The sequence below is a fragment of the Acinetobacter sp. ANC_7513 genome (genome assembly GCF_056779915.1).
In genome coordinates this window covers 1-57,671 of the sequence record NZ_JBWYIW010000008.1, presented here as the reverse complement: position 1 = coordinate 57,671, position 57,671 = coordinate 1, and the positions used below count along the sequence as shown (strand labels likewise).

Annotated in this window: 51 protein-coding genes and 1 pseudogene (1 of these 52 running past the window's edge); 13 read left to right on the top strand and 39 right to left on the bottom strand. The window is 39.9% G+C overall.

All coding sequences use genetic code 11. The features are described from left to right. The 7 genes and pseudogenes from AC1M9B_RS09795 to apbC all read right to left on the bottom strand — a co-directional run. A protein-coding gene (locus tag AC1M9B_RS09795) for a DUF6160 family protein (RefSeq protein WP_481609000.1) crosses the window boundary here: on the bottom strand, positions 1 to 1,131 show its 5' end (the start). 1,338 nt of this gene lie to the left of the window's left edge; the window shows 1,131 of its 2,469 coding nt (coding positions 1-1,131); it begins with the start codon at positions 1,129 to 1,131; the stop codon falls past the left edge of the window. Between the two features lie 25 nt (positions 1,132 to 1,156). After that, entirely contained in the window at positions 1,157 to 1,846 is a 690-nt protein-coding gene (locus AC1M9B_RS09790; protein WP_481608999.1) for a hypothetical protein, read from the bottom strand. A gap of 106 nt (positions 1,847 to 1,952) precedes the next feature. Further along, positions 1,953 to 3,362, bottom strand: a pseudogene (locus AC1M9B_RS09785) (hypothetical protein); the annotation flags it as partial. Between the two features lie 218 nt (positions 3,363 to 3,580). After that, positions 3,581 to 4,150 (bottom strand): dCTP deaminase, encoded by a 570-nt coding sequence (dcd, locus tag AC1M9B_RS09780; protein ID WP_004694514.1) that lies wholly within the window; start codon positions 4,148 to 4,150, stop codon positions 3,581 to 3,583. Positions 4,151 to 4,264: 114 nt separating this feature from the next. Further along, positions 4,265 to 4,858, bottom strand: coding sequence for a LysE family translocator (locus tag AC1M9B_RS09775; protein ID WP_180028060.1), 594 nt, complete (start codon positions 4,856 to 4,858; stop codon positions 4,265 to 4,267). 272 nt (positions 4,859 to 5,130) lie between these two features. Beyond that, positions 5,131 to 5,286, bottom strand: coding sequence for a hypothetical protein (locus AC1M9B_RS09770; protein ID WP_155756999.1), 156 nt, complete (start codon positions 5,284 to 5,286; stop codon positions 5,131 to 5,133). A gap of 143 nt (positions 5,287 to 5,429) precedes the next feature. Continuing rightward, complete coding sequence (gene apbC / locus AC1M9B_RS09765) at positions 5,430 to 6,713, bottom strand: iron-sulfur cluster carrier protein ApbC (RefSeq protein WP_481587283.1); 1,284 nt, start codon at positions 6,711 to 6,713, stop codon at positions 5,430 to 5,432. A gap of 387 nt (positions 6,714 to 7,100) precedes the next feature. Here apbC and AC1M9B_RS09760 point away from each other — a divergent pair, with 387 nt between their 5' ends. After that, on the top strand, positions 7,101 to 7,370 hold the full coding sequence (locus AC1M9B_RS09760; protein ID WP_051586621.1) for a hypothetical protein: 270 nt from the start codon (positions 7,101 to 7,103) through the stop codon (positions 7,368 to 7,370). 40 nt (positions 7,371 to 7,410) lie between these two features. Here AC1M9B_RS09760 and AC1M9B_RS09755 read toward each other — a convergent pair whose 3' ends face one another. Together AC1M9B_RS09755 and AC1M9B_RS09750 are read right to left on the bottom strand one after the other, a co-directional pair. Next, on the bottom strand, positions 7,411 to 7,761 hold the full coding sequence (locus AC1M9B_RS09755) for a hypothetical protein (RefSeq protein WP_035269559.1): 351 nt from the start codon (positions 7,759 to 7,761) through the stop codon (positions 7,411 to 7,413). 148 nt (positions 7,762 to 7,909) lie between these two features. Beyond that, complete coding sequence (locus AC1M9B_RS09750) at positions 7,910 to 8,707, bottom strand: hypothetical protein (RefSeq protein WP_035269566.1); 798 nt, start codon at positions 8,705 to 8,707, stop codon at positions 7,910 to 7,912. 184 nt (positions 8,708 to 8,891) lie between these two features. On the opposite strand from AC1M9B_RS09750, the gene metG reads away from it, so the two are divergent. Further along, positions 8,892 to 10,949, top strand: coding sequence for a methionine--tRNA ligase (gene metG, locus AC1M9B_RS09745; RefSeq protein ID WP_035269568.1), 2,058 nt, complete (start codon positions 8,892 to 8,894; stop codon positions 10,947 to 10,949). Positions 10,950 to 11,232: 283 nt separating this feature from the next. Next, positions 11,233 to 11,907, top strand: coding sequence for a hypothetical protein (locus AC1M9B_RS09740; protein WP_481608998.1), 675 nt, complete (start codon positions 11,233 to 11,235; stop codon positions 11,905 to 11,907). Between the two features lie 77 nt (positions 11,908 to 11,984). Here the strand turns inward: AC1M9B_RS09740 and AC1M9B_RS09735 are convergent, their stop codons facing one another. Continuing rightward, complete coding sequence (locus AC1M9B_RS09735) at positions 11,985 to 12,134, bottom strand: hypothetical protein (protein WP_306669586.1); 150 nt, start codon at positions 12,132 to 12,134, stop codon at positions 11,985 to 11,987. A 171-nt stretch (positions 12,135 to 12,305) separates the two neighbouring features. Between AC1M9B_RS09735 and AC1M9B_RS09730 the strand changes: the two genes are divergently transcribed. Together AC1M9B_RS09730 and AC1M9B_RS09725 are read left to right on the top strand one after the other, a co-directional pair. Further along, a complete protein-coding gene (locus AC1M9B_RS09730; RefSeq protein WP_481608997.1) occupies positions 12,306 to 13,277 on the top strand; it encodes an MBL fold metallo-hydrolase in 972 nt (323 codons plus the stop codon). A gap of 75 nt (positions 13,278 to 13,352) precedes the next feature. Continuing rightward, positions 13,353 to 13,709: a hypothetical protein gene (locus tag AC1M9B_RS09725; protein ID WP_035267298.1), complete on the top strand. Its 357-nt coding sequence runs from the start codon at positions 13,353 to 13,355 to the stop codon at positions 13,707 to 13,709. A 61-nt stretch (positions 13,710 to 13,770) separates the two neighbouring features. Here the strand turns inward: AC1M9B_RS09725 and AC1M9B_RS09720 are convergent, their stop codons facing one another. From AC1M9B_RS09720 to AC1M9B_RS09710, 3 genes are all read right to left on the bottom strand, one after another. Beyond that, the gene (locus tag AC1M9B_RS09720; RefSeq protein ID WP_481608996.1) at positions 13,771 to 14,889 is read right to left on the bottom strand and encodes a DUF6670 family protein; all 1,119 of its coding nucleotides are present in this window, start codon (positions 14,887 to 14,889) and stop codon (positions 13,771 to 13,773) included. Between the two features lie 133 nt (positions 14,890 to 15,022). After that, the gene (locus AC1M9B_RS09715) at positions 15,023 to 15,646 is read right to left on the bottom strand and encodes a LysE family translocator (RefSeq protein ID WP_035267296.1); all 624 of its coding nucleotides are present in this window, start codon (positions 15,644 to 15,646) and stop codon (positions 15,023 to 15,025) included. A gap of 187 nt (positions 15,647 to 15,833) precedes the next feature. Then, positions 15,834 to 16,028, bottom strand: coding sequence for an NF038215 family lipoprotein (locus AC1M9B_RS09710; protein WP_035267295.1), 195 nt, complete (start codon positions 16,026 to 16,028; stop codon positions 15,834 to 15,836). A 144-nt stretch (positions 16,029 to 16,172) separates the two neighbouring features. Between AC1M9B_RS09710 and AC1M9B_RS09705 the strand changes: the two genes are divergently transcribed. Both AC1M9B_RS09705 and AC1M9B_RS09700 read left to right on the top strand, forming a co-directional pair. Beyond that, positions 16,173 to 17,033, top strand: a complete 861-nt coding sequence (locus AC1M9B_RS09705) for a 1-aminocyclopropane-1-carboxylate deaminase/D-cysteine desulfhydrase (protein WP_481608995.1) — start codon at positions 16,173 to 16,175, stop codon at positions 17,031 to 17,033. 102 nt (positions 17,034 to 17,135) lie between these two features. Then, positions 17,136 to 18,335 (top strand): BaiN/RdsA family NAD(P)/FAD-dependent oxidoreductase, encoded by a 1,200-nt coding sequence (locus AC1M9B_RS09700; RefSeq protein WP_481608994.1) that lies wholly within the window; start codon positions 17,136 to 17,138, stop codon positions 18,333 to 18,335. 120 nt (positions 18,336 to 18,455) lie between these two features. Here AC1M9B_RS09700 and AC1M9B_RS09695 read toward each other — a convergent pair whose 3' ends face one another. The 3 genes from AC1M9B_RS09695 to AC1M9B_RS09685 all read right to left on the bottom strand — a co-directional run bounded on the left by AC1M9B_RS09695 (position 18,456) and on the right by AC1M9B_RS09685 (position 20,864). Next, the gene (locus tag AC1M9B_RS09695; RefSeq protein ID WP_092766956.1) at positions 18,456 to 18,665 is read right to left on the bottom strand and encodes a hypothetical protein; all 210 of its coding nucleotides are present in this window, start codon (positions 18,663 to 18,665) and stop codon (positions 18,456 to 18,458) included. A 66-nt stretch (positions 18,666 to 18,731) separates the two neighbouring features. Continuing rightward, positions 18,732 to 20,411: a mechanosensitive ion channel gene (locus AC1M9B_RS09690; RefSeq protein WP_481608993.1), complete on the bottom strand. Its 1,680-nt coding sequence runs from the start codon at positions 20,409 to 20,411 to the stop codon at positions 18,732 to 18,734. Between the two features lie 201 nt (positions 20,412 to 20,612). After that, a complete protein-coding gene (locus AC1M9B_RS09685) occupies positions 20,613 to 20,864 on the bottom strand; it encodes a hypothetical protein (RefSeq protein WP_481596341.1) in 252 nt (83 codons plus the stop codon). A gap of 158 nt (positions 20,865 to 21,022) precedes the next feature. On the opposite strand from AC1M9B_RS09685, the gene AC1M9B_RS09680 reads away from it, so the two are divergent. Further along, positions 21,023 to 21,445, top strand: a complete 423-nt coding sequence (locus tag AC1M9B_RS09680) for a hypothetical protein (RefSeq protein ID WP_481591597.1) — start codon at positions 21,023 to 21,025, stop codon at positions 21,443 to 21,445. 100 nt (positions 21,446 to 21,545) lie between these two features. On the opposite strand, the gene AC1M9B_RS09675 is transcribed toward AC1M9B_RS09680, so the two are convergent. Next, positions 21,546 to 22,307, bottom strand: coding sequence for a ferredoxin--NADP reductase (locus AC1M9B_RS09675; protein WP_481596342.1), 762 nt, complete (start codon positions 22,305 to 22,307; stop codon positions 21,546 to 21,548). Between the two features lie 84 nt (positions 22,308 to 22,391). Here AC1M9B_RS09675 and gigC point away from each other — a divergent pair, with 84 nt between their 5' ends. Continuing rightward, positions 22,392 to 23,270, top strand: a complete 879-nt coding sequence (gene gigC, locus AC1M9B_RS09670) for a LysR family transcriptional regulator GigC (protein WP_180028048.1) — start codon at positions 22,392 to 22,394, stop codon at positions 23,268 to 23,270. Between the two features lie 28 nt (positions 23,271 to 23,298). Here gigC and AC1M9B_RS09665 read toward each other — a convergent pair whose 3' ends face one another. From AC1M9B_RS09665 to ndhC, 15 genes are all read right to left on the bottom strand, one after another. Next, entirely contained in the window at positions 23,299 to 24,288 is a 990-nt protein-coding gene (locus AC1M9B_RS09665; protein WP_481591595.1) for a hypothetical protein, read from the bottom strand. Positions 24,289 to 24,405: 117 nt separating this feature from the next. Continuing rightward, positions 24,406 to 25,041 (bottom strand): uracil phosphoribosyltransferase, encoded by a 636-nt coding sequence (gene upp / locus AC1M9B_RS09660; RefSeq protein WP_035267277.1) that lies wholly within the window; start codon positions 25,039 to 25,041, stop codon positions 24,406 to 24,408. 132 nt (positions 25,042 to 25,173) lie between these two features. After that, positions 25,174 to 26,730: an NADH-quinone oxidoreductase subunit NuoN gene (gene nuoN / locus AC1M9B_RS09655; RefSeq protein WP_481589068.1), complete on the bottom strand. Its 1,557-nt coding sequence runs from the start codon at positions 26,728 to 26,730 to the stop codon at positions 25,174 to 25,176. 3 nt (positions 26,731 to 26,733) lie between these two features. After that, a complete protein-coding gene (nuoM, locus tag AC1M9B_RS09650) occupies positions 26,734 to 28,353 on the bottom strand; it encodes an NADH-quinone oxidoreductase subunit M (RefSeq protein WP_092766950.1) in 1,620 nt (539 codons plus the stop codon). Position 28,354: 1 nt separating this feature from the next. Then, entirely contained in the window at positions 28,355 to 30,250 is a 1,896-nt protein-coding gene (gene nuoL, locus AC1M9B_RS09645; protein WP_092766949.1) for an NADH-quinone oxidoreductase subunit L, read from the bottom strand. Next, positions 30,247 to 30,555: an NADH-quinone oxidoreductase subunit NuoK gene (gene nuoK / locus AC1M9B_RS09640; protein WP_004695395.1), complete on the bottom strand. Its 309-nt coding sequence runs from the start codon at positions 30,553 to 30,555 to the stop codon at positions 30,247 to 30,249. The genes nuoL and nuoK overlap by 4 nt, the downstream gene beginning before the upstream one ends. Continuing rightward, entirely contained in the window at positions 30,555 to 31,073 is a 519-nt protein-coding gene (gene nuoJ / locus AC1M9B_RS09635; RefSeq protein ID WP_481609039.1) for an NADH-quinone oxidoreductase subunit J, read from the bottom strand. The genes nuoK and nuoJ overlap by 1 nt, the downstream gene beginning before the upstream one ends. Then, entirely contained in the window at positions 31,073 to 31,615 is a 543-nt protein-coding gene (gene nuoI / locus AC1M9B_RS09630; protein WP_035267267.1) for an NADH-quinone oxidoreductase subunit NuoI, read from the bottom strand. The genes nuoJ and nuoI overlap by 1 nt, the downstream gene beginning before the upstream one ends. An 18-nt stretch (positions 31,616 to 31,633) precedes the next feature. After that, a complete protein-coding gene (nuoH, locus tag AC1M9B_RS09625; RefSeq protein WP_035267266.1) occupies positions 31,634 to 32,644 on the bottom strand; it encodes an NADH-quinone oxidoreductase subunit NuoH in 1,011 nt (336 codons plus the stop codon). Between the two features lie 3 nt (positions 32,645 to 32,647). Further along, positions 32,648 to 35,326 carry an NADH-quinone oxidoreductase subunit NuoG gene (gene nuoG / locus AC1M9B_RS09620; RefSeq protein ID WP_035267264.1) on the bottom strand — a complete coding sequence of 893 codons (2,679 nt, stop codon included), beginning with the start codon at positions 35,324 to 35,326 and terminating at the stop codon, positions 32,648 to 32,650. Between the two features lie 11 nt (positions 35,327 to 35,337). Continuing rightward, a complete protein-coding gene (gene nuoF / locus AC1M9B_RS09615) occupies positions 35,338 to 36,669 on the bottom strand; it encodes an NADH-quinone oxidoreductase subunit NuoF (RefSeq protein WP_035267262.1) in 1,332 nt (443 codons plus the stop codon). Continuing rightward, positions 36,666 to 37,175, bottom strand: a complete 510-nt coding sequence (gene nuoE / locus AC1M9B_RS09610) for an NADH-quinone oxidoreductase subunit NuoE (RefSeq protein ID WP_035267260.1) — start codon at positions 37,173 to 37,175, stop codon at positions 36,666 to 36,668. The genes nuoF and nuoE overlap by 4 nt, the downstream gene beginning before the upstream one ends. Before the next feature lie 12 nt (positions 37,176 to 37,187). Continuing rightward, positions 37,188 to 38,975 carry an NADH-quinone oxidoreductase subunit C/D gene (nuoC, locus tag AC1M9B_RS09605; protein WP_035267259.1) on the bottom strand — a complete coding sequence of 596 codons (1,788 nt, stop codon included), beginning with the start codon at positions 38,973 to 38,975 and terminating at the stop codon, positions 37,188 to 37,190. An 88-nt stretch (positions 38,976 to 39,063) separates the two neighbouring features. Further along, a complete protein-coding gene (locus AC1M9B_RS09600) occupies positions 39,064 to 39,744 on the bottom strand; it encodes a NuoB/complex I 20 kDa subunit family protein (RefSeq protein ID WP_035267257.1) in 681 nt (226 codons plus the stop codon). Between the two features lie 6 nt (positions 39,745 to 39,750). Next, complete coding sequence (ndhC, locus tag AC1M9B_RS09595; protein WP_035267255.1) at positions 39,751 to 40,299, bottom strand: NADH-quinone oxidoreductase subunit A; 549 nt, start codon at positions 40,297 to 40,299, stop codon at positions 39,751 to 39,753. Between the two features lie 469 nt (positions 40,300 to 40,768). Here ndhC and AC1M9B_RS09590 point away from each other — a divergent pair, with 469 nt between their 5' ends. Next, positions 40,769 to 41,125, top strand: coding sequence for a hypothetical protein (locus tag AC1M9B_RS09590; RefSeq protein WP_035267254.1), 357 nt, complete (start codon positions 40,769 to 40,771; stop codon positions 41,123 to 41,125). A 56-nt stretch (positions 41,126 to 41,181) separates the two neighbouring features. On the opposite strand, the gene bfmS is transcribed toward AC1M9B_RS09590, so the two are convergent. Further along, complete coding sequence (gene bfmS / locus AC1M9B_RS09585; protein WP_481608992.1) at positions 41,182 to 42,831, bottom strand: sensor histidine kinase BfmS; 1,650 nt, start codon at positions 42,829 to 42,831, stop codon at positions 41,182 to 41,184. A 47-nt stretch (positions 42,832 to 42,878) separates the two neighbouring features. Further along, a complete protein-coding gene (gene bfmR, locus AC1M9B_RS09580) occupies positions 42,879 to 43,595 on the bottom strand; it encodes a response regulator transcription factor BfmR (protein ID WP_035267251.1) in 717 nt (238 codons plus the stop codon). A 603-nt stretch (positions 43,596 to 44,198) separates the two neighbouring features. Here bfmR and AC1M9B_RS09575 point away from each other — a divergent pair. From AC1M9B_RS09575 to AC1M9B_RS09565, 3 genes are all read left to right on the top strand, one after another. Continuing rightward, positions 44,199 to 47,024 carry a ribonucleoside-diphosphate reductase subunit alpha gene (locus tag AC1M9B_RS09575; RefSeq protein ID WP_481589064.1) on the top strand — a complete coding sequence of 942 codons (2,826 nt, stop codon included), beginning with the start codon at positions 44,199 to 44,201 and terminating at the stop codon, positions 47,022 to 47,024. 466 nt (positions 47,025 to 47,490) lie between these two features. After that, on the top strand, positions 47,491 to 47,622 hold the full coding sequence (locus AC1M9B_RS09570; RefSeq protein ID WP_481587302.1) for a preprotein translocase subunit YajC: 132 nt from the start codon (positions 47,491 to 47,493) through the stop codon (positions 47,620 to 47,622). A gap of 146 nt (positions 47,623 to 47,768) precedes the next feature. Continuing rightward, entirely contained in the window at positions 47,769 to 49,052 is a 1,284-nt protein-coding gene (locus AC1M9B_RS09565; RefSeq protein WP_481608991.1) for a ribonucleotide-diphosphate reductase subunit beta, read from the top strand. Between the two features lie 129 nt (positions 49,053 to 49,181). Here AC1M9B_RS09565 and AC1M9B_RS09560 read toward each other — a convergent pair whose 3' ends face one another. The 5 genes from AC1M9B_RS09560 to AC1M9B_RS09540 all read right to left on the bottom strand — a co-directional run. Beyond that, the gene (locus tag AC1M9B_RS09560; protein ID WP_481596344.1) at positions 49,182 to 49,808 is read right to left on the bottom strand and encodes an IS30 family transposase; all 627 of its coding nucleotides are present in this window, start codon (positions 49,806 to 49,808) and stop codon (positions 49,182 to 49,184) included. Positions 49,809 to 49,871: 63 nt separating this feature from the next. Beyond that, positions 49,872 to 50,054, bottom strand: coding sequence for a helix-turn-helix domain-containing protein (locus tag AC1M9B_RS09555; RefSeq protein WP_481609038.1), 183 nt, complete (start codon positions 50,052 to 50,054; stop codon positions 49,872 to 49,874). A 229-nt stretch (positions 50,055 to 50,283) separates the two neighbouring features. Beyond that, entirely contained in the window at positions 50,284 to 51,981 is a 1,698-nt protein-coding gene (gene leuA, locus AC1M9B_RS09550) for a 2-isopropylmalate synthase (protein ID WP_481596345.1), read from the bottom strand. Positions 51,982 to 52,077: 96 nt separating this feature from the next. Next, on the bottom strand, positions 52,078 to 52,842 hold the full coding sequence (locus AC1M9B_RS09545; RefSeq protein WP_481596346.1) for an AraC family transcriptional regulator: 765 nt from the start codon (positions 52,840 to 52,842) through the stop codon (positions 52,078 to 52,080). A 1,098-nt stretch (positions 52,843 to 53,940) separates the two neighbouring features. Next, on the bottom strand, positions 53,941 to 57,671 hold a 3,731-nt coding region (locus tag AC1M9B_RS09540; protein ID WP_481608990.1), incomplete at its 5' end, for a BapA/Bap/LapF family large adhesin.

The window sequence follows — 57,671 nt, the reverse complement described above, 5'->3', positions numbered from 1 at the left end:
ATTGTCTTTGGTAAAGTCAGCTTTCATACGGAATCCGATTCCAGAATCACCAATTACACTATTACTAGATGAAGCCGTTGGACTATTGGCATTTCCTAGAACACTTTCATTACCTTTTGTACCACGAAATTGCAACGATGAATTGACCATTCGCCCGCTGGCACCTACACGGATGAGACCTTTAGCTCCTTGAGGATTATTCGTATTGTTATTTAAAGCATATGGGTCATTTGAACTCACGTTCTTATTCAACATTACTTCGATATTTAGACCTGAGTTTGTTGTTTCACCCTCAGCACCTGACTTACCATTGCCATAGGTTCCTGTGTTAATAAATCCTGCTTTTTTTGAAGCCGAATTTGCAACACGGTTTAAATCCACATAACCCAAATTATCATTAGGCGTACTACTCATACCGGCAACATTATCTGTCGACCCTGTACGTGTATTCGACTGCATTCTCAATCCCTCAACTTCATCCACAAACATGGCACCACGTGCTTTGAAGTTGAAATTGAAGTTGTTTAAAACAAGTTGGTTGAGTTGGTTTCGTGCGTCAGTCTGCCCTAAATAGATATTGGCATTTTTAATCCCTAGTGCGATTTCGCTAAGATTCTCTTTGCTGAATAATCCGTGAATCGTTCTAAGCGATAAATCAGTATTCGAAGTGGTTTGTAAAGCCAATTGACCCATTGAAAAACTACAACGGCTTGAACTCTCGTTATCACAAATTCTGAGATTATTCATGGTCACTAAAGCAGGTGTCACACTGGCATTGAAGTCTAAACCTACTTGGTTCGCATTGCTTCCAGCATTAATTTTAATATCTGCCCCTAATGTTTGATTAGATACATTACTTTTTCGAATAGAGACATTATCTGCTGTTGCCTGCAATGTATTATTGGTTGCTCCACTACTGCCACGACCTGCTTGATCTTGCCAATAGACCTGTTCCATATTGGCTTCAGTCAATGTTGTCGAGATATGCACACCATCTTGACCATTTACATTTCGCAAAGCTTCATCATGCATCACTTCTAAAGCCATGGCATGACCACTTGTAAGCAAGATACTCAGGCTTAATGCATTCATAACCAGCAATGAGCTGTGATTATATTTTTTATTGTTCATCACATTTCCTTATGCATGTTTAATTTCAACAACGCTGGTGACTGCCGTCACAACCAAACATCATGACTTTACCCTGAACAGCTAAATTACCATTCATTTTTAAACCCATAAAACCAGTTTCTCGCCCATGGTCATATGCAGAACGAGGAGCGTTAAATGAATCATAACGTGTCACTTGCAGGTAACCATAGTCAGCAGGACTTGTTCCTACACCCTCAGTGGTGGCATTGCTGGTAAATTTATCCTGACCAAAAGCCAAAGCATCAAAACCAAAATTACGAATTTGAATTGGCTTAGATGCATCAAAGCTCAGTTGCATCGCTGCTTTAAGCTGATCAGTACCAGAATCATTTTTATAGCTGAGATCTACACCATCCAAGCCAATCTTTTGAATATTTAGAGTGCCCTGAATCCCTTTAAAAACAAGCCATAATTTAAAACCATCTGTACTACTTGCTTGACCATCTTTGATATAGCGATTATTGACAGCAAGCGCGAGACGACAATATTCCACATCCTTACACAGTGCATCATCAAACACATATCGTTGAACATTATTCTCAGTCACTAACTTTTGGTTTAAAGAAAGTTTTAATGAGAGATCAGCTCCAGCTTGTCCTTCAACATTTTTTAAAGCTTCATCTGACATGGGCTCAAGTGCATAAGTCATTGATGCTATAACACTGAATAGGACAGCGACTAATGAATTTTTCATGAATGCTCTCCTATAATCCTTTTGTGGTGATTTTCATATGCTGAATAAGAACACCATCAATGACCGCAGAACCCATATTTTTAAAATTTGATGCTGGCAATGCGGCATTAGGCGTTTGGGGAATTGGATTGACTGCACCAAAACTTATACCTACTGCATCTGATCCTTTATAAGCACTTAAAGTATTATTCGCAGCGTTATAAGAAGTACTTCCAATAGTGATACTGCTATGTGTTGCATTCGTCCCTTGATAGCCATTCAAACCATTGTTACCACATTTATAAAAGTTACAGGTTGAGCCCGCATATTCTGTCGAGTTTGGATTGCTATAATCTGTGTATATTTTTTTATAAATTTCAGGTTTATTTGGAATACGCGTGAGTTCCAAACTAAAGTTTTTACCATCAGAGCCTAGAATCAAAGGCTGATAGAGTGAACCCAATACGATATTGGCATTCAAATTATGAATAAAGATACCCTCATTGGCATCAAATACTGGTGCCAGAGTATTGTTGATGGCAGGGGTTTGTAAATTAGGAGTGTCTGATGTTTCACGCGTACTCAGTCTAAGAATATTGGCTGTTTTATTCCCCGTCGTCAGATTTTGACCATCACCTGAGTTCAAACGCACAAGTCCAGCAACACCCAAGGTGTTGTTATAAAATGCACTCATGCCTGCTTGGTTACTTGCACCATTTAAAGTTTGAAAGATTTTTATATTACTTCCATTAATGGAAAAATTATTCCAAATGGCCTGTAAACGAAGTCGATTAGCACGATCCGCATTACTCGTTCCTGCTTTTTCACCCAATTGGTAAAGTAGTGGATCCCCTTCTTTACGAGATGGATCAAGAACAAAAGCATCCGCCCACATGGCCATCTTCAATCTGTAAGCATCAAGACCATTGGCTGCATCCGTAGGACGAACTGTGTCCATTAATGGAGCTTCAAGCGTCAAGAATGGAACCTGACAGCTAGGATCATTACTTATACATGTTTTATTTAAATCAAAATTTGGAACCTGATTTTCAGTACCGACTCGAAGTAGCCATGGATTGGTTGCTGTTCCCCATGATCCTATACGTGCATCTTTATCTGTCGCAGCTAAGCGCGTATTGTGATTATTATCAGATTTAGATAATGCGAGACCATACACGAACAAATCAGCCTTACCCACGGAATGATCTTCTGACCCTACTGTTCCATTTTTATTGGTATCCAATGCCGCATCCGTTAAAGGACCCACTGGAATGAGATGAATATATCCGGTATCTTTTTGGCGATTCATTAAATCTGCCGCAGTTGAATTTTCCCCTTGAAAAACAAAATAAGCATCTTGAGGAATCATGGCGACACCCTCACCAGTCGTCGCACTTAAATTTTCATCCGAAAGAGGCTGCAATGCATAGACCGAAACCGTAGTAAGCGTCATTAAACTTGCAAGTAAAGTCTGATTAAATATGTTCGTATAATTAAGTGCCATCTCGACCTTCCCGTATACGATGCCTTGCACCATATTTATATTTTTAATTGTTCAGAGAAGAATTCCATGCTTCTCTTTTAATATTAAGATTACATCACAGTTTATAGTATATAAATGAAGTAGAATTTGCAAAAAATTGCGATTGGGTTGGCATTTTTTCCGATAAATGAATAAATTCAATTTTTCAAATACTTATAAAAAAAGCAAACTCATTGAGTTTGCTTTTTGCATGAAGTCTTACAATTCAATACTTAGGTTTTAGGTAAAGTTACACCTGTTTGACCTTGATATTTTCCACCACGATCTTTATAAGATGTTTCGCACACTTCATCTGACTCAAAGAACAACATTTGAGCAACACCTTCACCAGCATAAATACGTGCAGGTAAATTGGTTGTATTTGAAAATTCCAAGGTCACATGACCTTCCCACTCAGGCTCAAGTGGCGTCACGTTTACAATAATACCGCAACGCGCATAGGTTGATTTACCTAAACACACCGTCAAGACATTACGTGGGATACGGAAGTATTCTACTGTACGAGCAAGCGCAAATGAGTTAGGTGGAATAATACACACGTCAGCTTCGATATCGATAAAACTTTTGTCATCGAAATTTTTTGGGTCAACAATAGCAGAGTGAACGTTTGTGAACACTTTGAACTCACGCGCACAACGAACATCATAACCATAGCTTGAAACGCCATATGAAATGAGTTTTTGACCATTTTCATCTAAACGAACTTGGTTTTCTGCATACGGTTCAATCATGCCGTGTTTTTCGCTCATTTCGCGAATCCAACGATCAGACTTAATAGCCATTTATTTATTCCCAGAATACATATTCAATTACTGCGCTGTACTTTAACTGAAAACCCCGTCAATGGAAATAACCCACGATTTGTATTCCTGTTCAGTCTGCTGCGGTGAATCATCTTAAAGACTTAACAATGCCGAATAACTCATTGGAATTGAGAAACTCATCAGGACTAAGGATGCTGTTTTTTGCATATTGGACTGGTTTACCCACTTAATTTTATTATTGGCTAACAGCGACCCAATGAGTGTCCAAATAAAAGCGATGGGTAGGATCAATAAAATAAACATCAACATGTGCGCAATATAATAATCTACACTCACCCAAACAATTGCAGGGAAAATAGCCGAGGCAAAAAGCAAAGCTTTAGGATTTAGTAAAGTTGCACAGAATAATTCAGAAGCTTTGATGGTGGGCTGATTCAACTGATGCTCTACGTTGGCAGTGCGCCATAATTTGATGGCCAGATAGATAATATAGAATGAACTAAATAATTTTAATATCACTGGCAAAATTGGCAAATGAGTGGTGACACGACCAATTAAAAATCCCCATGCAGTGATGGCAATAAGATAGCCTAATGCTTCCGCGGGTATTAAGCGAAATGACTTTTTAATACCTACCTGTATACCTGAAGATGCAAGTAAAGTATTGGTTGGTCCGGGTGTGAATAAAATCGTGGTAACCAACGCAATAAAGAGCCATGAAATCATAGGATGACCTCGCTGATAATGCGCTCAGATTAATCAGGATTATTTCAATTGGCAAAATATTATTTGTGTGAAAATTTCTCAAGAATGAAACACAATTTTTTTTGTAATATTTTTCATCAGGTTAATTTGTCATTTAAATTATAACTCTGAAGTCACACAATGTAATCGAAACGAAAAACATGATGCACTCTTGCAAAAATGCTTATAGCACGTTCTTCATCGATGAAATTCAGCATCACAGTCCATTCACGCTGTGATGCTGAGTTCAAGCATTAATTTGACTGTTGTTCAGCTTCTTGAACCTGAATATTTAAAGATTTCTTTTGGAATTCTTTAGGATAATCAACATAAGGAATAATGGCAGCAGAAGCTGTCGTTGACAGAATGAGAGAAATCATAACCATCTTCATTGCAGTGATTGAACGCATTTCTATACCCATATAACGTGAAATTTCACAAAATATTTTAGGTAGAAAAATTAGAGTAAATAATCCTAAAACGACGAACGGTCAACAATAAAACCTGCCTAAGTAAGACTTAGACAGGTTTAACATTGAGTCTTTTCAAATACTTAGAAAATCCGACTTTGATCTCTTTCAGCTTTAGGCAATGCAGCTGCAATCTTCTGTGCAATTTCAATATAACTATCTGCTGCATCATCACCAATCAATACAGATGGTTTACCTTCATCGGCATGCTCTCGGATTTTCGCATTCAATGGTAAACGTCCAAGTAATGGAATATCGTATTGTTCCGATAACTTATCGCCACCTCCAGTACCAAAGATTTGCTCTTCATGGCCACAGTTTGAACAAATATGTGTCGACATATTTTCCACCACGCCCATCACAGGAATTTGAACACGGTTAAACAATTCAATACCTTTGGTCGCATCCATCAATGCGACATTTTGTGGTGTCGTCACGATCACTGCACCGGTCACTGGAATACGTTGTGCCAGAGTTAATTGAATATCCCCTGTTCCTGGTGGCATGTCGATCATTAATACATCAAGATCAGGCCAAAGGGTTTGGTTGAACAGTTGCATCAATGCGCCTGTTGCTTTTGGACCACGCCAAGCCACAGGAGTATTGTGATCTCCTGTCAGATGACCAATTGACAACACCGCCATACCAAAAGCATCCAACGGTACAAAATGTTCTGCCTCGATCATTGGGGTTTTACCGGCATTGCCAAGCATCGTTGGGATACTTGGACCATAGATATCTGCATCCAACACACCTACTTTCAGCCCGAGCTTTTGTAATGCCAGAGCTAAATTTACCGTAGTGGTTGATTTCCCTACACCACCCTTACCTGACGAAACTAAAATCACGTTCTGGATACGTGGATGCTTAGGTACATCACGTTGCTGTGGTGCAGCTTTTTGAATCGGGGCTTCTTCTTGTTGAGGTTGGTAATTCGCATTCGCTTGTTTTACCGCATCTTGGCTTGCAGATGCATCTACAACAGGAGGCAGATTGGATTTTGGGGCTTCGGCTTTTTTGCTTGAACAGCTTTCACCTGCTGCATGGTTGTGCCCACAACCACCTTGTTGTTGAGCATGACTTCCTGTTTTCTGCTGAATGACATGCATATTCAGCTCTTTAATCCCACACTTTTCCAAAGCATCAGCGAGTTCATCGTGAATTTGCTGTAACTGATCTTTTTCACTTGGCACGGTATTAATGGTAATTTGCAGTACATCACCTTCAACATTGACCTGTGTGATTCGATCTTTCAAAAAATTGTCAGAATTCGGCAAAACGTAGTGTTGTAATACGTGTTGTACAGCCTCTTCATTCACCTCCTTTGAGGGTGAAAAAACAGATTTGAGTGAAGAAAGCCACGACATACCGTACTCCAAGTCTGGACAGAAACTGATAAAGGAATAGTTTAACGAGAAATATCAACAAGGTTAAGCAACAATATATTGATCCCCCGTTTGATTAGAAATATGTTAGTCGAATTCCAACTAAATTAGTCAGCTTTTTTATTATTTTTATTGGCGTATTGCGAATGCTGTCATTGATACACTCTATAAACTTGATTTCACTGTTAAACGCCTTGATTCATGTTGCAAGTGATTCATGCTTTCAACAAATAGCAACACAATAGCGAATTTTTTAACATTAAAATTGAAAAGAATATAAAACCAAGATAACACTTCGATATGTCTTTAAAACAAAGAAATCTGAAACTTAAATTAAAAACATGCTCAATAACTGCCTTAATGAGCACAATGCTCCTTCTACCAATTTTAGGCTATGCCGCCAATGAATCCCGAAGTTTTCGTACTCCTTCAGGACAAATCATCAGCTTAGGTGACTCTTATGCAAAATTAAGCTCACACATGAAGCAGACGCCGACTTCAACACAACATTATGAATGGAAAGAAGGAAAAAATCGTTTTACGGCTTATAGCTATACCTACGAATTTCATGATCTGATTTACACCTTTACTGTGGTGAATAATGAAATTAGAAAAATCGAATGGATTAGAAAAAATTAAAAAAAAAGCTCATCTGATGATGAGCTTTTTTGTGATCAATTTACTTTTTCAGTTGATCAATTTTCTCTGATGCTTTTGCTTTAAGATCCGCAAATTTTTCACTCGCTTGATCTTTCAGGTCATGCAATTTATCTGCTGCTTGCTCTTTTAAATCTACCGCTTTATGTTTTAAATCATCTAAAGTTGAATGCGCTTCAGAAGAATTATGCTGCGTGTCATGTTTTAGATCATTCAGTTTTTTTTCACCTTCAAGCTTGGCTTCTGCTGCACCATGCTTCACTTGATCCAATGCTTTCTCGCCTTTCAGCTCAGCTTCTTTCGCCTTTAATTTCAGATCATCGCCGAGTTCTGAAGCTTTGTTTTTTAAGTCATCAATTTTATTATTCGACATCTTCAATCCTCTTTATCGCTTTGATAGTGAATCTTAGTTATATCGAAGATTTGCAGTGCTCATCGTAAATGTTTCGAATCACTACAATTTCTCACATGATGATGTAGAACAACACTACGCTGTAACTTTTGAGTTGAAAATGATGAATTTAGGAGCGAATATTCGACATAAAGTTCAATGCAGAAAACAACCAAATAAATAAAATAAAGCTTCGTGCTTGTGTGAAATGCTCGACATCCGTGCCATGCAAAATATTATGACGTGTCGCGGTCACATTCGAGCTTGAATCCATTTTATAAGCCGCGAGTTCTGCAAAGTATGGATTAAGCTCAATGGCAATCTTAGATTTATGCCAAAGGCTCTTAATTTCATTGCCTTTCAAACCTGGTACAATTTTATAAACATCGACTAACTTGGTGCCATTTTGCTTTAAGAAACCTTGTTGAATCAGTACGTCTGTCAGTAACCCTTCAAGTTGGGCATAGAGTAATGGTACACAACCTGCATAACAGCCGAGTTTATACATTTTAAAAGCTTCGATAATCACAGGACGACGCAAGGCTTTATTCTGCTCATCGATCTGCATAGCATCGAAAGTGGTCAATACATCTTTTTGAAAAGCTTCAGTGTTAATAACATCAAGTAAGTTAAAACTTTGCACATCTTCATAAGCATAAATTTGTTGCCAAAAGTGCATCAGGTTTAACGCATCATTGGCAACTTTCGAGCCGACAGGTTGATCCAACTGATCGGCAAGCACATTAAAATATTCATCTTGCTGGGCAAGTTCACGTAAATGATTGACTAAAAGTGTATGTTCGCCTTGCGAGATTTGATCAAGATAATCCTGTGCCTGATTAAGAATTTGCTTACCCAGAGTTGGTAAGCCCTGCACATTCGATTTGATGCGTTTTACAGGTTGCTCATCTTCATAATCATCATACATGGTCAAACACTCAGGTGAATAGCAGGATATCTATTATCCCTGATAAGTCTGTAACAAAGTAGCCTTTCCAGGTGCTCTAGCTTTGACAATAAATAAGAATTCATCAAAAGGCTTATGCAAGTCTCGCCTATCTCATGTAAAATTATCGCCCATTGCATAAAATACGAATGAGAGAGTCAGATCCGTGCGTAATATCTTAGTCACTAACGCCCTTCCATACGCCAATGGCCCGATCCATATGGGTCACTTACTGGGTTATATCCAAGCAGATATTTGGGTACGTGCGATGCGTGCAATGGGTCATAACGTGACTTATGTCTGCGCGGACGATGCTCACGGCACAGCAATTATGCTACGTGCTGAAGCCAACGGTATTACTCCAGAACAGCAAATTGCCAATGTACAAAAAGAACATGAGCGTGACTTTGCCGGCTTCAAGGTTGATTTCGATCATTACGATTCAACCAACAGCGCTGAAAACCAAGCACGTGCTTCTGAGATTTATATTAAGAACCGTGAAGCCGGCAATATTGCAGTTCGTCCTGTAACCCAGTTGTTCGACCCTGAAAAAGGTATGTTCTTATCTGACCGTTTCATTAAAGGTACATGCCCGAAATGTAAAGCGGAAGATCAGTACGGCGATTCATGCGAAGTGTGTGGTACAACGTATAACGCAACAGAATTGTTAAATCCAAAATCGACTTTAAGCGGTGCGACTCCTGTTGAGAAATCTTCAGATCACTACTTCTTTAAACTACCGAACTTTGGTGAATACCTACAAAAATGGACACGTGACGAAGGTCGTTTACCTGTGTCGATTGCCAACAAGTTAGATGAATGGTTTGAAGCAGGTTTGTCGGATTGGGATATTTCTCGTGATGCGCCATATTTTGGTTTTGAAATTCCTGATGCACCAAATAAATATTTTTATGTTTGGGTCGATGCGCCAATCGGCTATATGTCGAGCTTTGAAAACTACATCAAAACCAAGCGTCCTGACTTAAGCTTTGATGATTATTGGAAAAAAGATTCTAAAAATGAGGTGTATCACTTCATTGGTAAAGACATCGTGTATTTCCACGCATTGTTCTGGCCTGCAATGCTTGAAGGTGCCAACTACCGTACACCGACAAGCCTATTCGTAAACGGTTTCTTGACTGTAAATGGTCAGAAGATGTCTAAATCTCGTGGTACGTTCATTAAAGCGGAAACGTATTTAAAGCATTTAAACCCTGAATATTTACGTTACTACTTTGCGTCTAAACTTTCTGACAAAGTTGAAGATTCTGACTTAAACCTTGATGATTTCGTTCAAAAAGTGAATTCTGACCTTGTTGGTAAAGTGGTGAACATCGCAAGTCGTTGTGCGAAATTCATTAACACGAAATTTGACAATAAATTGTCTGCGACTTGTGCAGAGCCTGAGTTGGTTCAAAGCTTTATTGATGCTGGTGATTCAATTGCGCAAGCATACGAATCACGTGAATTCTCAACTGCAATCCGTGAAATCATGGCGCTTGCGGATAAAGCCAACCAATACATCGATGAGAAAAAGCCTTGGGCACTTGCGAAAATTGAGGGCGAAGAACAACAAGTTCATGACGTATGTTCTGTCGGTATTAACCTATTCCGTCAATTGGCGGTGTACCTTGCACCTGTACTTCCAACTTTGGCAGATCAAGTTCAAGCATTCTTACAATTAGACAGCTTCAACTTTGAATCTCGTAAGCAAGTTTTGGTTGCACATGAAATCGCATTGTTCCAACCATTAATGCAACGTGTAGATCCAAAAGCTGTGGCTGCAATGGTCGATGCATCTAAAGATTCTTTAGCTGCACCTGCGGAAGCACCAAAAGCTGAAAAGAAAAAAGAGAAAGCCAAAGAGAAGAAAGCTGAGCCGAGAGTAGGTGAAGCTGAAATTATCGGTATCGAAGACTTTATGAAAGTTGACCTACGTGTGGCTGAAGTTCTTGAAGCTGCAACGGTTGAAGGTTCTGACAAACTTCTTCAATTGACATTAAATGTTGGCGAAGCTGAGCCACGTAACGTATTTAGTGGTATTCGTGAGTTCTACAAACCTGAAGACTTAAAAGGCAAATTGGTGGTGATGGTGGCAAACCTTGCTCCACGTAAGATGCGTTTTGGTATTTCAAATGGTATGGTGTTAGCTGCGGGTAATGGCGACGGTGTTTGGGTGATTTCACCTGAATCTGGTGCTAAACCAGGTGATAAAGTGTCTTAATTATTGATTAAGATGAGAGAAAGCCTCTACTGATGTAGGGGCTTTTTTATTTTACCTCTCCCTAGCCCTCTCCTAAAAGGAGAGGGAAATTCTTTTTAAACTCCAAAGCCATATTCAATCAGATGGCTTGCGACATGGATGTCGCCCGTTCGTTAGGGGCACACGGAAGTGCCCTCTAACGAACAAAGGGGTTTTGTTACTTTTGACCCGACAAAAGTAAAATCGTACAACAATATAATTTTTCGATATAATAATTTAGAGATATCACATAAATTAATTAAAAATGAAATATGATATAGATAAAACATTAAGTAGACTTAGTCATCTTTCACAAATTGGGTTACTTTTAGCTGCGATATTTACGATTTGGTATACCGTAGTTCCACTCTATGGAAAAGCTGTTTTAGAAGAACAAGTCGCTGAAAAAACTATAGAATTAAAAAATATAAACGAGCAAATTTCTAAACAGTATTCACAACTTAAAAAAAATTATATTAAAGATCTAAATATCACTTATAAGTTTCAATGTGTTCTTAAGCCTTTATCAAAAATTTCAAATTATAGCGATCGTCTGAATTTCGATGTAGCACCATGTTTAAATAAAGTGAATGATTTAACTCTTAAAAAGAGTTTATTAAATGAAAATGATAAACAACAATTTACTTTAGCCCATACAATGATTTTAAATAATTTAGAAAGTACTAGAAAAAAAACTAAGCAAGAATTTCAAAAAATTGAGGATATAGGAATCAATGAAATACATTTGCTGCCAGAAATACAAGGATACAGTAAAGAAGCATTTGAGTTTACTAAAGATACGGCTAAATTATTAGGTGAACCTTATCCTTATAAAGAAGAGTTTGAAGCTCGAAAATCTCAGGCTAAACGTGATTTATATTCTAAATATATCGATGAATTATCAAACTTAATTAATATTAATTTAGCTCAAATTAAATAGATCAATTAGGTATAGCTATGTTGTAAAATAAAAGCCTCTAATTAATAGAGGCTTTTTTATTGCAACTCAAAAATGAATTATTCGACTGCAATCATCACTTTCATCGCATTTTCATCTGCTGCATGCTTAAACACATCGTACGCTTTTTTAAACTCAGCAAACTTAAACTGGTGCTTCCTCAACTTTTCTAACGGCAATTTGCTCGAACAACAAGTTTTCAGCGACATGCCTATATCCCTCACCCCGACCCTCTCCCATAGGGAGAGGGAGAACGCATTACTATAATAATTTCGTGCATTTCCCTCTCCTTTTAGGAGAGGGTTAGGGAGGGGTCATTTTATAAAACAACTATAAATATGATAAAAAAGAAGTAATCCTTTAAAATCTAAAAGAAGCCTATGAAAACTCTAAAACCCCTATTCCTCACATTCGCTTTAAGCACCACAGCCTTCAGCACCCAAGCTGCTGAACCAAACCCTATCCCAACGCAAAAACAAGTCGCTGGCTACTACCATCACCAAATCGGAAACACCCAAATCACCGCCCTACTCGATGGTACAAACCATCTCAATCCATCTATGTTTAAAGGCTTAAGCGACTTTGATAAAACTGAAATCCTAAAGAAATACGCTGCGCTGAACGACAAAGGCATACAAACCTCAGTCAACGCCTTTCTCATCAATACAGGCAACCAACTGCTGATGGTCGACAGCGGAGCTGCTAGCTGCTTTGGCGCACATTTAGGTTCAATCTATAACAACCTCAAAGCATCTGGTTATCAGCCTACGCAAGTGAATGGTATCTTCCTCACTCACTTGCACCCTGACCATGTGTGTGGTATTTCAAACAACGGCGTAGCGAATTATCCAAATGCAACGCTGCATATTTCAAAAACGGAATATGACTATTGGCTGAGTCCAAATACCGTAAAAAAACTGCCAAAAGACAAACAAGCAGGTTTTTTAGGAACAGTCGAAAAAATCAAAGCAGCGCTTGCACCATATGAAAAAGCGAAACAAGTAATAGTCTTATCTGATAAATCTTTACGCTTTGGTGATATCGAATTTAAACCATCCTTTGGTCATACACCAGGGCATTACAGCTTTAAACTGAAAGCTGATGGACAAGAAGTGGTGTTTATTGGCGATATCGTACATTCACATACCTTGCAGTTCGACAAACCTGAAACTGCCATTGAGTTTGATATTGACCCACAAACTGCAATTCAAACTCGTTTAAAGCACTTTGCTGAATATGCCAAAGATGGGCAGTTGATTGCAGCACCACACTTACCGTTCCCAGGACTTGGGCACATTTATTCCAAAGATGAACAAAGCTACCAATGGATACCGGTTCACTTTAAAGATTAAACTAAAGTCATGCAATGGTTGAAATTTCAAGTATTTTTATTTAAAGTTCCCTCGCTTAAAAACGGGGGTAAACTAATGAAAAAATTATTAATTTCAATTATCGCAGCAACTTCAGTATTGGCGACAGGCTGTTCAGTTCGTATGGCTGATATGACAGTTGCTTCAACTAAAAACTATAATCTCAACTCTAATCAGTTCGTGAAAGGTGAACGTGTAACAGGTGAAGATAAGGTCCCAGTTGTCTTGTTCCCTTTAGGGGTTCCAAACTTTAAAACTGCTGTAGATCGTGCTATTGAAAAAAACCGTTGCGCTGTGGCTCTTTCTGATGTGGTGATCACTCAATTGAATCAAGCATTCATTGTTGGTCAAATTGGTTATCGTGTAGAAGGTACACAAGTAATTGACCGTTCACAGCCTGAATGTAAGAAATAAGATTTTAAAAAAGCCTCTAATACGTTTAGAGGCTTTTTTATGGGCATATTTAAATCAAAAATTAGGTGTCTAAATTTACGTTCTGTCTTCGGTCGATATATTCAACATAACCTCGCCCCTTACGTTCAGTTCCATTCAGCAAACCACTCCACTGATAAGAACTCACATAACCTGCAGCTAAACCATAACAATATTCCGTATCTGCCACCGCAAGAATATCTAACACTTTCTCACCTTGATGATGTGCAATCCATCTGAAAGACTGGGGCACCTCCATTTCAAAACCGTCAGGTGTTATTTTCGGATCAGGCTTTAATGCGATCACTTGAAAAGCAACCTCACCATCATATTGAATAGAAGTACCATCAATATGACGATACGACACGGCGGTATAAGTAGGTTCACCTGCAAAACCGATATAGGCCAAGACCAATTGTGACTCATCATCTATGTTGATGACTTGATAACTAAAACTGTCTAAAGGCACCAATCCTGTGGTCGGTTTAATGGGAGTCGGCAACATTGAGCTTGAGACTGCTTTCCAATGTTCCAGTGTACATAACCCTTTAACTTCAACACGTTTTCCATGTTGGGTCAAATGACCGTCATATTGCATCAATACACTAAAGTGCTGATATAACATGCTATGTGCAAACCACGTAATGGCAGGCGTTGGGGTTAACCAAATATCAACTTGCAGATCATCACGTTCAGATACTAGATGATAACTCCCTTCTATTTCAGCAAGGAAAGATTCTCGACCAAACTCAACCTTAAATGGCTTTTGATGGAATACAATTTCGTCTTGAATATTATAAATGCGAAAGGCTTCTTCATCTGTCGATAAGGCTGTTCCATGGACCAAAGTAGCGGTATTTTCAGGACTAAGACCAGAAATCGACTTGGGTAAATGCGTTATCTTCGCACCAACATCACCAATGACAGAAGCATAGGACAGATACCGAAAAGGCTCAGGCAAATCTGGAATCATAATTCCATAATGCGTACTCGCGAATTGACGATGAAAAACATGCGCATCTAAATTATATTCACGCGGTAAAAATGCTTGTTCTTCTGGCTCTACTGCACCCAAAAGGTTTTTGGCCATTTGACCCAATTGATAGTAGAACTTTTGTTGTAGACTTTTATTTTTTGAATGACTACTGAGGAGAGAATACATAACAAACTCACAAACAATGAGAGATATTTACACCCTAAACAACCTCTCCTCAGTTCTTTATAGCTGATCAGGACTGGCAAATGTGAATTCAGGTCAGATCATAAAAATTGTTAGACAAGATTAAAAATGTGATCTACTTCACACCAAAAATCAATTTCAATCCGAGCACAGACATCACAATGCCCGCACCACGATCAAATACTTTCTTAAATTTTAAATATACCGCACGCGGCTTTTCCGCTGATAATGCAACCGCCACCAACGAGCACCAACCAGCATCGATAAAAAAGCACAGCATTGGTAACACAAAGTAAAAATACAACGGAATCTCTTTGGGTAATAAAGCTGTGAAAATACTGGCAAGTACAATGGCAATTTTAGGATTCGACAATTGAGTAATTAAGCCTGTGGTAAATGCACGTCGTAAACTCATCGGATGCGATGCAGAATGATCAGCTTCGATTGGATCTTTGGCATGTTTGATAATTTTATAAGCCAAAAACAATAAATATAATCCACCGCAGATTTTCAAAGCCAAATATGCTGAAGGCACTGCAAGTAAGAATGCCTGTAAACCTAATACTGCCAATAAACCAAAAATCGCAGCACCGAAACCAGTTCCTAGTGCAGTAAATAAACCATGTTTACGCGAAATAGCGATTGAATTTTTAGCGACATAGATTGAAGTCGGCCCCGGACTCATTGCGCCCAGTAAAAGTGCTGCTGCAATCGAACCTAAAATCCAAATTGATTCCACATTAATTCCATAGTAGATGATTGATTTATCGCGTTATTCTACTTGGAAGCCTTATGAATATTTCCCTAATTATTTGAGTGATTTTTTTAAATATTAAAATTATTCACTATTTATTTTATTATTTTTAGCGAATTAGTTTACTGTATAAATTAAATACAATTGATTTTATAAAAATAGCCAAGTCATGCTAATCATCATCTGACAGTGCTTCATTATATGCAGTTTCGTGCGGAGACAGACGATAGTCCCTTTCCTGTACAGGTACGCCAGCAATAATCATACTTCGTGCTTCAGTTTTTGGTTTGTTTAGAAAATCCTGCTCACAGCCTAAGGCCGTTAAAACAAACAAACCCAATAATAAAATGGATAGAGATTGCTTCATGCCACCCTCCCAAAATTCCGTTTTCTTTCAGATTAGCACTTTTGATTATTTTTTAAACATATTTTTTCACTGTTTTTCAATTTCTCCGAGTAAGAGCTAAGATTCGAAATCCGCTATACTGTTAAAAAACCAAATTCTCGCACTATGTTTGATACGATAGCCCAACAGGTTCAAGATCAGGAAATTTCTTTAAATGGTTTAAACATCACCGTTCGCCGTTTAGACCAAATTCATCCACATATCTCGGGAAATAAGTTTTATAAACTGAAATACAATTTTATTGAGGCAAAACGTCAAGGCTTTCAAAAAGTAATGACCTTTGGTGGGGCTTATTCAAATCATATTGCCGCCACAGCGTTTGCTACGCATCAATTTGGCTTTCAGTCTATTGGGATCATTCGTGGTGAAGAACTCAAAAACTCAGCACGCAATCACACCCTCGCCACCGCGGAACGTTTTGGTATGGCGCTGCACTTTATCTCACGAGAAGCATATCGACACAAAAATGATCCTGAGTTTTTAGCTCACTTAGCGCAACGCTTTCCTGAAAGTTATTTAATTCCAGAAGGTGGCACCAACTCGCTTGCCATTCAGGGCACTCAAGAAATTTTAAAAGATGCTGATCAGACCTTTGACTTCATTTGTTGTGCTGTCGGAACAGGCGGTACGATTTCAGGATTGATTGAACGCAGTTTAAGCCATCAAAGAATTATTGGATTTTCTGCGTTAAAAGGCAATTTTCTGAATGATGAAGTAAAACTACTGACGGGTAAAAACAACTGGCATATCACTGATGATTATTGCTTCGGAGGCTATGCCAAAACCCGACCTGAACTGATTCAATTTATTGAAAAGTTTGAATATGAATACCGTATTCCACTTGAACAAGTCTATACCGGAAAAATGATGTTTGGCATTCATGATCTTATACAACAAAACTATTTCCCCAAAAACGCTAAAGTTTTAGTCATTCATTCGGGCGGGCTTCAAGGTCGAACGATTTAGTTGATCTTGCTTCTGCTGCTGTTCGCTTGAATTAATCCGATAATGCTCAGTTCATCGTAATTTACCGTTATAATTGCGCTGTTTCGTTTTTTGATTATTTTCATGTCTTCCAAGCAATACGATGTTTTAGTAATAGGTGCGGGTGCATCTGGTTTAATGACCGCATATATGGCTGCTCAACGTGGGCGTCGTGTCATGGTGGTTGAAAAAGCCAATAAAGTGGGTAAAAAAATTCTCATGTCAGGTGGCGGTAAATGTAACTTTACCAATCTGTATGTTGAGCCTGATAACTATATTTCACATAACCCGCATTTTGTTATCTCAGCACTCACACGTTATACCAATTGGGATTTCATTGGCTTGGTCTGCGAATATGGCATTGAATACGAAGAACGTAAACACGGTCAGCTCTTTACCCTAAACGGCGCCAAAGAAATCTTAGCCATGTTACTTGCTGAATGTGACAAAACTGGTCTAGTCGACATCAAAACCAGTTGCGAGGTGAAAGCCGTCAACGCCCTTGAGGAACACGGTTTTCAGGTGGCAACCAATTTAGGTTTTTTTGAAGTTGAATCTGTCGTGGTCGCATCTGGTGGTCTCTCAATTCCGACGCTTGGAGGCTCAGGCATTGGCTATGAGATTGCTAAACAATTTGGACACTATGTTTATCCGACTCGTGCAGGTCTAGTCCCCTTTACTTTTTCTGATGGTTTCAAAGAAGTGACGACACGACTCAGTGGCAATGCTGTTGAAGCGACATTAAGCAATCATCTCAATAGCTTTACTGAAGCACTCTTGTTTACGCACCGTGGTTTAAGTGGTCCAAGTTCTTTACAGCTCTCAAACTATTGGGATGTGGGTCAAAGTTTTAAAGTCGACTTTTTACCGAGTCTTGATCTCTTGAATTTTTTTAAAACTAAAAAACAAAATCAACCTAAAGTGTTACTTCGCACCTTACTCGCTGAACACTTACCGAAAAGTGTCGTAGTTGAATTGCAACAGTTGATTTGGATGGATCAAGCTGAAATATCAATCGGTAATATCAGTGATGAGAAGTTAGAGATGATTGCCCAGCGCCTTCATGCATTTGAAGTTAAACCTTCTGGGACTGAAGGATACCGTACGGCTGAGGTGACTTTAGGTGGAGTTGATACCACTGAAGTTTCCTCAAAAACAATGGAAAGTAAAAAGCAAAAAGGACTTTTCTTCGTCGGTGAAATACTCGATGTAACTGGCCATTTAGGTGGATTTAACTTTCAATGGGCTTGGTCATCTGCACATGCCGCATCTGAGTATGTCTAATTAACAACGAGTATTGTTCATTTTTTCATTAAAGGGGGCATCCTTTGCCCTCTTTGAATATCGTCCCTATTGATCAATCGAATGCTTCATTATTGATTTATCTTTTCTAAAGGAAGAAATTTATGAGGGTCTTTGGGCGTTGGTATCAGTTGAATCAAGCATTTGTGTGGTTGGATCTGTTACTGCATCATCAATAGATGGTGTATTGAGTCTGTTGTTTTCAGTAGCTTTTGAATTTGCAAAAACAAAGCGGTAAGCGCTTGCTAAAAAACCCACGGTGATACCCGCAATCACTATTGGGGCGAATAATTTATTAAATTTCTTACTCATAATTTTTACTCTTTTTCATGAGGATCAGCCAAACCATGCTGACTGATCCCGACACAAATTTACATGTTATTTAGGGTCATTTTTTGATGGTGTATTTTGATCCGACTCTCCTGTAGATCCATAAGGATTATTCAATGGTTGAGTTGGTGCCTCTACATCAATTTGCGTGGGTGGAATGTCTTCGTCTTGATATTCTTCCGCAACAGTTGAAGCATCCATTTGCTCAGTAAGTGGTGGAGTGACTTGTTCAGGCTGATTTGGTCTTGGCTTATTCGCGTCAGATTTCGCTTTATCGATTAAGTCAGTCAACAATCGCTCTGCAGGTTGGCGACCACCTAGACCAAAAGCAAGCGCAAAAGCGACAGCAACCGCTCCAAGTGTTAATCCAAAGGCTAAGTTTACGATTGAGTCAGCGATTCCCATTGCACGCAAGCCCATTGCCACGACTAAACCAATGATCAGTACTCGGACAAGATTCGCTAACCAATGTGCGCTATTGGTCTCACCACGCTTCACCACATTGGCAACAAGATTTGCTAACCAGAAACCAATGACGAGGATAACTGCACCTAAAAGTACATTCGCTCCGAAATAAATGAACATCGCAATCAAATCACTAATTTGATCGAAGCCCAAACGATTCGCAGCTTCAGACACCGCAAAGAGCATGGTGAAGAATACAATCAAATGACCGACAACTTTTGATATTTTGGTTTGACCCAAAAAGCGTTGCATATCGAGCTTTTGAGGAATGTTATCAATACCTGTCCCAGCGATTACTTCAACCACAAGATTAGATACGAAACGTGAGACCACATAAGCAATGATCAGGATTAAACCTGCTGCGATGATATGCGGAATTGCATTCATAATTTCATACAACATTGCTGTTGCTGGTTGTGAAATCGCGTCTACACCCAAAGCCTCAAACGCAATAATCAGTGAAGTAATGATTACTAAGGCAAATACAAATGATCCTAATAGCTTAGGCAGATTGGAATTTTTAAAAATTCCGATTTTTTCAGCTTGCTGTTGAACATTCAAACTTGAAAGTAGTCCTTCGACAATACCGCGTACAATTTTTGCCAAAATGTAACCAACAAATAAAATCACACCTGCCATAAAGATATTCGGCAAGTATGCAACGGCTTCAGTCACCATATTCTGAACTGGATATAACAAACCATTTAAGCCCAAAATAGACAGCACGATCGGTAAGAACAGCAATAAAATGAGCCAGTAAACAATTTCACTGATATTTTGGCTAAATGAGCTCACACCAACGTCTTGACTGAGCTTTTCATCCAATTGTGTACGACTGAGTAGTCGAGTTAATCCAACTTTGACCAAATTTGCTACGATCCACCCAATAAAACCAACTGCTACTGCAGCCAATAATTGTGGGATAAATAGTAAGAATTGTTGAACCATATTACTAAACGGACCACTCACACTGGTCAGGTTTAAAACGTTGAGTGAACCGATAACAGCAATAATGAGGATCAGCCAGAAAACGACTCTGGAGATGATATTTTCTATATTTGAGCGATGTCCTGTCGCGTTACTCAATTTTTGATTGGTATTTAATTTTGCAAGTACCTTCTTAACCCCTGCGGCAACGATTAAAGCGATGATCCATCCTATGAGTAAAATGGCCACTGCAGCAATAATTGGTTGGAATTGCTCCCAATAATACATTGCATCAAAGCCCCCATTTCGAGTGAAGCCGTTATATTCATCATTCATTGGTTACGCCTCTTCTTATGTTAAGTGTTCTGAATTACGATTGATTTAATTCTTTTCCCTAGATCATTTTTCGATCGCGTCATCACACCATAAATTTCGAATATTTTTTAATCAACTCAAAGCATCATAAATACAACACATTGTTGCAAATCAAGAAAAAACCCAGCCTAAGCTGGGTTTAAACATGAAAAGTGTAGTGGTTTATTGATCGTTTGCGACCGCAGTAACGGTATTATCCACTGCTGAATCTGTTGCCGTTGCTGTATCTGCATTATCTTGAGTTGCAGGAATACTCGTATCAGCAGGAATTTGACCTGGTGTTGGTTCACGATCAGCGAGCATATAGAAAATGAAGGCTGCTAAAAAAATACCAACGATAATCAGAATATACACTGGGATCTTACTTTTCTTCTTTTGATCATTATGGGTCGGATGATTGGATTGATCTACCATGATGCCCCTCTTATGTATTTTGATGATTTTTTATACTAGCAATCTATCATGTTGTTTTGTGTGAAAAAACATTATCAATTCGTACTGATCAAAGCACATGAGCTGTGATGCAAAATAGAGTATAATATGCACCCTCCTCATTTTTATTGTCGATCTGTATGACCTATCGCCGACAAAGTGTCTCTTTAGATTTAGACACAGATGTCACTCATGCCTGTTCTTTGCATCATACCCGTGATGGGCATTTGATTGGAATTATTGAGTTTACGAAACCAAGCTATGTGCTGAAGTGGGGTGACTTAGAGTATTTCCGCCGTCGCACTGAAGAGTTTTCGGTGATGCCCTTTCCTGAATGTGTCAACGGCATGATCATCGACATTCGTAACATCGCTTGCTTCTTAGATAATGAAGTACCCATTATTCCTTGGCGTTTACTCGAAGAAGAATGCCCAATTCGTTTAGTGGTTCCACACGATCGTTTGGAGCATTATGCAGGTTTATTTGAACCGACTTGGCTCACGAGTGATGTAGATACTGCGATTCAAGAGATTCGTGAATTTATGGATATGTTTGTCCATTAAGTATGTCGCATAGTATTCCTATGTAATTTAGAAAAAAAACCTCCGAGATGGAGGTTTTTTGCCATAATTCCCTCACCCAAAGAGAGAGGGTGATTAGGACTTACCAATAGTTCTCTACTGCAATATTTCCTTCACCACGGCGATTCATGGTCAGGCCACGGGCTTTCAGTGCCTCTTTTGTATCTTCAACCATTTGGGGATTCCCACACAGCATGATATGTGACGTTTGCGGATTAAAATCGAGACCAACGGTTTTCTCTAACGCTCTATTTTCGATCAATACTGGCAATCGATCATGCAATGGTGCATTTGGATCACGTGTAATAATTGGCACAAATTTAAATCCTGTATGACCTTCACCAAAGGTATCCGCGACTTCCTGAATTCGGTCTACGTAAGCCAATTCACTTGCTGTTCTCACACTGTAAACCAAATGAATATTTTTATATTTTTGCCATACTTCAAAGTCTTGCAACATAGAAATAAATGGTGCGAGCCCCGTGCCTGTCGCCAATAACCACAGGTCATTTGGCATAGGTAACTGGTAACGTGCTAACGTCAAAAATCCATAAGGAATCTTTTCCAAATAAAGTTCATCACCAACTTTGAGATGTTGTAAATTTGATGTAAAAGCACCATCTGGTACAACAATTGAAAAGAATTCTAAGGTTTCATCAAAAGGCGATGAAACGACAGAATACGCACGTACCACCAAATCATCGCCAACTTTCAAACCAATACGCGCGAACTGCCCTGCGGTAAATTTAAAATGTGCGGGACGCGTCATGGTAAAGCTAAATAAAGTGTTGGTCCAACGATGTACAGAAAGGACTTTTTCTACGCTAAATTTTTCAATTGACATAATTTCTACGTGGCATGACAGACTGCGCTCATGGTAGCATGACAATATAATTTATTAATATTTTTTCACATTAAGGCTTCATTCATGCGCATGACATTACGCCAACTGGCTGTTTTCGTAGCTGTCGCTCAAGAGGGTACGGTAACTAAAGCAAGTGATGCTGTACGACTCACACAAAGTGCTGCAAGTATGGCGTTAGCAGATCTTGAAGATGGTCTCGGTGCACCATTATTTGATCGCTTAGGAAAACGATTACAACTGAATGACTTGGGTCGTTTTTTACTTCCACAGGCGCTTGAAATTTTAGGTCGATGTGAATCATTTGAACAAGCGGCAAAAGGCGAGCTTCAAAGTATTGATCTCCGTATTGGGGCGACTTTGACCATTAGTGATTATTTGATGCCTGATTTAATGGCTGATTTTCTTCAATTACAACCACAAGCACATTTGCAACTTCAAGTGGGCAATACGCGTCAAATGATTGAAGCTGTTAATCAATTCCAACTTGATTTAGCCCTTATTGAAGGTTCATGTCACTTACCTCAATTACAATCGATCCACTGGCGTGATGATGAGCTTGCTGTGTGTTGCTCACCAGACCATCCTTTGGCGAAATTAGACCGCCCTCTGACCATTGAAGACTTTAAACAGGCTGAATGGATTTTACGTGAAGAAGGTTCAGGGACTCGTGAAGTCTTTGACAACGCAATCCTGCAAGACTTACCGAATGCCAATATTCGTTTAACTTTGGGTCATAATGAAGCTATTTTGAAAATTGTTGCTGGTGGTTTAGGCATGTCATGTATTTCAAAATTAGCCATTGAACCATTAAGAGAAAAAGAGCAACTGGTGATTTTAGAAACGCCGTTCTGGCAACTCACACGTCCTTTATTTATGTTAGTACACCGTCAAAAATATCAGGGACCTGGTTTAAAAGCCTTTATGAAATTCTGTGATGCTTAATAAAACAAGCTCCTCATTGGAGCTTTTTTTATTTCTCAGCTTCTTTCTTTTGTTCTTTGATAATGTGTTCTTGTTCTACCGCATAAATTTTTGCTTTTGCGTCTTGCTCTTCTCTGTATTGCTCATATTTTTGAAATCCCCAAACACCCAGATTAATGAACACTAAAATAGGGACAATACTTGCAAATATCCATGGATTAAATTGCTTGTTTGGATCTTTTATCTTCTTGGCTTTTTTCTTTGATTTTTTATCAGCTCCGAATTCATCAACACGCGAACTCGTAATGAATTTTTGCGCATTAAATTTTAATTGAAAATGCGTTTTAACATCAGGGAGTTCTTTACGTACAACTTTTGGTGGGCGCCCTTTTGCATGGGTTGGCTCGGGTAGATGATCATCTACGTTCTCTTCAGGCGCACTCTCATTCAAAGGTTGAACTTTCGTAAGTGGTACGACAGCTGACTCATCTAAGACTGGCACACGGCGACTTGGCTTTGATTCGAGCATTTCTTTAATTTGCTCTTCCTCAAGAGGTTCACCTAAGGAAATTTTAGATACTGGATCTGAAACTTGATCTGCATGATGTTCAGCACCAGAACCATCCAACACGATTGATTCTTTACTCAGTGTATTAAAATTTAGTTCAAAATCTTGGATTTGTGTTTGTGAGTCAAGCGTACTTTCCTGATCTGCAAGACGCTTTTCGATCAGCTCATCTAGCTCTTGTTCAAACTTCTTAGACTCACCTTCTAAATCTTCGTGCGCACGATAAAAAAGTTGATTCAAGGGTTGTTCGACGCGTGCATGTTTATTGTCTAACCGCACGATAAATTTTGCATGACGTTGGTCGTCTTTATCGACCACGATACATTTCACACGCTCACCAATTTGAGGCGCGATACTGGAATTTGCCATGTCATTCAATACGAAATGTACATCAAAATCATGATCATTGATTTTGATAATTCCTGCTTTCAATGCAGGGTCGTACGAATGTAAAACACCCCTGTAAAACATGTTATTTCCCCAGCATAAAAAAGATTGATTCTTAGTAATTAGTTTTTTAAATTTATCGTTGAATCAAAATCTTAATAAAAAAGGAGGCCTTAGCCTCCTCTATAATTTAATCAAATTTTAATCTTTTTGTACAGAACCAAAAATTTTATCGCCAGCATCCCCAAGACCCGGAACGATATAACCATTCTCGTTTAAACCGTTGTCTACAGCTGCGGTAAAAATGACAACATCAGGATGTGCTTCTTCCACACGTTTAATGCCTTCTGGTGCTGCAACCAAAACCATCACTCGGATATCTTTACAACCACTCGCTTTAAGGACATCAATAGCAGCAACCAATGATGATCCAGTCGCAAGCATTGGATCAATAATCATCGCTATACGGTTTTGTACGTCAGGTACCAATTTCTTATAGTATGTACGTGCTTCTAATGTTTCCTCATCACGCTCTAAACCAAGAACAGAAACTTTTGCACTTGGAATAAGATTTAAGAAACCATCAAGCATACCAATGCCAGCACGTAAAATTGGTACAACAGTAATTTTTTTACCTGCAATACGCTGTGTTGTCACCGGGCCATTCCAGCCATTAATTTCGTGATCTACAACAGGTAAATCTTTGGTTGCTTCGTAAGTCAGTAACATTGTGACTTCTTGCGCTAACTCACGGAAGTTCTTCGTGCTGATATCTGCACGGCGTAATAAACCTAATTTATGACGAATGAGCGGATGACGAATTTCTTGGATTGGCACGGGAGAACACCTGAAGCATAAATGTAAATTCTGTCTATTATAAATGTTTTTAATATAAGAAATAAGAAAAGCCCTCAATGAATGAGGGCTTTTTTTGTTAACAACAATAGTTTTTTTAGATTAATCGATCAACTATTGAAGAACGATATGTAATGGCGCGATCAATTGTGCTTGATTTGCCATCGCAATGACTGGATCTGGATATACACCGATTACAAGCACTGCAAGCGCAGCAAGCAATACCATAATACCACCCACTTTTTGACCCCAATGTTTATCAGCATCAATACGTGGAGTGTCTGGTGGCGTCATATACATGACGATCATGACACGTAGGTAATAGTATAGACCAATACCAGAACCCACAATGATCATCGCAGCGAAGAACCAATGTGCTTCAGACACAACTGTCATGATCAGCATGAATTTACCGATGAAGCCTGCAGTTAACGGAATACCTGCAAGAGATAGCATCATCACAGTCAGTGTTGCCGTCAATACTGGACGACGCCAGAATAGACCACGGTAGTCTGCAAGTGATTCTGCTTCGTCATTGTTGTTGTATGGGCTAGACATCAACGCTACAGCACCAAACGCACCAATCGTCGTTAATACATACGTTAATACATATAAACTTACTGACGTTAAGCTTAAGAAAGATGTCGTAACAACAGCAAGGAATAAGTAACCAAAATGCGCAATTGACGAGTATGCCAAAATACGTTTTAAGTTCACTTGTTTCACTGCAAGCATGTTACCAATCAAGATTGATAACACTGCAATGACGATCAAAATCGTTTTGATCGATTCGATACCAATTACACCTGAAGACAGTAAGTAACGTACGAATAAACCAATCATTGCAACTTTAGCTACAGTAGCAAGGAATGTTGCAATTGGTGCTGGAGCACCTGCATACACATCTGGCGTCCATTTATGGAATGGCGCTAAAGACAATTTAAATGCAACAGCTGCGATGATTAAACCAAGACCTAAGATTCCAAATACAGTGGTAAGTTTCTCACCAAATTGAGGAATATAAGATTGCAGCGCCATCATCAATTGAGGATCTTGAGACTTAGTTAACGCCCAGAACATATCATCCACTTGACCCGCAAATGATAATGAACCTAGAACTGAGTAAACATAAGCCATACCCATCAACAACATTGCAGAAGCAGTTGCTGAAAGTACAAGATATTTAATACCCGCTTCGAGTGACTTACCGCGCTGGTAGGTATAAGCAATCAGACCGTACACTGGAATCGACATTAACTCTAAGCTAATGAAGAATGATGCAAAGTGTGAACTTGTTACCATTAACATTGCCCCTGAAACAGAGATCAACATTAATAGATAAAGTTCTTCACGATTATCTTTATAGGTTTCGATATATGCATGTGACAGTGTGCAACAAGCCAATGCAGCAATCAAAATAATCACTTGATAGAACAGACCAAAAGCATCAACCATAAATAGGTTCATGACATTTGGTGAGATCTGAGAACCTGTAAACAACGTGAATAGAATATTCAACAATGCAAGGTTAAGACCGATAACAGATACTGTCGCAATCAAATTATGATTACGTTTGATTGCAGTCAAAATCATTACGATGATTGCTGTTAAAGCAACAATCATCACAGGAGCTAATGGCATTAGCTCAGAAAATGATAGTGTGAAGTTCATGACTTATTGCATCTCCACATTTTCGAGTTGAGTTGTGGCTTGTTCAACCACTTCAACTACTTCTTGTACTGGAATGTAGCTATTCGCAATCCAAGCCAAACTTGATTCTGAAATATCAAGGAAGCTTTGTGGATACAAACCAAGCCATAACAGACCGAACGCACAAATTAACAAAATACCAAGCTCACGCGCATTAAGATCTTTTAATGGGTTCGCATAGTGTTGTTTTTGCTCTTCGTTTGGCACACCAAATAACGCTTTATGAATCAGGATTAAACCATATAGACCCGCAAATACTAAGCTGATCGCAGCAATAATCGTGAATGTAGGGAATTGAGCAAATGCACCCATCAAGATGAGGAACTCACCAATGAAGTTACCTAAGCCAGGGATACCTACAAGCGCAGCAATAAAGAACATCAAGAAGAATGGTAAATACTGGAATTGACCACGAATACCACCCATCAAGCGTAAATCACGTGTGTGAAGACGCTCATACACTTGACCACACATAATGAATAATGCTGCTGACGATAAACCGTGAGCCAACATCATGACCATCAGACCTTGGAAGGTCAGGATGTTACCTGCGTAGATTGCAAGTAAAACAAAGCCCATGTGTGAAATCGACGTATACGCCAACAAACGTTTCATATCGGTTTGCTGGAAAGCACACCAAGCACCGTAGAAGATACCAATTAAACCGAAAATGATTGCTACATCAGCAAACTGCGCTGAAGCTACTGGGAAGAATGGAATGACGAAACGAAGTAAACCGTAAGCCGCTGTCTTAATTAAGATACCCGCAAGGTCTACAGAACCTGCTGTAGGTGCTTGTGCGTGCGCGTCTGGTAACCAACCATGCAAGGGGAAAACAGGAAGTTTGACTGCAAAACCAATAAACAAACAAATCATAAATGCAAAGGCAATTGATGACGTTTGTGGGTTAGCATCCAATGTATTCGCAACAGCGAGTAAATGGTTATAACTGAAGCTGATTGTATCTGTCATCATGAAACCGTAGATCACAAGACCTAAGATACCAATCAACATGATCAGACCAGCCACCTGCGTGTAAATAAAGAATTTAGTCGCAGCGTAAACACGAGATTTACCAGAAGCACCTTTGTGGCCCCAGAGTGCAATCAAGAAGTAGATTGGAACGAGCATCATCTCCCAGAAGAAGAAGAACAAGAACAAATCAACAGCCAAGAATACACCGATCACGCCACCTAAAGACCATAAAAGGTTTAAGTGGAAGAAACCAACGTTCTTCTGAATTTCACCCCAAGAACAGCCAACCGCCAATACACCTAGTAAAGCAGTTAAACCGACCATGAGAAGTGAAAGACCATCCACCGCTAAGTGGATGTTAATGCCAAGGGTTTGAATCCAAGGTACATAGAACTCTGCAGACCAAGTCGGTACAGTTTCACCAATTTGGTAGCTGTAGGTACCTGATTGCCATAAAGCAACGGTCATGCCCAAAGTAATGAGCATACCCACAAGTGCAATATAACGTGGTAGGTGTTGATCTAATTTATCAACGACCCAACAAATAAAACCAGCAATGAACGGAATGAGGATCAGCGCGGGTAAATACCAGTTATTGATGTTTTCCATCTTATTTCCCCACGATCTGAGTCACGATCAGAATCATGATAATCACCACGATACCGAACGCCATGCTCGATGCGTACTCACGCAAAGAACCTGTTTGACGTGAACTAGTGAAGCTATGACCACCTTTAACAATCGCTGGCAATACAAGCCATACGCCATCAATCGGGTCACGACCAATCATTTTTGCAATAAATAAGTAAGGTTTTACAAACACGAGGTCATATAACGCATCGAAACCAAGCGCATTACGACAGATATTTGCAAGTCCAGCACCCAATGAAGTGCGAGCAAAACCTTGAACTGCTTTATAAGCAAAAGCAAATAAGACAACACCAACCGCTAAACCAGCAAGTGCGATTGCAATAGCGACATATTCTGCACCATGCGCACCAGCTTCTAGCGCTTCAGGAATAACAAATGCAGGGATTTGTGCTGCATCAAGAATACTCATGACTGGCGCTTTAAGTACGATTGCCAAACCTGTAGAAAGGACAGCGAGAATCGCTAAAGGAGCCCAGTAAGTTGCACCTTTGATTTCGTGATAAGGCGTTTTCTCTTCGCCAAAGAACACAATCCAAATTAAACGGAAAGTATAGATTGATGTTAAGAATGCACCAGCAACACCGACCCAATACAATGTATTGAATACAGGTAAGCCTGCGATATGGCTTTGTGTCCACACAGCCGCCAAGATTGCGTCTTTTGAGAAGAAACCAATCGTTAAGAATGGAATCGCTGCTAAGGCACCGCCACCGATCGCGAAACAAGCAAATAAGAATTTATTACGCTTGAACAAACCACCCATTTTGAAAATGTTTTGTTCGTGATGGTATGCAAGAATCACCGCACCTGATGACAAGAACAACAACGCTTTGAAAAATGCGTGAGTCAACATGTGGAACAAGCCTGCTTGGTATGCTTCAGCACCTACAGCCATAAACATATAACCGAGCTGACTCATTGTAGAGTAAGCAAGAATACGTTTGATGTCTGTTTGAACCAGTGCAGCAAAACCTGCAACTAATAATGTTACCGCACCTGTGATTGAGATAAACACCATGACTTCTGGTGCCATTTCAAATACAGAGAACATACGGCAGCATAGGTAAACACCTGCTGTTACCATTGTTGCAGCATGGATTAATGCAGATACTGGTGTAGGACCCGCCATCGCGTCTGCTAACCATGTTTGTAATGGGATTTGCGCAGATTTACCTGCAGCACCCAAGAACAACATTAATGCAGTCCAAATGGTTAACGATGAGCTTTGTGTCATTACCACAGGCGCAGCAGCAACGATTTCAGCAATATTCAATGTTCCAAATTGTTGGAAAATTAAGAACAATGCGATGAGTAAAAAAACGTCACCTATACGTGTCACGGTGAATGCTTTAATTGCAGCAGCACCATTTGCTGGATTTTGGTAGTAATAACCAATCAGCAAGTATGAGCACAGACCAACACCTTCCCAACCTAAGAATAACAACGCAAGGTTATCACCCAACACAAGCAATAACATGCTTGCTACGAATAAGTTGAAGTAAGAAAAGAAACGTGCAAAATCTTCTTCACCACGCATATACCATGATGCAAAGATATGAATTAAGAAACCCACACCCGTAATCATGCCAAGCATAAGTAAAGATAAACCATCTAAGTGCAAGCTAATGCCTGGTTCAAAACCACCCACACTGAACCAAGTCCAAAGGTGAGTCACTTGAGATGTTTCACCGCTGTTGATGAAATTCATACCAGCCAATAATGCACATAGTGCAGAAAGACCAACTGAACCCACACCAATAATGGCAGCTACAATTTCAGGAAGCTTATTACGCCCTGCCGCTAAAAGGATAAAACCAATGAGCGGAAATAATATGGTTAATGCTAATAAACTCATCCGCGCATCTCACTAGCAGCATCTACATCCAAATGATGGAAGCGATGATAGAACTGAAGGACGATCGCAAGCCCGATACACGCCTCTGCCGCAGCAAGCGTTAAGATCAAGATAAACATGATCTGACCATCTGGTTGCACCCATGCACTACCAGCGAGGACGAATGCAAGCGCTGCTGCATTCATCATGATCTCAAGGCTCATTAACATAAATAGAAGGTTGCGTCGCACCATTACACCGTAGAAACCGAGTGCAAAAAGAATGGTTGCAACAATCAAACCATGCTCTAAAGGGATATTACCCATTATTCTTTTTCCTCTTCTGCACTTGGTTCACGTTTGCCTAAGTGGAATGCAGCGACTAACGCAGCAAGCAATAACATTGCGGCAACTTCAACCAATAATAAATATTGTGTAAAGAGTGCTTGACCAACTTCTTTAGGGCCTACAACTTCTGTACCCATTAAAGGACCAGAAATGCTGTGCTCTGAAGTCATTGTCCAAACTAAAACCAGACCCATTAAAAAGCTCATCAATGCAGGGTAAGCCCAAGCATCAGATGTTAACCATTTACGTTCTTGATCAACAGTTTGAGAACCAAGGTTCAACATCATCACAACGAAGACGAAAAGAACCATAATTGCACCAGCGTAAACAATAATCTCAAGTGCACCTGCAAATGGTGCACCAACGATCATGAACATACCAGCAACTGCAAGTAACGAAACGATTAAGCTTAAAAGTGCGTGTACTGGATTCGCATTAGTCACAACACGAACCGTAGAAACGATGGCCACAAGTGCCATCAAATAAAATGGCCACATCATGGTAATAAGCTCCGTACATCGACAGGTGCGCTTTCACGCTGAGCCTGACCTTTGTCTTTACCAGCTACAGCCATACCAGTTACACGGTAGAAGTTATAGTCTGGATATTTACCAGGACCAGAAATGAGCAAGTTTTCTTTCTCATAAACTAAGTCTTGACGAACGTATTCACTGAGTTCGAAATCAGGTGTCATCTGAATAGCAGTTGTAGGACATGCTTCTTCACACATACCGCAGAAAATACAACGAGAGAAGTTGATACGGAAAAATTCCGGATACCAACGACCATCTTCTTTTTCAGCTTTCTGTAATGAAATACAGCCAACAGGGCAAGCTACAGCACACAAGTTACAAGCTACACAACGCTCTTCACCATCTGGGTCACGTGTCAATACGATACGGCCACGGAATCGTGGTGGAACGATTTCTTCAGCTTTAACTTCAGGGTATAAAATAGTGTCACGTTTACGTGTTGCGTGGCTAAATACCATCCACAACGAACGTACAATTGACCCAAACCCAGCTAGAATTTTATACATAATGTTCTCCCTGCTGTCCTAGGCCTGATTCATCAGAATCACAGCACCAGTCACCAACAAGTTGACCAACGCTAAAGGCAAACAAATCTTCCAACCAAAGTTCATCACTTGGTCATAACGTGGACGCATTAATGAACCACGTGCCAAGACAAACATCATCACAAAGAATGCTGTTTTAATCATGAACCAAAATGCTGGAGGTAGGAAATCTAGACCAAATGGTGCTAACCAACCACCGAAGAATAAGGTTACGATCAAAGCTGAGATCAGGACAACGTTGACGTATTCCGCAACGAAGAACATCCCCCATTTCATACCACCATATTCGACATGGTAACCTTCCGCCAATTCTTGTTCCGCTTCTGGTTGGTCAAATGGGTGACGATGCGTTACCGCAACACCTGCAACCACGAAGATGAGGAAACCTAAGAATTGTGGAATGACAAACCATACATCTTTTTGAGCTTCTACGATTTCACGCATGTTGAATGAGCCTGCAATTGCAACCACACCCATCAAGGAAATACCTAAAAAGACCTCATAAGAGATCGTTTGAGCTGCTGAACGAAGACCACCGAGTAATGCATATTTATTGTTTGATGACCAACCACCAAATAAAACTGCATACACTGCAATACCCGCCATTGCCATAAAGAACAATAGACCGATACTCATGTCTGCAACACCTAAATAAGGTGATACAGGGATAACCATGAACGATAACACCGCAGTTGCCATTGCAACTGCTGGAGCTAAACGGAAAGTCAATTTATCTGCAAACTTTGGTGTCCAGTCTTCTTTGAACATGATTTTCAGCATGTCGGCAACAATCTGGAACATCCCCCCAGGACCTACACGGTTTGGACCGTAACGGTCTTGCCATAAGCCAAGTAAACGACGCTCAATGAAAGACATCAACGCAGCAATCAAAACTACAACGAGCAAGATCACAATCGCTTGAACTACAGAGTAGGCAATTGGCCAGTTCTCAGCCCAAAGCGGCGTTTGACGGATTAATTCTTGTTCCATGAATTATGCTCCTACCGCGACTGATACAGGCTCAGCTAACGATACCGTTGGCGCGAGACCAATTGGGTAACCAATATAACCTGTAGGTAAATATTCAATGACTTGAACAGGAAGAACGATCGAAGCCTCACCTGCTTTCACAGTAATGTTTTGGCCGTCTTTCACATTCAAGCGCGCTGCATCTTGCTCACCCACTGCAAATACCGCTTCTGGAATACGAGACTCCATTGCAGGTGTTTTCACTGTGAATTCACCAGAACCAAAAATATGATGCATTGGAACAAGGCGGAAACTCTCAGCATTTACAAGAACTGGTGCTGGTGCAACGTATGTGCGTGCTGGTAATTTCGCAAGGCGATCAAATAAACGAATACCTGAATCACCACCTTTTAAAGAACCGCCCACTGATTCTTGGAACTTATTCCAAGCTTGTGGCGAGTTCCAACCTGCTGACCATGCAAATGGAACTAACGCTGACGGCGTTTGGTTCCCGACATAACCTTCCATAGAGAATGTTAATGCAGAGTCTTGATCAGTTGGTTGTTTAGGCTCATGGACAGATAACGGCGCACGAAGTGAAGTACGACCAGAGTAACGACGTGGTTCACGTGCCACTTTAAGACCATGGACACGGAATCCTGCATCTGGTGCTACATCTTGAATCGCTTCAAGCGCAGGTACATTCTTGGCAACTGATTCGATGACATCATCAAGCACAGTCCAAGAAATTGCTTTGCCTTTCACGCCAGTTTCAATGGCATGTAACCAACGCCAAGATTCTTTGATCGCAAGTTCTGGTTTGTAGTAACTTGGGTCATATACTTGATAGAAACGTTGTGCACGGCCTTCTTGAGATACCACAGTACCGTCACCTTCAGCAAAGCTCGCTGCAGAAAGAACGATATTCGCTCTTTTCACCGTTTCAGTTTCTGAATGGTCAAGCACGATCACGTCTTTACCAGACAAAGCAGCATCTACTTGCACTGCAGGTAAACGACGATAAAGGTCGTTTTCTACAATCACGACAGTGTCATAGTCTTGTGCAAATGCTTGCTCAAGGCTGTTACCGCCAAAGATTGCTAAGCCCATTGAGTTCACTTCAGGAACAGTCAAAGTTAGACCCGCATTACCCAGATTCTGTGCAACTTGTGCAGCAGCTTCCATAATTGCAGCTTCTTGCAAGCTTGTACCAGAGATAATCAATGGTTTTTTTGCAGCTTTTAAAGTGTCAGCAATGGTTTGAGCAAATGCTTTTGCATCTTCTTCTAAACCGGTAATACTTTCACCTTTAACCGCCGCAGCAACAGCAAAACCTAAACGTGCGATATCATTTGGAGAAGCAACGACTTCACCAGTAGCTACGTCAGATAAACGTGTTTGAGTCGCAGCCAAGATATAAATTGGTGATTTTTCGTCTTGAGCAATACGTTGTACTGGCTCAGCCAACCATTCTTGTGTACGGCGTTCTGCAGCCATTTCTTTGGCTTTGTTTTTCGCAGCTTGACGTACAGACAATGCCATACGTGGTGCAGTTTGAGTTAAATCTTCACCGAGAATTAAGACAGCATCGTAACTTTCAATTTCACGCATACCTGGGTTATATACACCCTCGGTTTGCATAATTGATGCAGCAAGTTCAACCAAGTTTTGCTCTTTTTGAGACATACCTGTTGAATAGTTTGCTTGTCCAACCAATTCACGAAGCGCAAAGTTAGACTCAAGAGATGCACGTGGAGAACCAATACCCAATACTTTTTTGCCTTGGATTTTCTCAATCACGGTGTCTAACGCTGTATCAACTGAAACAGTCTCTACATTGCTACCTGAACGGAATTGCGGTTGACGTGGACGGTCTTCACGGTTCACATAACCCGTACCGAAACGGCCTTTATCGCACAGGAAGTATTGGTTGACTTCACCGTTAAAACGGTTTTCTACACGGCGTAATTCACCATAACGCTCACCCGGAGAGATGTTACAACCTGAAGAACAGCCTTGGCAGACGCTTGGCGCATACTGCATGTCCCATTTACGGTTATAACGTGCAGAGTGTGTTTTGTCTGTGAATACGCCCGTCGGACATACTTCAGTTAAGTTACCCGAGAACTCAGATTCTAAAGTACCTGATTCTGGACGACCAAAATAAACACGTGAAGCGTTTGCATACACACCGAAGTCTGTGCCACCTGCGTAGTCTTTATAGTAACGAACACAACGGTAACATGCGATACAACGGTTCATCTCGTGCGCAATAAACGAACCAAGTTCTTGGTTGTAATGCGTACGTTTCGTGAAACGGTAACGACGACGGTCATGTTGTGTCATCACAGTCATATCTTGAAGGTGACAATGACCACCTTCCTCACAGACTGGACAGTCATGTGGGTGGTTCGTCATCAAGAATTCAACAATAGATGCACGGAAATCTTTTGCTTCTTTGTCTTCAATCGAGATGTAGGTATTGTCAGCTGCAGGTGTCATACATGACATAACTAAACGACCGCGAGTATCTTCTGGATTCGCGTATTGAGTTACAGCACATTGACGGCAAGAACCGACAGAACCTAAGGATGGATGCCAACAAAAGTACGGGATATCAATACCCAAAGACAAGCATGCTTGTAGCAAGTTCTCTGAGCCATTGACTTCATACGATTTGCCATCGACATGAATTGTAGCCATAGTCGAATTCCTTAAGCTTGTTCTACGTTGCTAACTTGAGCAGCGGCATTCACCACTTTTGCTTCAAATTCGCCACGGAAATATTTGAGTGCACCCATGAGTGGTTCCATAGCACCAGGAGCGTGAGCACAGAAAGTCTTACCAATCCAAAGCTTACGTGTAAGCTCTTGCAAATGATCGATGTCTTCTTTCTTGCCTGTACCATCTTCAAGTGCTTTAAGCGCTTTCACTGCCCAAGGTAAACCATCACGACATGGTGTACAGAAACCACATGATTCACGCGCAAAGAATTCTTCTAAGTTACGTGTTGCTGAAACCATACATTGAGTTTCATCAACCACCATGAGCAAACACGTACCTAAACGCGAACCTGCTTTCATGATGCTTTCCGCATCCATTGGAAGATCGATGTGTTCAGCTGCCAAAAAGTCAGTTGATGCACCACCTGGTAACCATGCTTTAAGCTTTAAGCCATCACGCATACCACCCGCATGTTCTTCAATCACTTCACGTGCAGTTGTACCGAATGGAAGCTCCCAAAGACCAGGGAATTTCACTTTACCTGATGCACCATAAATTTTAGTGCCTGGATCTTTCGACTTACCTGCAGATAAATTGATATACCACTCAGGACCACGCAGCATAATTGCAGGTAAGTTATTGTAGGTCTCTACGTTGTTAACAATCGTAGGACGACCCCAAGCACCTGCAACTTGTGGGAATGGTGGTTTTGTACGTGGATTTGCACGGCGACCTTCAAGCGAGTTGATCAATGCAGTTTCTTCACCACAGATATAACGACCCGCACCAGTGTGCACATGTAGTTCAAAGTTCCAGCCAGAACCAAGGATGTTTTCACCCAAGTAACCTTTGGCACGAATTTGCTCTAAAGCTTGGTTCAAATATTTCGCAGCTTCGATGTATTCACCACGGATAAAAATATAACCATGGGTTGCTTCAAGTGTATAACCTGCAATTAACATCCCTTCGATCAATTGATGAGGAAGTTTTTCCATCAACAAACGGTCTTTGAATGTACCTGGTTCCATCTCATCGGCATTACAAATCAAGTAACGAGGACCTGAATTGTCATTTGGCGCCATGAGTGACCATTTAATCCCTGCAGGGAAACCAGCACCACCACGACCTTTCACAGTCGCTGCTTTAATGATTTCCAATACATCTTTAGGCGGCATTGTGAGTGCTTTTTTAAAGCCTTCATACCCTTCAAGAGACTCATAGTCTTCTACACTATGAACAAATTCTTGCTTGCTCAAACGCCATGTTAATGGGTGAGTTTCTGGGTTACCGTCGCCATAAATCGGTTTTGGTTCAGTATTCATACATACTTCTCCAATAACTGTTTCACTGAAGAAACTTCTACTAGACCGTGAGTATCTTCATTAATCATCAAGGTTGGACCCTTATCACAGTTTCCTAAACAGCAAATCGGGAGCAAAGTAAAACGACCATCAGCTGTCGTTTGACCAAATGAAATCCCGAGTTCGCGTTGGAATGCTTCTGCTAAAGTTTCCGCACCCATCAAGAAGCAAGCAATAGAATCACAAAGCAAAATTACGTTGCGACCTACTGGCTGGCGGTAAATACGGTTATAGAATGTTGCCACACCTTCCAAATCAGCAAGGCTCATTGACAACATCTGCGCAATCGCATTCATTTGCGCATCATCCACCCAACCATTACGACGTTGAACACATTTAAGTGCATCTAAACATGCCGCACGTGGGTATGGGTAATGACCAATGTGATGCTCGATTTCGTGGATTTCTTCCGCAGTTAAAATCCCTTCGACATTCACACGTGGCTTTTTATCAGTCAAAATCATCATAATGCGTACCCCTTAGCGATCCACGTCAGCCATTACGACATCAATCGTCGCTAAATAAATGATTAAGTCAGATACAAGACTGCCGTTAATTACAGAAGGAATTTGCTGTAAGTGCGTGAAGGTTGGTGTACGAATACGGGTACGGTAACTCATCGTTGACTTGTCTGAAGTCAAGTAGTAGTTCGATGCACCTTTTACCACTTCCGCCATAACAGATGCTTCACCTGCTGGCATGACAGGACCCCATGACACGCTTAAGAAGTGCGTAATCAAAGTTTCAATGTCTTGTAGTGTCTTATCTTTCGGTGGTGGAACAGCCAATGGGTGATCCGCTTTATAAGGACCAGATGGCATGTTATCCAAGCACTGCTTGATGATTTTTAAAGATTGTTCGATTTCACGGTAGTGAACGATCACACGTGCATATGCATCGCCTTCGTATTCTACAGGCACTTCGAAGTCGTAATTTTCATAACCGCTATATGGACGATATTTACGTACGTCAAAATCAATACCTGTTGCACGTAAACCTGTACCTGTTACACCCCATGCCAATGCAGATTTTGCATCGTATTGCGCAACATTACGGGTACGACCTTCAAATACCGAGTTTTTAAGTGCTGCAGTATGATATTCCTTCAAACGTTTAGGCATCCAATCCAAAATTTCACGGATCAAATGTTGCCAGTTGTTTGGAAGATCGTGTGCAGTACCACCGATACGGAACCATGCTGGGTGCATACGGTAACCCGTGATTGCTTCAATCGCGTCATAGATCTTTTGACGATCGGCGAACATATAGAATACTGGGGTCATACCGCCGGCATCCTGAATCGCTGTACCGATATAAAGCAAGTGGTTATTGATACGGAATAGTTCCGACATCATGACACGAATACATTGCGCACGTTCTGGCACAGTGATCCCTGCCATCTGCTCCACACCCATCACATAAGGCATGTTTTGCGCACAACCACCTAAGTAGTCAACACGGTCAGTATACGGAATGAATGAATGCCAAGTTTGACGTTCAGCCATCTTTTCCACACCACGGTGGTGATAACCGATATCAGGCACACAGTCTTTCACTTCTTCGCCATCTAACTGCAAGATCACACGGAATGCACCATGCGCAGATGGATGGTTAGGACCCAAGTTCAAGAACATGAAGTCTTCATCAGCATTACCGCGTTTTAGACCCCAATCTTCAGGTACAAAACGTAAATGCTCTTGTTCGAAATCTTGTTTCGCTTGGTTCTGACGATAAGGTGTGTATTCAGTCGCACGTGCAGAATATTCTTTACGCAACGGATGACCTTCCCAATACGTTGGCAATAAAATACGACGGAGCATTGGATGCCCTTCGAAGTTAATGCCGAACATATCGTAAGCTTCACGTTCGTACCAGTTGGCATTTGGCCAAATGTTGGTTGCTGTTGGAATATTGAGATCAGACTCATTCAACGCAACTTTAATACGAATATCCGTATTACGCTCTAGTGACAACAAGTGATAGAACACAGTGAAGTCAGACGCAGGTAACCCATCGCGGTGAGTACGTAAACGCTCATCTACCGCTGACAAGTCAAACAACATCACGTAAGGACGTGACACTGTACGCAAGAACATTAATACGTCTTGTACACGTGAGCGCTCAACCCAGACTGTTGGAAAGTCTTCAAAAGTCGTTTGCACGTAGAAATTCTCACCAAACTTGGTTTTGAGCTCTTCTACAATTGCAAATGCTGGGCGTGAATCAACTGGAGTTGATTCTGGCATAGCAATGTCAGTTTCAGCCATTGGCTTGGCTTCCTATTTAATACAAATTCATTCAACCAAAACGACAATTACACCCAAGCGGGTGCATCAATATTATTTGCCGTTAAGATTATTTAATTTCATCCATAGAGCGTAAGTGTTTTACTGCAATACGTTCAGCATTCTTACGGTCACGTTCAGGCTGCATCTTTGGCTTATAAACTGGCTTAAGATCATCACCGATCACCGCAGAAAGCGGACGACGCTCTAATTGAATTTGGTCTTGCAATAACATCAACGCTTGGATTAATGCTTCAGGACGCGGTGGGCAACCTGGAATATACACATCCACTGGAATGATTTTATCGACACCTTGTACAACCGAGTAAATGTCATACATACCGCCAGAGTTTGCGCATGCACCCATTGAGATCACCCATTTAGGTTCTAACATTTGCTCATAAAGGCGTTGAATTACAGGTGCCATCTTGACGAAGCATGTACCCGCAACAATCATCAAGTCCGCTTGACGTGGTGAAGCACGAATTACTTCGGCACCAAAACGTGACAAGTCATGCACGCCTGTTAAAGTCGTTGCATACTCAACGTAGCAGCAAGATGTACCAAAGTTGAACGGCCAAACTGAGTTTTTACGACCCCAGTTTACTGCTGTATGCGCCAAATCCTCTAAACGAGTCATGAACACATTCTTATTCACTTCTTCTTGTAGAAGCGGATCTTCTACAACGATACGCTCTTGAAGTGGATACTGATCAGCATCCGGATTCGCACGGGTTAATGTATATTTCATCCCGTATTACTCCTTATCAGATGATGTAGTCGTTGGCGAAGCTTTTACACGACCAGATGATTGCGCTGGAATTTGACCTGTAGGGTCAACCACCAACTCCTCAATTGAGTTGAAGCGAGTAATTTCTGCGAGATCCATATTTGGCGAACCAATTTTAGGTTTAATCCCTGCTGCTTTACGCTTATCAGATGGCGCCCAATTTAATGCACCAGTAGACAACTCATAAATCAAGCCAACGAGTAAAACTAAAATAAATACAGCTGCTGCTGCAAAACCGATCCAACCCACTTCACGAACTGACGCAGCCCATGCATAGAGATAGAGCGCTTCTAAGTCAAACACAACGAAGAAGATTGCAACCAAATAGAATTTTGCAGATAGACGAATTCGTGCTCCACCAGCACTAACTACGCCTGACTCGAACTGCTCTTGCTTAGCACGTCCCCACGATTTACCCCCTAGGAGTAGCGGGACAGTGAGCATAAAGACGCATAAAAATGTAACGCCGATCACGAAGGCAATTATTGCCCAATCGTATGGAGTAATGGCACTCATGCGGGGATAACTCCTGGCAGGCCTATTTATTAACAAAGAATGTATGTATTGGCCTTCAAATACACCAAACACAAAATTAATCCCGCCAATTGTACCTGATTTATGATTTCTGTTGCTAGCCAATCCCTCTAAGTCTTTAGGATGAATTTTGCCCTTTTTCCAGATTTCATGGTGATTAAAGTCAATAAAACCTTATTTAATCGTAGAAAGTTATCAAGGTGATACAACTGATTATTTTTTCCGAATAATCATTCAAAAAATTCAAGAGGCGTCAATCCACACACTATCACTTTTTTAGTTTTACCATTCGTGTTAGGTCAGCTTTTTTTGCACCAATATGGCTCAATTAATTTTGATTTATTCTATTTTAAAAGTTTTAAATTTTAATTGCTTACAATGTTTTAATTAACTTTATACAAATCGTGCTGATTTTCGTTATATGCTCAATTAAATAATAAGGAGAAGATCTATGAGTCTAGAATTCACACACAAACCTAACTATTTTTTATTTGCTCAGTTGATCGTCCATCATTTAGACAGCTATATCAAAAAACATCCTGATGCAACGAATGCTATTTTTGATTTACGCGATATTTATCAAATTTTCCGCCAAGACCTCGCCTCTACAACCACTAATCTTGATGCTATTCTCAACATCGCAGATGAATATACAGTTGAGACCATTCACGGCGATCAAAAACTGATTAGCAATTATCATGTTGATGCAACCAATAACAGTTTACTGATCGATTTCAATGCGGATGCCTTAAATGCACTTAAGGAAGGAAAACGCATCATTGAACCGAATGCCAATAATTACCAATAAAAGGCAATATAAATTATAAGAAAAGCGCTTAATCGCGCTTTTTTTTAATTCTCGCTTTACTCTGATGTTTGACTGGTTTGAACAATCTTCTTCTTTTTAAATCTTTTAGCTGGCCATTGCATAGTAAATCGTGCACCGCCCATTTTAGGACTTTGATCCACTTGAATCGTACCACCAAACCAATAGGCGATTCGGCTTACAATAGATAAGCCCAAACCATATCCACCTGAGGCACGTGTACGACTATCATCCAAGCGAGCAAAAGCTTCAAACACTCGCTTACGATCCTCTTCTGGAATCCCTGGACCATCATCTTCAACTGAAATATAGGCCATTCCCTGAGCATCAATTCCACCAGTGATCAGCACTGTATCATCGCAGTACCGGATCGCATTTCCGACTAAGTTTTGTACTACACGATGCAAATAACGGCGTTCCGCATCCACCACCAAAGCTTGTGATGGCAAGTGTAATTGAATATTTTTATTGGTTTTTAATGCTTTAGTTTCAATAGCGACTTGCTCAAGCACTTCGTATAGTCGAATTTCCTCAAAATCAATAGAGGGCATGCCTTGCTCAAGTTTAGCATAGGTCATAATTTCATCAATGAGCGTGTTTAAAGCCTCAATATCTTTATCAATCATTTCTACTTGTTGCTGACGATACTCATAATCCTCTTCATCAACCAACATTTCCATACCAAAGCGAATACGTGCGACTGGCGTTCGCAGCTCATGTGATACAGCTCTCATTAACTCTCGCTGAGCTTCGATCAAACGCTGTATATGATCTGACATACTGTTATAGCTGGCTGCCAAATGTGCTAACTCATCATATCCTTCGACAGGAACGCGAACGGACATATCCCCTTTTTGCATAACATTTAAGGCTGAGTTAACTTGCTTCAACTTGCGTTGCATTGGGACAATCAAACCATACACACCAAGCGACAAAATAAACATACTCAGCAAAGTAATCCCTGCCGCCAATTGGAATGGCATCCAATTGAACATTGGCACTGGTCCCATCACCAATACGTCACCAGACGAATTCGTCATTGGAGAAATGACAGAAATCGTAGTACCACGAATGCTAGCGCTATCCTGATACAGGATAACCCCTTGATCCGCACGTAAACGACCAATTTGCTCGGAATCTAAATTGAGATCAGAAAGATTTTGAATGCTTAAATCATAAGAAAAGTGTTGCTTAATTTTTGCAAGATATTCCCTTTCCTGCCCTGGATAATAAACCAAGTATTCCCATACAAAGATTGGCAAGGCCTTCATTTGACGCTCACCAATATTATCCACTTTCACATAAAGTAAATGCTCAGGGTCATCTATTAAACCAATAATGACATAAGCAATACTTTCTTTGGCGTCATACCGCACCACTGCTTTGCGCTTTTCTAAACGATATTTTTCGGTGCGTGAAAGTTCGACTTTATCAGAATCTAGATAATAGATTGGAAGTTCGAGCAAATCAGATGCATCTGATATCCAATCCATTCTTTGTTGCATGGTTTGTTGTCTTGAAACACCCTCGCTAATGACGTACGAAATCCCATCAGTCAATGACTCACGGTATTCCTGCGCGCGTTGATAGTTGATGATTTGCACAAGCAAATAACCAAATATGGCAACCAGCACCACCAAAATGACGAGACCTGCGTAGATACGCAGGAATATACTGTGTTTAGACACTAAGGTATGACCTTCTGAGGAGTGAGGGCATTACCGCGGGGATGTGATTACATCCCGTTGGTTTCTTTAACGAATAAATATCCTTTACTACGCACGGTTTTAATACGTTTAGGATTTTCAGGATCATCACCAATTTTTGGACGGATACGAGAAATACGAACATCAATTGAGCGGTCTTGACCATCATATTCAATACCACGTAGACGCTCAAAAATGTCTTCACGTGAAAGGATACGACCAGCATTAGATGCCAACAACCATAATAAGTCATATTCTGCACTTGTGAAATCTACAAGCTCACCGTTTAAGGTTACAGAACGACCACCATTATCAATCACTAAATCATCAAATTCGATACGTTGAGCAACTTCATCCTCTGGTGTTTTGTCTGTACGACGAAGCAAAGCACGAATACGCGCTAATAGAACGCGTGGCTGAACTGGTTTCGCAACATAATCGTCTGCACCCATTTCAAGACCCAATACTTGATCCATGTCTTCAGTACGAGCAGTCAACATTAAAATCGGTTGATGATAATGTGGACGAACCTCACGACAAACAGTTAGACCATCAGCACCAGGAAGCATAACATCCAGCACCACCATATCCGGTTGCTCTGCGATAATACGACGGATTGCACGATTACCGTCTGGTTCTACCCCAACTTCTAATCCATTACGAATTAAATACTCTTGCGTTAAACGCGCAAGACGCTCGTCATCTTCAACGATCAAAATCTTTGGTAACTTTTCTTCTTGGCTCATAGAATGCCCCTATATTGTTACGATATCTGCTGATTAAACTTCACAGATTTACATCGATATGTTTTGCAATATACACACGTTTACATTGTAAACAAGAGCCTGTTCACGAAACTGATACACGAGCGTAGTCTTTTGTTATCTTTTTATTAACTATTGATAAATAGATAGTTTTGCCAAGTCGATCAATATTTTCAATCAACTTTAAACTTTCAAACACAAATCAATTTGATGATATTTTAAACAAAATATTTCAAAAAAATTATTTTCGAGAAGCAATTTGCACTTTCAGAGTTATCCACAAACTTATCTATAAGCACTCTAAAAAGTCTCTGTTATGCTTAGCACCCTGTGACGCTGACTACATAACAAAATGGCTGAACATGGAAAAAGTATAGGGAAATTTGAGTGTTAAACTCAGAAAAAAAATTATCAAAATGTCAATATTGATCTACCCTGAAATTTACCGTATCTTGTGTCTTAATTTACATTAAACCACTAAGTCTTGTGTTTACCCTCAAATATCGCGATAGCTCATTTTTTGAGTTTGTATCCGATTCAAATGGTCCATAAGCATAAAAATGATGAGAATGGAGCGACGCTGAAATGAGCGCTAATACAACCCCTGGTCAACTTCAAGTGATTAAACGCACTGGTGATGTTGCCACTTTTGATGCAGATAAAATCTCTGTAGCAATTGGTAAAGCATTTTTGGCTGTTGAAGGTCAACCAAGTGCAGATTCGAGCAGAATTCACGATCGTATTACTCAGCTGACTGAGATGGTGATGAACACGTTTAAGCGTCGTTTACCTTCAGGTGGCACGATTCATATTGAAGAAATTCAAGATCAAGTTGAATTAGCTTTAATGCGCACAGGTGAACAAAAAGTGGCACGTGCATACGTGATCTATCGTGAACAACGTGCTGAAGCGCGTAAAGAGTTAGGTGCTCATCATCACCCTACTCTTCAGATCACAGGTCAAAATGGTCAGCTCCAACCATTAGATTTGAGTCGTTTACAAGCGAAGATTGAAAAAGCTAGCGAAGGCTTAGAAGGCATTGATGTTCAAGCGATCATCGATGAAACTGTAAAAAACCTATACAACGGTGTTAAAGCATCAGACATCTCTACAACGATGATGATGGCGACACGTACACGTATTGAACAAGAACCAAACTATACGTATGTCACTGCACGTTTGTTGCGTGACAACTTAGTTGCAACCGGTCTTGAGTTTCTTGGCCTATCTAAAGACACGCTTGAAAATGATGCGCTTGAAACCTTCTTGAAAAAAGGTGTTGAGCTAGAGCTTCTTTCTCCAGAATTATTAAATTTTGATCTTGTAAAATTAGCGGCTGCGATTAAACCAGAACGCTCTAATCAATTTACATATTTAGGTCTTCAAACATTATTTGATCGTTACTTCATCCACTCTGATGGCGTACGTTTCGAATTACCACAATTATTCTTCATGCGTGTTTCTATGGGCTTGTCGCTCAATGAAGACAACCGTGAAGATCGTGCAATCGAATTCTATAACTTACTTTCTAGCTTCGATTACATGGCATCTACGCCGACTCTATTTAACTCAGGTACATTACGTCCTCAGTTATCAAGCTGTTATTTAACAACGATTGATGATGACTTGTTCGATATTTATGGCGCTATGCGTGATAACGCAATGTTGTCTAAATGGGCAGGCGGTTTAGGTAATGACTGGACACCAGTTCGTGCCTTGAACTCATACATCAAAGGTACTAACGGAAAATCGCAAGGTGTTGTTCCATTCCTTAAAGTAGCGAACGATACAGCCGTTGCAGTTAACCAAGGTGGTAAGCGTAAAGGTGCGGTATGTGCATATCTTGAAACTTGGCACTTGGATATCGAAGAATTCCTAGAGCTTCGTAAAAACACGGGTGATGACCGCCGTCGTACACACGATATGAACACTGCAAACTGGGTTCCAGATTTGTTCATGCAACGTGTATTTGAAGATGCTGAATGGACACTCTTCACCCCGTCTGAAACACCAGATCTTCACGATTTAACGGGTGCTGAATTCGCAGAACGTTATGCTTACTACGAAAGCATTGCGAAAGAAACAGACATGCTTCATAAGAAAGTCCGTGCGAAAGACTTATGGCGCAAAATGTTATCAATGTTATTTGAAACAGGTCACCCGTGGATCACATTCAAAGACGTATGTAACTTACGTTCACCGCAACAACACGTAGGTGTGGTGCACTCTTCTAACTTGTGTACTGAAATTACATTGAACACAAGCAAAGATGAAATTGCGGTATGTAACTTGGGTTCAATCAACCTTGTTCAACACGTTCAAGGTGGTCAATTAGACCGTGAGAAACTTGCTCGCACGATTAAAACTGCGGTTCGTATGCTCGATAACGTCATCGACATTAACTACTATGCAGTACCACAAGCGCGTAATTCAAACTTGAAACACCGTCCAGTGGGTATGGGTATCATGGGCTTCCAAGATGCACTATACGAAATGAAGATTGCTTACGGTTCTGATGCAGCGGTTGAGTTTGCAGATGAGTCTATGGAAGTGATTTCTTACTACGCGATTCAAACTTCAAGCGATTTGGCGGTTGAACGTGGTACGTATGAAACATTTAAAGGTTCATTGTGGGATCAAGGTATTTTACCAATTGACTCTCTTGAGCTCGTTGCGAAATCTCGCCCAGAACGTATGTTTGAAGTCGATCGCACACAACGTTTGGATTGGGACACGTTACGTGCCAAGGTTCAAAAAGATGGTATGCGTAACTCGAACGTGATGGCAATTGCACCGACTGCAACCATTTCAAATATTTGTGGTGTATCTCAATCTATTGAGCCAACATTCCAAAACTTATATGTGAAATCGAACTTGTCTGGCGAGTTCACTGTCATCAATCCTTACCTCGTTCGTGCATTAAAAGAACGTGGTCTTTGGGATTCTGTGATGGTTAATGACCTGAAACATTTCGAAGGTTCAGTACAAAAAATTGCGCGTATTCCTGAAGAGTTAAAAGCAATTTTCGCGACAGCATTTGAAGTTGAAGCACGCTGGATTGTTGATGCTGCATCACGTCGTCAAAAATGGATCGACCAAGCACAATCTCTTAACCTTTACATCTCTGGTGCAAACGGTAAGAAATTGGACATCACGTATAAGATGGCATGGTTACGTGGTCTTAAGACGACTTATTACCTTCGTGCATTGGGTGCGACATCTGCTGAGAAATCTACGATTAACACAGGTGCATTAAACGCAGTTAAACCTGCGACAGTTGCAGCACCAGTAGCAGCAGTTGCTCAAGAAGCTAAACCTGAAGCAGCAGCGTCAGAAGAAGGCTTCGAACAAGCAGCACCAGTACCAATGGCATGTTCAATTGACAACCCTGATTGTGAAGCTTGTCAGTAATCTGACAGGTTTTAAATCCTCCCCAACCCTTTTAATAAAGGAGGGAGATTCCTCGAAGCAAATGGCGGGATACATGTCCCCCCTTTGCAAAAGGGGGATTAAAAAATTTAGGCAATAAAAAAGCCCTCTAGCGTCGACCAAAACTAACTAGAAGGCTTTCAATCTCGATGTGATATCAAAATGGTCACAAAGAGGCTGGCATAGCAATGCGAGATAGATTGTAGCACTGAAAACTATCTCGAGCCAGTACAAGTCATTTTCTTTGAGAAAGGAGGAATAGACTATGTCTAAGCGCGTGATTTATAAAAGTGCCATTGATGGTCGCTTCGTGACTAAAGCTTATGCTTTAGCTCATCCAAAAACGACGATTAAACAAATTCTTAAAATCAAGTAATTATTTTGAGAGTTTAACGTGGATTTCTAGATTATTCCGGAAGTCCACTATTTAGAAATGAAGGAAACCTCCATGCACCATATGACGCATAACTATATGTTAGGACTCGCGGTATTAGTGTTTGCCTTTATTTTCTTTTACACGCCGATGGTCTATGCATTTTTAGCCATTCGCAAACAACAGAAGCGTAAGCAAAATAAGTAGTGCGGAAATTCAATCTACTCAAACGAACAAATTGAGTACATTCATCGGCAAAACTTAATTTTGCTTACACAATATAAGCGTATAGTAGGATGTCTCACGTTGAGATGTCTGAATAAAAAGATATAAGCAACGTAGAGAGAATTGATATGTCTATCCTCAGTTGGGACGATTTCGAAGATGATGAACCGAAACAAACTGCACAAGCACAGCAGTCTGCGCCCATCGAACCGCAAAAAGCGCCTAATCCACAAGTGGTATCTGATGCACGCAACGAACCGACGCGTGTGGCAGTTGCACAACCCGCTCGAACCAGTTCAAACGGAACAACAAATTCAGCCGATCCGTTGGCAAGAGCATCTAACGCCTTAGAACATTTGGATGTTGCTCCAGGTCTTGAAGAGTTAGAAATGGGCGCTCAACGTGTTCAAGTTGATGATAAAGCAATGATCAACTGTCGCGCTGACTTGAACCAACTTGTTCCATTCAAATACGAATGGGCTTGGCAAAAATATCTCGATGGTTGTGCAAACCACTGGATGCCACAAGAAGTTAACATGAACCACGATATCGCACTTTGGAAGTCAGAGGATGGCTTAACTGAAGATGAGCGTACCATCGTGATGCGTTCTTTAGGCTTCTTCTCTACTGCCGATTCGTTGGTTGCAAATAATTTGGTTCTTGCGATTTACCGACACATTACTAACCCTGAATGCCGTCAGTACATCTTACGTCAATCATTTGAAGAAGCGATTCACACGCATGCTTACCAATACTGCATCGAATCTTTAGGTATGGATGAAGGCGAAGTCTTCAACATGTACCGCGAAGTTCCATCAGTTGCGCGTAAAGCTGCATGGGGCTTGAAGTACACTCAAGAATTAAGTGATCCAACATTCAAAACAGGCACACCTGAAACAGATCAAATCTTGCTTCGCAACTTGATCGCATTCTACTGTGTTCTTGAAGGTATTTTCTTCTACTGTGGTTTCTCTCAAATCTTGTCAATGGGTCGTCGTAACAAGATGAATGGTGTTGCTGAGCAATTCCAGTACATCTTACGTGATGAGTCAATGCACTTGAACTTTGGTATCGATATGATTAACCAAATCAAGATCGAGAACCCACATTTGTGGACTGCTGAGTTCCAAGAAGAAATCATTCAAATGATTCTTGAAGGTACAATGCTTGAAATCGAATATGCACGTGACACAATGCCACGCGGTGTATTAGGTATGAATGCTGCAATGATGGAAGAATACTTGAAGTTCATCGCAAACCGTCGTTTAGCTCAATTAGGTTTACCTGAGCAATTTGCTGGTGTGAACAATCCATTCCAGTGGATGTCAGAAATGATGGACTTACGTAAAGAGAAGAACTTCTTCGAAACTCGCGTAACAGACTATCAAACTGGTGGTGCGTTAAGCTGGTAATAGATCACGCTATTGTATCTAAAAATAAAAGAGCCTTATATGGCTCTTTTATTCTTTATACTCAAGCAGGTTTAGTATGTTCAAGAATAAAAAAAATAAATAGCAGGGTTAAGTTTTAAGATTCTTAGATTAACATTTGAAGGGCAACACCATGTTGTTGCCATGATACTTGACTCGGACTTTTAAAGCCGAGTCTTTTCTTAGCCGATGATTCAAACGTTGAGTGATTTCTGAGATGTATTCATCCGTATAGATATTTAAATCACTCCCTTTTTTAATGTATTGCCTGATTAGACCATTGGTATTTTCATTTGTGCCTCGTTGCCAAGCATTATAAAGATCAGCAAAACACCAGTCTATGTCTAATTCTTGAGCAGTATACTCATGCAGGCTGAACTCCTTACCATTATTTGCGTTGATTGTTTTGAGATGATCTTTGATCGGCTCAAATAGACGGATAGTTGTTTGGCAAACTTCTTCTGCCTTTCGTGAGCTACACTTTTTGAGCCATAGATAACCTGTCTTGCGATCTACAATCGAGACCAAGGATTGCTGATAGTTCTTACCTACAATCGTGTTTATTTCCAGATCACCAAAGCGAGTCCGATGCTCAATCTCAATAGGTCTATTATGAATGCATCTACGGGTTTCATGAAAGCCGTACTTTCGTTTCCTTTGATTTCTGAAACGTAGGTTGTGAAAGAGTGTGCCACCCTTATTTCTATCCTGCCGAATGAAGCGATAAATTGAATGCAAACTGACTGAAACACGAGAAGCGATCTGTTCAGGACTCCATAGAAGATAAGAGATAACTTGTGCCTATATTTCACAAGGGATTATTTTAGAATTGGAACAATGGCGTCTTCGAGCGAGTGTATTAGCATGTGTAGGGAAGTAACCATTTCTCGCTCGATTACGTTTAATTTCTCTAGAAATAGTTGAAGGTGACCGATTGAGTCTCCAAGCGATATAATGTTTAAAAAAACCTTCACGTAATAATATATAAATCTGATATCTTTCTTCTTAGGTAAGATGAGTATAGTTCATGAAGCAATTTTGACTTTGGATGGTCGGAAGCAAAATGCTAAATCATCTTACTTCCTTCCAATAACTTAATCATTCAAAAATTTTATTGTGAATGTTTTTTTTCCTTAGTACCACATACCGATTAGAAATATAAATCTCTGCTTTAAAAAATAACACTATATAGTCACCTGCCTAATCACTGTAGTCATATTAATTGTAATTTTTCTAAATAATTCAACTTATACGACCTAGAAAATGCATTCAATAGTGCTTGGATAGATGCGGAAGCAATATCAGTATCAATTGCAATTCCCCAATACGTATTTCCACTGTAGTCTATACAACGAATATAACTAATAGACCGGCTACTACTCTGCTTCCCTAAAGTATGTTCTGAATACTCAGCAATCGTTATTTTACAAGGCCATTTCTTATTTAAAGCATTGACTGAGGCAGATAATAATCCATTTCCACAACCTACTAGATTGATAATCTCACCATGTAACTCAATAGATAGTTTGACTTCATAAACATCATCTTTTTTATCCGATTGATAACTTACAAGTTCAAAATTATCTTCATTAGCGTTTATACCATATTCCGTTCTAAATACTGTCCAAATTTCAGCATGAGATAACTCTTTCTTATTGTTATCCGTCATCTTTTGCACGATTTGGCTAAAATCTTTTTGTAACTTTAGTGGTAAATCTATGCCATGATTTTGCTGCAATATCCAAGCGGCACCACTTTTACCAGATTGACTATTTACACGAATTACTGCCTCATAACTGCACCCTAAATCAGCTGGATCTATAGGCAGATATGGAACTTCCCAAAATGAATGATCTTGAACATTTCTCGCTTTAAAACCCTTTTTAATTGCATCCTGATGACTACCTGAAAAAGCTGTAAATACTAATTCACCTACATAAGGATGCCTTGGGTGAATCGGAAGTTCATTACATTCTTTCACGATCTCTGCCACTTTCTTGATGTCAGAAAAATCAAGTTCAGGATAAATGCCTTGTGTGTACATATTCAAAGCAATATTCACAAGATCAACGTTCCCTGTACGTTCACCATTACCAAATAGACAGCCCTCAACACGGTCTGCACCTGCAAGTAATGCTAATTCAGCAGTTGCAACGCCTGTTCCCCTATCATTATGAGGGTGCACACTGATACAAACCTGTTCTCGTTTAGTAAAATTTTTACAAAAAAATTCAATCTGATCGGCGAAAATATTAGGTGTACTGACTTCAACGGTAGTGGGCAAATTAATAATCATTGGATTTTTAGGACTTGGAGCCCAAACTTCAGCTACGGCTTCACAAATTTCTAGCGCAAACTCAATTTCGGTAAAGCAAAAAGTCTCCGGAGAATATTCATAAGTCCATTTAGTTGCTGGATATTGCTTACATAGAGATTTCACCTGTTGTGTTGAAGCAACGGCTAGTTCAATAATTTCCTGTTTAGACTTTTGAAAGACAATTCTGCGGAATACTTCTGCCGTGGCATTGTAAACATGAACAATCGCTTGCTTTGCTCCCATCAGAGACTCAAAGGTTCTTTCAATTAGGTCTGGTCGGGCTTGAGTCATAACCTGGATACAAACATCATTTGGAATCTGATCATGTTCGATGAGGTAACGAACAAAATTAAAATCAGTTTCTGATGCCGCAGGGAACGCAACCTCAATTTGCTTGAATCCACATTCAACAAGCATTTGGAAAAATTTAAGTTTCCTATCGTGATCCATAGGATTGGCCAATGCCTGATTACCGTCTCTTAAATCGGTTGAACACCAAACAGGAGGGTGAGTAATTTTTTTACTTGGCCATGTTCTATCAGTAAAATCGGAAAAATCGAATGGACGATATTTATTTTGAGGATGAGTTAACATGATGTGATCCTATGACTTTAATCACATCATCATGAATCATCATTTTTTGTCTTTCTTTCGATTTAAAGACAAATACCATCTAGAAAAAGACAAAATCTAATCTGATTTTTTCTTTATATATTCTGTAGGCGTCATTCCCATTTGTCTTTTAAACATATAGGAGAAAGCACTAGGACTCTCATAGCCTAAATCTAAAGCGATATTGAGTATTGGCTTTCTCATTTCCAAATCAGTCAAGGCTTGCAGCAATTTTGCTTGCTTCAGCCATACACTAAAATTCATATTGAGTTCTTTCTGGAAAAGTCTTGAAAGTGTTTTAGAGCTAAAAGCATGCTGTTCGGCAACCATCTCTAAATGGTTGGTTCCAGAGAGATCTGCTTTGATATTTTCACAAATTTCTTTGAGTATCTCTGACTTTGCTTCTGGCAACTGAAATGGAATTTCTTCTAAAAAGCGTAACTCATCTAATATGAGTTCCAAAAGCCGTTCGTTTCTAGTATGAGGTAAGATTTCTTCTTTTATCTGTACAGCCTGATTAATAAGTTCTGACAGAAGTTTTGGAATAGCAACAACACTACATTGCGTATTGAAATCAGCACGGGCAAAGGGATCAACAAATATTCCTCGGGCTTCCACATTACCAAATATCTTGATTGAATGTTTTTTGTTTTCAGGTATCCAAATACCTTTAGATGGAGGGATGACCCATATTCCTTCTGACGTTCGAACATGAATGACTCCAGAAAGAGTATGTAGTAACTGGATTCTGTCATGTTGATGAGTCCCTTCTACATAACCATGAGCATACGACTGTGCATAAGCATAGACTGGATAACTAAGCTGACCATGAGAATAATGCACGAGATGTATCTCCTTAATGCTCGAATTCATATTTTATAGATGATCGAGAAATAAAAAATATTTATAGGAAGCTTTGTAGTTAACTTAATGCCTGATATATGAATAGATTAAAGTAATTGTTATAGTTTTCTTAGTCTAAGAACTATTTTCGTAAAATGACACAGGTTGTGTCGCTATATCCCAAAAAATGACATAGGTTGTGTCGCTAAAATTGTCATTATGTGTCGCAAATATTACGAAGCTTTTGAATTTATTAAAAGAGAAATGACAACTTATGTGTCGCGTGACGATCAAGCTATTGTATCTAAAAATAAAAGAGCCTTATATGGCTCTTTTATTTTTTATACTCAAGCAGGTTTAGTATGGTTCAAGAATAAAAACAAATAGCAGTGTTAAATTTTCAGATTAAAATTTTCATATTCACATGTTTATTTAAGCATCAAAATCAATCAAAGTTAAAGCACTGAGTTTTCAACCAATTTAAGAATATCGAATTATGCAAGCATTCCTTTAAATCCAATGTGAATAATGAGTAATGAGCGGATTATTCTTCAAACTCAGGCAAAATGATCTCTATAACCTAATTCTGCAACACATATCGAGTTATAAAATTAGACATTACTACTCCCCCCATACTAGCCACCTGAAAACACAAATAAAAATGAGCAAGGTTAACTTTTTTTAACGGAGCGAGTGTTTGTTTCTCTATTCTATTTAATAACGTTCAAAAACAGGTCTAAATATAGAGATGAAAATCTCTTTGGAGTAGGAATTTAATTTTTTGAATCATTACCATTTTTTATTATCAATAAATCCTAAACAACATTTTTTATGATTAAGTCTACCCCTGATGACTAACACATAAAGCTCTATAAAATGGTGCTTAGATATGATTTTTTTGTTGCAATCTCGTCTCCATAATGAATTTTTTTATTAGAATATTTTTCAAATGACGAAATAACAAATACAATTTTTTGTTCTTCAAAAATTAATTTATTCAAATTATTAGTATTTTATTTTTTTCATACCAATTACTTTTGATTTCACATTTTTTAAAAATAAAAAGAGGTCTCGAAAGACCTCTTTTCATTTGTTTAATTAAATTTGATTATATTTTAACAGATCATCGATCGCATAAAGACTGCTATCTGTATTTTGCAGAACAATGAGCTCAGTTGGGTTATATTTCGTTTTAGCCCCATCAGTATCAACACTAATCACCGTATTTGCACCATCTTGTTTGATCGTTACAAATTCACCAATGTTAGACGATGTAACATTCTGATCTTTTAATAAAGCAGAAATATCAACTCGATCACCTTCAGCTTGATTAAAGTCAGTCCAAATATCTGGACTTTCGTTATGTTGAGCTTGATTGAGCACATCATAAAGGACTGTATCTGCGCCTTCACCAAGAGTAAAAGTATCGATTGAAGCAGATGCTTGTACGGTATCTGCCTCCTCACTTCCAGTTAGCGTCATCGAAACATTAATTTCAAGTGTTGCAGATTGTGATGTTCCCGCTTTAGAAACTGTTGTATAGGTGAATGTTTCAAGACCTCCACTTAAACCTGATGGTTGATACTCATAGGTGCCATCTTTGAACACAGTAAGGACACCGTGCTTACCTTGAACTGTGAACTCTTGACCACCTTTAGCTGGATCATTTACATAAAGCTCTTTAGATCCAATTTTCAGAATATCAATTTGGTCGATAGCTGTATCATTTTCAAATAAATCACCCTCAAGCAATGGTGTATCAGTTGGAGTAATATTATTGATCATTATTCCAGTAATTGATGCACTAGATACATTCACTGAATTAAATGTACCACTCGTTGTGTTAATTGAAATAACATAATCACCTGCATCGAGCACTTTGCCATCATCTAAAATAATTTCTGAGGCATAAGTCGTTGATGTCGAAGGATTAAATGTTGTTCCAGCTGGCCATGTAATACTAACATTTCCGGTATAAACTTGTTCAAGCACTTGTTGTTCAACGCCGTTGACAAGCTGAGTAGTCACCTTATTAATCACAACACTCATTGAAGGATTATCATTAGTTAAAGTACGAGTGATATTCCCTTGGAGATCTAAGCTACTAATATAAGATCCTTCTTCAACTTTAAATTCTAGTGTACGACTTGCAGATCCAATAATTCCAGACTCTACAGATTCATTGAGCGTTGAATAGTTTGCAGCTTGAACTTCTACAACTTCTGCATCGTTAGCTACTGTATTGGTATCAATCTTAATATTGAGAACTTCAATGTAAGTTGTACCATCTGCTCGTTCCACTACAACCTCAAAACGATCAATCTCACCATATGGTGGAGTCCAACCCACTGTGCTTTGTGGAACTGTAACATTGTAGGTATAAGTACCGTCAGTATTAATATTGAGTGAGCCATATTGACCCTGTACAACTAAAGCTTCACCTTCAACCACATCAGTGTTATTTACCAATATTAATTTATCTGTCGTAATCTGAGTCGCATCACCTTGAACTGATCCAGTTATCGTTTCTGGGTTTGCATAATCGTAAATATTGACATCTGTAACTTGAGCTGAAGCTCCTCCAATTACGTTTACACCACTAGTTTGCTTGATAATACCAACGTAAGTACCCTCACCAAAACTCAATGTTACCGGGGTTGAAACACCACCGCCAATGAGCACTTGAACAAAATTTGGAATTTCGTGTACTTGAACCAACTGTTGAGTATTCTCATCTAAACGATAGATAACCAAACTAAATGTTGAAAGTATCGTTACCCCGCCCGCGGAACCGGTAAAGGTCATTTCTTGGAAAGTACCGTCTTCAACAGTGAAGTCCATGACACCTTCCGTACCAATTACACTTGCAGACAACACATCACCAGCAATACCTAGATCAAGTAAATTCAATGCGACTGCATTTGAAATACCTAATTCTTCGCCTGTGGTTTCAGTTAAATCAGGAGTAACATCAAGTAATACTGTATTATCAATGATGGCATTTTCATCTGTGGCAACACGCACTAATTCAATATTCAATTCAGCTGTGCGTTTTTCACCATTTGGTGCCGTTACCTCATATACAAAACGATCAACTTCACCGTAATCTCTAAATAATGGATCTACTGTATATGTATATTGTCCATTTTCAGAGATAGTTAAAGTGCCATACTCCCCTTTAATTGTTGCAATACCATCTGTAAATTGATTAATGGTATCTTCACCATGAATAACTCCGCTGATTTTACTACCCTCTGGGACGACATCTGTACCATTTTGATAATCCTGATCCGTAATCACATTACCATTTATTGTTCCTGTCACAGCTTCTGGATTATTAAAATCACGTACAGCATCTGATTCAAATCTTAATGTATACCCCGTAGCAGCTGACAACCCTTGGCCGTTACCTAATACAATGAGCCACTCTCCTTCATCTAAAGAACGACTTATCGTTTCTGACACACCACCTAATACAACGAGATACCAATTATCAATTTTTTCTTTTAATTCATATTCACCAGTTGACTCATTTAACTTATACATAAATAAGTTCATCGTCCCTGCTGTAAGACCACCAGCATCAGCATAGAAACTAATATCTCTTTCGGTGCCTTCTTCGACTGAAAGGGAAACTGAGGAGCTAAATACGCTTTCAAGCACACTTGCATTTAACACTGGACCTAAGCCAACAGAACCCACTGTAAATCCTGTTGAGTTAAGCTCTGTTGGTGTTTCATTAACATCTACAGTCGGTGTGATATCCAATACCAATTGCACATCATTATTCGCTGTTGCAAATGGCTCAGGTACCTCAATATCTACGAGATCATCTATTCTTTCTTGCAATAGAGCTTTTGCAGCTTCAATCGCGTCTGAAGTTTGATCAATATTGTCTAATGCTTGTTGTGCAAGAGTTTTTGCTGCCTGAGCAGCTTCTAGGGACTCTTGCAATTTATCAGCCTCTGCCTGTGTTACAGTACCGTCTTGCAAGGCGTCAGCTAAATCCTCTTCAGCCGTTGTATAAGCTTCTTCAGCACTTTCTATTAAAGCTTCGACCCCCGCTAGTAAAGTATCAATATCATCAGAAATATCATTTTCATTTTGATCATTTACTGTTGGTAAAGTGATATCAACCAGGTCATTTAAACGACCTTGTAGCGCATCTTTTTCTGCTTGTACTGCCTCAGGTAACGCTGTCACTTTTGTTTGTGCTTCTGTTTTCGCAGCAAGTGCATCATCACGTGCTTGAGTCAATGCAGTAAGTTCTGTTGGCGTGATGAGGCCATTGGCATTTGCATCGATCAGCGCTTGTTCTGCCGCAGCGTATGCTGCTTCTGCTGCCTCTACTGCTGCTTCGGCATCTGCCAATACTTGTTCGTACTCATCTGCTACGCCATCTTCGTTTTCATCATTTACTGTTGGTAAGATGATGTCGACTAGATCATCTAAGCGTGCATCCAATGCGTCTTTGTCTGTTCCTTCTGGAAGTGCATCAACTTTCGCTTGTGCATCTTCTTTAGCAGCAAGTGCATCATCACGTGCTTGAGTCAGCTCAGTAAGTTCTGTTGGCGTGATTAAACCATCTGATTCGGCATCTGCTAGTGCTTGCTCTGCCTCTGCATATGCTGCTTCTGCCGCCTCTACTGCTTCTATCGCTTCTTCAAGTGCTGCAACTGCATCATCCACACCATCTTCGTTTTCATCATTTACTGCTGGTAAAGTGATATCAACCAGGTCATTTAAACGACCTTGTAGCGCATCTTTTTCTGCTTGTACTGCCTCAGGTAACGCTGTCACTTTTGTTTGTGCTTCTGTTTTCGCAGCAA

Coding starts and splice junctions, on each gene's coding strand:
- AC1M9B_RS09740 (WP_481608998.1), top strand. CDS start 11,233: ATGAAATATGATATAGATAAAACATTAAGTAGACTTAGTCATCTTTCA.
- AC1M9B_RS09755 (WP_035269559.1), bottom strand. CDS start 7,761: ATGTCGAATAATAAAATTGATGACTTAAAAAACAAAGCTTCAGAACTC.
- bfmR (WP_035267251.1), bottom strand. CDS start 43,595: ATGAGCCAAGAAGAAAAGTTACCAAAGATTTTGATCGTTGAAGATGAC.
- AC1M9B_RS09685 (WP_481596341.1), bottom strand. CDS start 20,864: ATGGTAGATCAATCCAATCATCCGACCCATAATGATCAAAAGAAGAAA.
- AC1M9B_RS09710 (WP_035267295.1), bottom strand. CDS start 16,028: ATGAAGCAATCTCTATCCATTTTATTATTGGGTTTGTTTGTTTTAACG.
- AC1M9B_RS09695 (WP_092766956.1), bottom strand. CDS start 18,665: ATGAGTAAGAAATTTAATAAATTATTCGCCCCAATAGTGATTGCGGGT.
- AC1M9B_RS09600 (WP_035267257.1), bottom strand. CDS start 39,744: ATGAAATATACATTAACCCGTGCGAATCCGGATGCTGATCAGTATCCA.
- nuoF (WP_035267262.1), bottom strand. CDS start 36,669: ATGAATACTGAACCAAAACCGATTTATGGCGACGGTAACCCAGAAACT.
- AC1M9B_RS09790 (WP_481608999.1), bottom strand. CDS start 1,846: ATGAAAAATTCATTAGTCGCTGTCCTATTCAGTGTTATAGCATCAATG.
- AC1M9B_RS09750 (WP_035269566.1), bottom strand. CDS start 8,707: ATGTATGATGATTATGAAGATGAGCAACCTGTAAAACGCATCAAATCG.
- gigC (WP_180028048.1), top strand. CDS start 22,392: ATGCGCATGACATTACGCCAACTGGCTGTTTTCGTAGCTGTCGCTCAA.
- nuoL (WP_092766949.1), bottom strand. CDS start 30,250: ATGAGTTTATTAGCATTAACCATATTATTTCCGCTCATTGGTTTTATC.
- nuoI (WP_035267267.1), bottom strand. CDS start 31,615: ATGTATAAAATTCTAGCTGGGTTTGGGTCAATTGTACGTTCGTTGTGG.
- nuoN (WP_481589068.1), bottom strand. CDS start 26,730: ATGAACTTCACACTATCATTTTCTGAGCTAATGCCATTAGCTCCTGTG.
- AC1M9B_RS09760 (WP_051586621.1), top strand. CDS start 7,101: ATGCTCCTTCTACCAATTTTAGGCTATGCCGCCAATGAATCCCGAAGT.
- AC1M9B_RS09590 (WP_035267254.1), top strand. CDS start 40,769: ATGAGTCTAGAATTCACACACAAACCTAACTATTTTTTATTTGCTCAG.
- nuoE (WP_035267260.1), bottom strand. CDS start 37,175: ATGATGATTTTGACTGATAAAAAGCCACGTGTGAATGTCGAAGGGATT.
- AC1M9B_RS09700 (WP_481608994.1), top strand. CDS start 17,136: ATGTCTTCCAAGCAATACGATGTTTTAGTAATAGGTGCGGGTGCATCT.
- nuoC (WP_035267259.1), bottom strand. CDS start 38,975: ATGGCTGAAACTGACATTGCTATGCCAGAATCAACTCCAGTTGATTCA.
- nuoJ (WP_481609039.1), bottom strand. CDS start 31,073: ATGTGGCCATTTTATTTGATGGCACTTGTGGCCATCGTTTCTACGGTT.
- AC1M9B_RS09705 (WP_481608995.1), top strand. CDS start 16,173: ATGTTTGATACGATAGCCCAACAGGTTCAAGATCAGGAAATTTCTTTA.
- AC1M9B_RS09725 (WP_035267298.1), top strand. CDS start 13,353: ATGAAAAAATTATTAATTTCAATTATCGCAGCAACTTCAGTATTGGCG.
- AC1M9B_RS09735 (WP_306669586.1), bottom strand. CDS start 12,134: ATGTCGCTGAAAACTTGTTGTTCGAGCAAATTGCCGTTAGAAAAGTTG.
- AC1M9B_RS09675 (WP_481596342.1), bottom strand. CDS start 22,307: ATGTCAATTGAAAAATTTAGCGTAGAAAAAGTCCTTTCTGTACATCGT.
- AC1M9B_RS09730 (WP_481608997.1), top strand. CDS start 12,306: ATGAAAACTCTAAAACCCCTATTCCTCACATTCGCTTTAAGCACCACA.
- ndhC (WP_035267255.1), bottom strand. CDS start 40,299: ATGAGTGCCATTACTCCATACGATTGGGCAATAATTGCCTTCGTGATC.
- AC1M9B_RS09775 (WP_180028060.1), bottom strand. CDS start 4,858: ATGATTTCATGGCTCTTTATTGCGTTGGTTACCACGATTTTATTCACA.
- AC1M9B_RS09575 (WP_481589064.1), top strand. CDS start 44,199: ATGAGCGCTAATACAACCCCTGGTCAACTTCAAGTGATTAAACGCACT.
- apbC (WP_481587283.1), bottom strand. CDS start 6,713: ATGTCGTGGCTTTCTTCACTCAAATCTGTTTTTTCACCCTCAAAGGAG.
- AC1M9B_RS09665 (WP_481591595.1), bottom strand. CDS start 24,288: ATGTTTTACAGGGGTGTTTTACATTCGTACGACCCTGCATTGAAAGCA.
- AC1M9B_RS09570 (WP_481587302.1), top strand. CDS start 47,491: ATGCACCATATGACGCATAACTATATGTTAGGACTCGCGGTATTAGTG.
- nuoM (WP_092766950.1), bottom strand. CDS start 28,353: ATGGAAAACATCAATAACTGGTATTTACCCGCGCTGATCCTCATTCCG.
- AC1M9B_RS09690 (WP_481608993.1), bottom strand. CDS start 20,411: ATGAATGATGAATATAACGGCTTCACTCGAAATGGGGGCTTTGATGCA.
- leuA (WP_481596345.1), bottom strand. CDS start 51,981: ATGTTAACTCATCCTCAAAATAAATATCGTCCATTCGATTTTTCCGAT.
- AC1M9B_RS09770 (WP_155756999.1), bottom strand. CDS start 5,286: ATGCGTTCAATCACTGCAATGAAGATGGTTATGATTTCTCTCATTCTG.
- nuoH (WP_035267266.1), bottom strand. CDS start 32,644: ATGGAACAAGAATTAATCCGTCAAACGCCGCTTTGGGCTGAGAACTGG.
- nuoK (WP_004695395.1), bottom strand. CDS start 30,555: ATGGGTAATATCCCTTTAGAGCATGGTTTGATTGTTGCAACCATTCTT.
- nuoG (WP_035267264.1), bottom strand. CDS start 35,326: ATGGCTACAATTCATGTCGATGGCAAATCGTATGAAGTCAATGGCTCA.
- AC1M9B_RS09720 (WP_481608996.1), bottom strand. CDS start 14,889: ATGTATTCTCTCCTCAGTAGTCATTCAAAAAATAAAAGTCTACAACAA.
- AC1M9B_RS09565 (WP_481608991.1), top strand. CDS start 47,769: ATGTCTATCCTCAGTTGGGACGATTTCGAAGATGATGAACCGAAACAA.
- AC1M9B_RS09680 (WP_481591597.1), top strand. CDS start 21,023: ATGACCTATCGCCGACAAAGTGTCTCTTTAGATTTAGACACAGATGTC.
- dcd (WP_004694514.1), bottom strand. CDS start 4,150: ATGGCTATTAAGTCTGATCGTTGGATTCGCGAAATGAGCGAAAAACAC.